The following is a 57,671-nucleotide window of genomic DNA, read 5'->3' as shown; positions in this document are numbered from 1 at the left end:
GAATTCAACTAGCAGCATCATTGCTAAAGCGCCAAATACCACCAAAATTTCCATCGGCAAAATATTCGCGCCTAAGAATGTCATCGGCTCCATTGGTAAAGGCGATGGGAATGGCAATGCATCACGGCCCCAGACGTTTTCAGCAACGTTTTTGAAAATGATGCCAAGGGCGATGGTGGACATAATCCAACCAAACTCCGATTTAATCTTGATCGCTGGGCGAACACCAATGAGCTCAACAAAGCTACCTTGGATCATGCCGAAGAGACAGACTACCGGAATCATGACCCAGTAATTCATGCCAAAAGTATCTACGCATGTTAGGCCAACTAAGGCGCCCAACATTAGCGCCTCCCCTTGACCGAAGTTCAATGTGCCAGATGTGGCAAAAGTAAGCTGAAAGCCGAAAGCGATGACCGCATAGATCATCCCCACTGCTATGCCGCTCGAGAGGATTTGTGCAAACATTTCCATTGTTGTTGCCCTAAAAGATACTTAAAACTGTTTTATTGACGAATCCGTCATTGTAAGCAAAACGCCGCTTTGTGGGCGGCGCTTTGTATACACTTATGTTGCAGTGCGGAAAAAACCCTCCCGCAACCTTACTTAGGTGAATTACTTCTTCTTAGCAACTGCGTCCTCGGCATTCAAGAACTCAACGCGGCCATTCTCAACAACACCCATCACAACGTCCTTAGGCTTAATTGCCTCATGATCGGTTGCGCTAAATGGCTTGTTATATGTCATCACCACGCCATCAATTGGAGTTTTCAGATCTTGCAACGCAGCCAAAATCTTTGGTCCCTCGGTGCTGTTGGCTTGCTTAATAGCGGCTGCTAAGAGATATACAGAGTCATATCCTTGAGCTGCTGATACTGGTGAAGCAATGATGCCATTCTTTGGCTTGAACTCTTTCAGGTAGTTATCAACGAATACCTTACGTTTTGGAGTGGTTGCCGGTTGTTGAACAAATGTCTCTGGCATTGTTGCGCCGTTACCATTTTTACCAGCAGTATCAATAAAGCTAGCCATGGACAATGTCCAGCTTCCGATCATTGGCTTTTTCCAACCCAACTTCGCCATACCGTTTGCAATTTGAGCAAGCTCGGGTCCAATTGCATAAGTCAAAATCACTTCAGCACCAGCATTCTTTGCCTTGAGCAATTGTGAAGTCATATCTACGTCACCAATGTTAAATTTCTCAACAGCGACTGGAGTAACTCCATAAACCTTTAAAGCCTTTTCCATATCTTCACGGCCTAATTGACCGTAGTTTGTGGAGTCAGCCAAAATTGCTACCTTCTTCAATCCACGCTTCTCTACAGCTTCTTTGGCAATCATTGGAGCTTGAATGCTATCAGGTGCGCCATTACGGAAGATATAGTTTTCTTTTGCATCTGGGAATTGCTTGGTAATCAAAGTTCCAGTAGCAACGTTATTCATTACGGGGATCTTAGCGTCTTGATAAAAACGCTGAGAAGCCAATGCAACACCAGTATTGATATAACCTAATGTAGCAACGACTTTTTCGTTATTGATCAATTCTTGAGCAATTTGCACGCCGCGCTCATTTTTAGCTTCATCATCGCGCTCAACCAAAACAATCATATTGCCGTTGATACCACCAGCAGCATTGATTTCTTTTGCAGCAAGACGGACGCCATCACGCATACTGACACCCATTGAGGATGAGCCGCCAGTGTATGGGCCAGAAACGCCAAATTTAATATCGGCAGCATAAGCACCGGTTGCAAGCATCGCAGTAGCAGCTACTGCAAAAATGTGACGACGAATATTCATAAAGTCTCCATGACTAAAAATTACTAATTGATTAAATCTTTTTTATTGGAAATGCATATATCGAACAGCTATTTTACTGTTAATGTAATCACAAAAAAAGAGTTTGATATTAGGGTTTACATTAGGGCTTTACATTATTCCTAGAGGCTAAACGGTTAAGAAAAATGGTGTTTTATTTTTGATTCAATGCTTGGCCAAAATAAGTTAACGACTAAGCCCGCAATTACTAGACCAGCAGCCAATATCTTCCAGGAGGGCAGAGGCTCGCTTAAAAAATAGGCAGATGCACCCATTCCAAAAATGGGGACCAACAAGGGGGTCGGCGCTACTAGGGCAGCCGGGTGCTTGGATAGCAACCAGCCCCAAGCAGCATAGCCAAAAAGCGTATTTCCCCAAGACTGCCAGAGGACACCAAGCCAAGCCCCTAAAGGTGCCAAAGCCATTGCACTGTTTATATGCTCCCAACCCCCTTCAAAAATAAGAGATATTAGAAATAAGGGGGGAATGGAAAAAGCACTCGCCCAAACGACATAAGAGAGCATATTGATGGATCCTGCACTTCGGCTGACTGTGTTCGCAGCACCCCAAGAGAGGCCAGCAAAGACTACTAAAGCCAAACCAAGAAAAGTGGTTGTTGCATCTGTGTGCAGCGCAATAATTACTAAACCCATCATTGCAACTGCCACCGCCACGGCTTGATAGAGCTTCAAACCCTCTTTGGCAAAAAACATGGCAAAGCCAATCGTAAAAAATACTTGAGTCTGGATAACCAAAGATGCCAAGCCAGGGGAGATTTGGCCATCAATTGCGAAATACATGACGCCGAACTGACCTACTCCCGTAGCAAGACCATACGCACAGAGATTGCGCCAAGACACTTTGGGTTTAGGCACAAAGAAAACCACTGGCAACAAAGCAAAGAAATAGCGCAGTGCTGCAAACAAAAAGGGTGGAAATGACTCGAGAGAAATCTTAATGACAACAAAGTTAGTGCCCCACACAGCGACGATAGCCAAAGCCAGTAATAAATGACTTAGTGGTAGTCGGTCGCTCCGGTACGGACTATTCACGTGTGAGCAACTCTGCTACACGCTGGGCGATCATCATGGTTGGGGCTGCTGTATTGCCAGAGGTAATCGTTGGCATTGCCGAGGCATCAACCACACGCAAATGATGAATACCTCTTACACGTAATTGGGAATCTAAGACTGCCATTGGATCTTCAGCACGCCCCATCTTGCACGTGCCTACTGGATGGAAAATTGTCGTGCCGATATCTCCTGCTGCCTTTACTAACTCTTCATCAGTTTGATATTGCTTGCCTGGTTTGTATTCTTCTGGGGCATAAGGCATCAAAGCGGGGCTATGCGCAATTTGACGCGTTAATCTTAAAGACTCAGCAGCAACCTGCCGATCTTCCTCGGTAGATAAGTAGTTGGGATGAATCACTGGTGGAGCCTCGGGGTCAAGAGAGTTAATGTGCACACTTCCCCGCGAGGTGGGTCGCACATTACAAACGCTTGCTGTAAATGCATTAAACGAATGTAAATCTTCGCCAAACTTTTCAAGAGACAAGGGTTGCACGTGATATTCCACATTCGCACTCTTTTGCTCAGGAGAGCTATATGCAAATGCTCCCAACTGAGATGGTGCCATTGACATGGGCCCAGAGCGCTTTAATAAATACTCTAAGCCAATCATCATCTTGCCCCACAGGGTATTGGCCTTGGTGTTTAAAGTCTTAATGCCGTTGACCTTGTACACCATGCGCAATTGCAAATGATCTTGCAGGTTCTCACCTACTCCAGGCAAATCTTGCACCACTGGTATTCCCAAGGCATTCAAATGAGATGCAGCACCTACCCCTGAGCGCTCCAGTATTTGTACGCTCCCAATTGAACCGGCACATAACAAAACTTCGCCGCCCTGATCAATTGAACAAAGCGCCTCTGCTCTCACACCATCTTTGAGATATTGAACGCCGTAACAATTTTTACTGACTGGATCAATCTTGAGTTTATCGACTATTGCCTCAGTAATCACTGTGAGATTGCTACGCTTAGCAGCATCTTTTAAAAATGCTTTAGAGGTATTAAGACGCCAGCCAGCGCGTTGACTCACATCAAAGTAGCCCACCCCAAAATTATCACCACAATTGAAGTCTTCAGTTGCGGGAATACCTGCCTCTACTGCAGCCTCTTTAAATTTATCCATGATGGGCCAGCGTAAACGCTGCTTGGAAACAGTCCACTCTCCCCCTTTACCATGCCACTCATTCGCATCACCATGGTAATCCTCAAACTGCTTATATCGAGCAAGTGCATTTTCCCAAGACCAGGACTCATCACCGGTTGCTTGCACCCAAGATTCATAATCTCCCGCTTGGCCGCGCATGTAGATCATGCCGTTAATAGAGGAACATCCACCGAGCACCCTACCGCGTGGATAGAGTAAAGAGCGTCCATTCAAACCTTTTTCATTCACAGTCTTAAAGCGCCAATCAGCTCTAGGATTGTCAATGCAATATAGATAGCCTACTGGAATATGAATCCAGATGTAGTTGTCGTTCTTTCCTGCCTCAATTAATAAGACCCTTTTACGAGGGTTCTCAGACAAGCGTTTAGCCAGCATGCAGCCGGCGCTGCCTGCCCCAATGATGATGTAGTCGTAAGTATTTGCAGAAGTCATGTTCAAACTGGCAATCAATGATGACTTCCATTATTTACCAATACAAACAAATAGGTATTTCTTGTCATTTTTGTTGATTTGATATAAGATCATATTTGATCTAACATAAGATCATAAACATTCATTACAAAAGACCATTTGCTCAATTTGTTAAAAAATCCAGGAAGCCGCTACAACTTGTAATTGAAGATAAAGTGATTTTAATTTGCAAAAACCCTGAAATCGGTGAACAAAAGCTGGGTGACCTACACGATTTATTTATTTATAAATTTCGCTTTAATAATCAAGAATATTTAATGGCCTACAAGTTTGGACCTAAAGGCAGCAATCTAGAAATTTTATGGATTGATTTTTACAAAGTAGGTAGTCATGAAAACTTTTATCTTGAATTAAAAAAATTTATCCATTAAGAATGAAGGAGTCCAATGAATAACTCACTGACAGCAGAGGATCTATTCGCTCAAGTAAAACAAATGACGGCAAAAGAGCGTATTAAATTTTTCTCACTAATTGCCATAAATGTGTTCAAAGAGCCTGATTACACTCACGAGCAAGTATTTGGAAGGTTAAAGAATGAAGCTTTTTCTGCGGAAGAGGCTGCGGAGTACCTTGAAGTCTCCTTACCCACCTTGCGACGTTATGTGCAATCAGGAAAGCTAAGGCCTTCTGCCGTTATTGGGAGGAGTCAGCTATTTTCAAGCATAGACTTAAGGCTCCTAAAGCAGAAACTTAGCTAGAAGAATGAAGCATTGGTAATACCCGTCTAAAATGACGCAATGCACGTTAATGAGAAAAACCGGACGCCCAAACTAGCTGAGCCTGATGATGGTCCCAGTAAGTCTGAATTAAAACGTCAAATGACTGAACGCCAGAAGTTGGCAGAAGTTTTGGCCGCTCTCAGTAGTGATGCACTCAAAACCATTCCCTTGGATGAAGCCATCAAGACAGCGATTGCCGAAACAAACAAAATCAAAAGTTTTGAAGCTATCCGTCGCCATAAGCAATACCTCGGAAAGCTGATGCGCTTTTTGGATGATGAAGAACTCGATGCCATTCAAAAACGTTTAGATGCTATTCAGGGGGTGAGTAAAGCTGAAACAGCTAAGCTCCATTTTTTAGAGAGCTACCGTGATCGCTTAATAGCAAACGATGAAACCTTTACTAAAATGATTGAACAATATCCCGATATGGATATTCAGAATATGCGTACCTTAATTCGGAATGCGCGCAGGGAAAAAGAGCAAAGCAAGCCGCCTAAAGCCTATCGAGAAATCTTCCGCGTTTTAAAGGATATGGGGCTTTAGACCTTCAGCTTCAAAGATGGAATCTCGATCCATCGATATAAATAGTTTGCAGCCACTGTACTGCAAACCACTACTCCCAACATCATGCCAAGTGCCAAGGCGCCGCTCTCATGGGAATTCATTCCTGAGGCAATATATAAAGTGTTGGCTAACAAAATGAAGGCAAAGTGAATCAGAAAAGCGCTATACGAACGCTTGCTGCCCCATGAGATCGCCTTCAGAAAAACGTCTTGGCCGTTTGGATAGACCTTATTTCCCCAAAGCAATAAAGCGATCGCAATAAACCAAGCTAAGAAGTTTCTTAACCAGACTTGCTGTAAGGAAGAGATGGCGATGATGAGTCCAATCACTAGCAGCGCAATTTTGGCTAAACGATTGACGCCTGGGTTAGCAAAGCACTTCGCTAGATAAGCCAATACACCCAAACCATAAGAGCCAATGAAGTAGATGAAGTAGGCTTCATACGCTCCCGAGCGATTAAAAAATAATAATGAGCTCACAGCTAAAATACTGATCACCCAAATGACCGCCTGATAACTTGGAAAGGAAATCAACAGAATGGCCAAGATGCAATAAAGCTGCCAATCAATTGCGATGTACCAAGCGCCCGCAGAAATGGAATCTAGACCCAAGATGCCTTGGATAAAAAACAGATGCGCTAAAAATTGTCCTAAGGTTTCGGACTCACCCACGAATTCATCATTGACCCAAAAGCGCGCAACATAAGCACACGCAATCGTAAAAATTAATGCCACTGCATAAGGAGCAAAGAGGCGTAGATAGCGATTGAGGATGACCTTGAGCAGACCATGGGCGCTAAATTTGACTATGGCAAAACGACTGAGTGATTGCGCTGCCAAATACCCTGCCATCACCAAAAAAATCTGGACTGCATAGCGGCCATACTCAAATAACCAAGTCATGATCCCTGGCAAAACGCTACGAGCATCTTGGGCAATCTGCCCATAACTTGAAAGATGATGAAGAATAATTAAAAGCGCCGCTACGACCTTCAGTAAATCAATGAGAAATAGTGGCTGCTGTCGCGCTGAAGTTTGCAATGACGGGCTTCATATTAGGATTGAATATCAATTAAGTGATGCGGAGTAGGCAGCTAAAGCCTCGATATCTTCATCACTTAATCCTCTTGCTGCACTTCCCATTGTGCCATCCATATCTACCCGGGCACCAGAACGAATATTGCGCAACTGTGTAACGAAATATTCTGTGGATTGGCCGGCTAATCGGGGTACTTGCTTTTGACCCTGTAGTTTTGGTGCATGGCAGGAATTGCAATAATTTTGTTGTGTGATCTTTTGGCCTACAGCCAGCTTAGCTGCATCGCCCGCCTTAGCTTCTGGGGGTGATAGCGCAGAAAAATAGGCGGCGATATCTCGTATATCGTCATCACTTAAAGGTTTAGCAAACACTTCCATGCTGCCCCCTTTTCGCATACCCTCACGAAACTGCACCAACTGATAAAAAAGTGATAAGGGGGGCTGGGCTGCAATATTGGGAATATTCGGCGTAATGCCAATGCCATCAGTACCATGACAAGCAAAACAGGTTTGCGACTTAGCCTTGCCTAATACAGCATCAGGAGCTGCAAGGACTTGCCAAGAAATTAAACCGTAGATATTAAAAAAGGCCATCGCAACGATGGCCTTTATATTTCTTAAATACATTATTTACTATAAGACACTCTGTAAATTGCACCTGCTTCGCCATCGGAGATTAATAGTGAACCATCTTTAATCACTTGAACATCGGCAGGACGTCCCCAATATTCTTCGCCTTGAAGCCAACCAGTGACAAAGGGTTCTAATTTCACAGGTTTATTTTTAGCATCCAACACTACACGGACCACTTGATAACCTGCTCTCTTAGTACGATTCCATGAGCCATATTCAGCAATAAAAATATTTCCTTTGTATTCCGCTGGAAATTGTTTGCCGGTGTAAAAACGCAGGCCTAAAGGTGATACGTGTGCACCCAGTTTCATTTCAGGCTTATCAAATTCATCACAAGAACGGCCTTTACCAAATTCTGGATCCAACCAGTCGCCTTGATGGCAATGAGGATAACCAAAGTTCATGCCCTTAGGACGTACCAAACGATTTAAGGTGTCATTAGGTAAGTCTTCACCAGCCCAATCACGCCCCATATTGGTGAACCATAACTCATTTGTGCCAGGCTGGAAGTCCATACCAACACTGTTACGCACACCCGTAGCTACAGTCTCAATAGTATTGGTCTTGAGATTTAAACGCATGATCGTGGCATGAGTTGATGGTGGCACTACGATGTTCGCTGGTGTTCCAATTTGAAAATACAAATATTTCCCATCGGGACTCAACTTCAAATATTTCCAGCCATGTGGCTCATCTTTAGGCAGGGCATCAAACACTACTACAGGTGCTGGTGGATTATCTAAATTTTGCTCAATATTGTCGTAACGAATAATGCGTGAAAGTTCTGCAACATAAAGTGAACCATTAACAAATGCTACGCCATTCGGACGATGCAAACCTTTGGCAATCGTTTTCACTTCACGCTTGCCATCTTTAGAAACTACTGCGTAAACATTGCCAGGAAAGCGAGTGCCTACAAAAATTGTTCCGCTTGGAGACTCAGTCATCGAGCGAGCATTTGGCATGCCAGATGCCCACAACTCTATTTTAAAACCTGGTGGAACCTTGAGCTTATCAATCAAAATTTCATTCACAGGTTTTGCTACGAGTGGCGAAGGGTTCGGAACAAGCGCAGGATTCATACCATCTGCAGTTCTACCCTGCGCCCAAGTTGGGGGAACTCCGGCAGCTGCAGGCGCTGGCGCTGGCGCTGGCGCTTGGGCACTTGCTAATGTGGCAATTCCTAACCCAGCAGCAAACATGAAAGAATGTATTTGTTTGAGCTTCATTGGTAAATCTCCTTTTATTTTTTTAATTCTTATGCTGTTTCGATACTAATGCTTGTATCGCTTATCTCTCTTGGCAAAAGTTGTTAAATCCTAAAGCATTTTGAAGACATTGACATAAAACAAACTACTGCACTGCAGCAAATCCTAGAAATTAATCCGCGCCCCTACGGTAAATGCTTGTGGCATACCCGCCTGGTAAGCACTTGCTTGAGAGGCAATATTGAAGGTGACGTACTGACGATTCAATAAGTTCACCACTGAGGCAAAAATAGAAGCCTGTGAGTTGAGCTGATAATTTGCCTTAAGGCCTATAACTGCATAAGCAGGAACAGGTAGAGAGCCTGTAGACATCCAAGAGTTACCTACATAGCGCACAGTAGTCGTGATGCTAGCCTGCGGAACTGGGTAATAGGTAATACCAGCATTGGCTATATTTTTGGGAACACCCCCCACTTGGGTATTGATGGGGTCACTAGTAGCACTCCAGGTTAAAACGGTACGGGTGTAGCTATAACCACCATCGATCGCCCAATTTGGATTCACATCATGATGGTATTGCACCTCAATACCGCGACTCAATAAATTTTGCTGGTTGGTGTAGTAGTTCACATTGGTATAGCCACTCCCGCCTACATTGGATACACAGCCGGTTATTCCAGAGGCGCTACACAAGCTATTGGCAAAGCCTGCATTGGCGCTAGTGATCTTGTAACTGGTGATTGCATTAGTGATGTAATTATTAAATGCAGTGAACTGAGCAAAGCCACCCTTCCATCGATAGTCTGTGCCCAGCTCATAACCTGTCATGGTTTCTGGGGTCAGATTAGGGTTAGCCAAATACCAACCACCTACTGATGAGCCATAGCTACGTAAAGTGTTATTCATACTGGGTGCATGAAACGCTTGATACGCTGCACCACGCAGATCCCAATCAGTATTTGCTTTATACAAAAGTCCTAGTGATGGGCTAAATTGGGTTTTGCTCTTATTCGCAATCGCCTGATATGTTGGCGCGCTACCAGTATTCTGGTTGTAGTAAGTAGGTGTCTGACTGCCCCATGCATCGACCCGTGCACCAAGTGTTGCCTCAAGAGGAATGGCATTTGCCTTCGACTTCATCTGCCCCAAAAGACCATAAAAGTTTTGTTGACCCTGGGCGTAATTAACAGAAGTCACTGCGCTACTGGGCGCTAAATTATTCGTTTGATTTGACGCAGAAATATTGCGAGCATCTATACCCAAAATATATTGATCAATTCCTGCGACATTGAGGTCATGCGTGTACTGGGCAGATGCACCTAGCGTTGAATAAGGGTCAGTATAGTTGGCATTGATATATGGTTGATTAGGGGACGTACTGATATTGTTAGCTGTCTGCTTATAAAAGTTGGTGTTTTGGTAATACACATTTACTTGGGCTTTTTTATCAACGTCAAGTTGGGTGGTAGTGCCACCTGCTACATCGGTTGTCTGAATGAGATTTTTGGCAATCGCATAGTTATTGCTCAGATCGGCCATGGTGCTGTAACCCATTCTGAAGAAACCATTGGTATCTCGTGAGGCCTTAAAGTAATTCTGCAAACGGACATTCGTGTTCTTAACAGTGTCCGTACCCATACCATTTTTAATATTGCTGGGTGAACCAGGAGAAATCGTGGCGTAGTTCTGAAAACCTTCGCTCCCAAAGTAATCTGCAGAAAAACGCATCTGCATATCATCAGAAACAATTAAGTCTTTAGAGGCAGACACATTTCCAGTACCAAAAGAACCATAACTGGCCGTTACATCCTGAGCGCTATTTTTTGGAGTTCTCGTGTTGACGTTAATCACACCACCCATGCCGTAGTTACCCCACAGGCTTGAGACACCACCACGCACAAACTCAACCGACTCAATGGAAGAGAGTGGCATCTGGTTCCACTGCACCGTGCCATAGAAAGCATCATTTGCCGGTAAGCCATCAATAAGAACTAAGGTGCGGCCGTAGCCCAAGCCTCGCACGTTAATGCTTTGACCGGTAGGATCCTTCTGGTAATAAGGCACATCATTGAGAAAAACACCGGGAACATTTTTCAGAATCTGATCAATAGTTTGATCAGGCGAGGATTCAATTACCTCTTTCGTCAAGATAGTGGTGTTCAGCGGGATTTGATCAAGCGGAGTACCAGAACGTGTCGCATTAACAATGACATCGTTTAACTTTTGATCGTAGTTCGGTGGAGGAGCAATTTGTGCCCAAGCAGAAATTGCTGGTGCCCCGAAAATAAACAAACCCAGCTTAATTCTGAAACGTAAAGAATGATGCATGTATATCACTATCAACTAAATCTATTGAGATTTAGGTTTGGCTTTTCCCATGAGTGAAGCCAATAAGGGATTGGCTTGGGCCATTTCTTTTTTACTCAGTACTTTATCTTCGGCAGAGCCGGGTTTAGGTGCTTTGGCCGCATTTTTGATACGACTAGCAACAGCCAATCCTTGATTTTTATAAAGGTCTGTTTTTTTCATGGACATGGCTGTTGCGCTTCAAATCTGATTAAGTTGATTCAATTATTTTGTTATCGAGCGAGCTGCTAAACCCAAGAAGAGCAAAGACCAGCCCTGCAAGAGTAATTCGATAGCAATTAACAAGCCAGGCAACCATAAGCTCGATGATGGATAGCTATTCATAATCAACACGCCCATCAGAATTGAAATGGCAGCTGAAAGCGCCAACCAAAACCATTCACCGAAAACACGGTGCTGAAATGCGGCAACTAGGCGCAAGAAACCCGTTACAAAGAAAATCGCCGCTAGCCATAAAGTAATTACTTCAAGCGCTGGAATAGGAAATGCCCAGGTATATAAGCCTGCAGCAATATACAAGACTGCCATTAGCACTTGAATACCAACGCTCTTCCAGCCATGAGATTTCATAGCATGGGCACCTTGCAACACGCCGCCCACAACTAAGAACGCACCCAACACATTAATTGACACAAAAGAGAATAGTGTCTGGCCTGCAACGCCAATCATACCAAGCACGATAAATAAAATTCCCAGTCCAATCAGTGCACCAGGCACTTTTGCTGCTGCTCCTAGTACTGCCGTACGCATTGCTTTTACTTGTTCAATTGTTGGATCTGCCATGTCATTCTCCTGAAGGGGTACTGCAAAATAATAAAAAATATATTCTAGAAACTATAGAGTGTTATCGACTGAATCAATAAACTCACGAATGACTTGATTAAATACCGCTGGCTGCTCAATATTCGATAAATGCGCAGCTTCTTCAATTAATACCATCTTCGATCCATCAATCATACGATTAAGTACGGTCGCCTGCTCTACTGTACAGGCAGGATCTTGTCGACCAGTCAAGATCAGCGTGGGAGTCTTAATCTTGAGGAGCATAGTGGTTTGAGCCATATCCCTTACCGCACTAGCGCAACCGATATAGCCTTCAACACCAGTACCCAAAATCATTTGACGGACTTTATCAATATCTTGCGGAGCACGCTCGATAAAAGGTGCTGTAAACCAGCGCTTGATAGTTCCATCCACTAAACCAGGGATGCCATCTTTACGTGCAATTTCAAAACGCTCTTCCCACAAATTACGTGGTGGCATTTCACTAGCGGTATCGCATAAGGACAAAGAATAGATGCGCTCTGGATAGCGAGCACCCATTTGTTGCCCAATCATGCCACCCATGGATAAACCAATGAAATGCACCTTATCTATTTTCAGTGCATCCAATAAGGCCACTGCATCATCAGCCAATTGACTAATGGAGTAAGGACCTGAAGTAGTTTGAGAGCCCCCATGGCCGCGCTTGTCATACCGTAAGACACGATAACGATCGGCTAAAGCGGGGACGTTCCAATCCCACATGGAATAATTTGACATCAGACTATTGGCCATAAGAACCACATGAGCATCTTCAGGGCCATCAAAACGATAGGCTACCTCAAGTCCATTTACGGTAATTGTCTGTTGATCCTGCTTTTGAGTCATTTGTCTGGGCTTTCTTTAAATCTTGATCTAATACTATTTATGTAATCTTGAGAGCATGTTAGATTATCCAATGAAACTATAAAAAATTATTCGAGGAGACATGATGTATACAGCCAAACGCCCAGAGGGCCACGCCTGCACCTTCCTCAAGCTCACTTTGGGTTTAGGGCTCGCCATGAGCATGAGTCTTAGCCATGGCCAAAGCAAAGTACAAAAATATCCTGATCACACCGTCAGAATGGTAGTTCCGCTCACCACCGGCTCAGGTGCAGATATCGCAGGTCGGGTCGCTGCCAAAAGCCTTTCGGAGACTTGGAAACAATCGGTGATTATTGAAAATCGTCCAGGAGCAGGTGGATTAATCGGTACTGGAGTCGTTGTCAATTCTGAGCCCGATGGATATACCCTACTCGTGCAATCTGCTTCTTATGCTGCAAACCCAGCCATCTATAAAAAGCTGCCTTATGACCCACTCAAGAGTTTGATCGATGTCGCCATATTGGGACAAACACCTTATGTGATGATTACGGCAGCTGATGGGCCATATCAGTCAATTCGCGATTTGGTTATTGCGGCTAAATCTAAACCCGGAGAAATTACTTTTGCTTCTGCTGGTGTTGGAAGCTCTACTCACCTAGCTGCTGAGTACTTTAATCAGCTGATGGGAGTGAAATTAATACACGTTCCGTATAAGGGCTCACCTGAAGCCATTCAAGACACCATGTCGGGACGCACTGCGTTTTATATGGCTCCACTTGATACCGCCATTGGCCAACTCAAAGGTGGAAAAGTTCGCGCCCTTGGAGTTACTAGTAAAACGCGTAATGCTGCAGTGCCTGATATTCCTAGCATTGCAGAACAAGGCTATCCGAATTTTGAAATCGGTTTGTGGTTTGGTGTTTGGGCCCCAGCAGGTACACCACCTGCGATCGTGAGTAAGATTAATCAAAGCGTTAACCAATCCATGCAAGATCCTGAGGTCAAAACTGCCTATGAAAATAAAGGCATCAAAGCAACACCGATGAGTCCTACAGAATTTAGTAAGTTTGTGCGTGAAGAAATGGCAAAGTATTCAAAGATTGCCAAAGAAGCAGCCATTGAGCCTCAATAACGATTTAGCACCACTATGCCAAGCCCCTGATGCGCAAATACGTTCGCCCAAGATCGTATTTCCAAAAGGGGCGGTCGATTGCCATGCGCATGTCTGTGGGCCAGCAGATCTTTTTCCCTACGCAGATGAACGTATCTACACCCCACCCGACGCTAGACTAGAAAGTTACAGCGCCTTACTTCATATGCTGGGCATTGACCGTGCAGTCTTAGTTCAGCCTAGCGTCTATGGCACAGATAACCGAGCGATGCTAGCAGCCCTCAATCATCAGCCTGAAAAATTTCGTGGGGTTGCTGTGATTGCCGATAACACTAGCGATCGCGAGCTTGAAGAACTTCATCAAGCTGGAGTGCGTGGTGTACGTTGCAATATTGTGGATGTCGCAGATAAATCTGCTGGACTACCAATTCAATACCTCACCAAACTAGCAAAACGCATTGCTCCTTTTGCTTGGCACCTTGAACTGCTCATGCATGTCAATGAGTATCCAAAGCTCGCTTCCGTATTTGAAGACTTTCCAGTGGATTTAGTATTTGGTCACTTTGGATATACGCATGCAAAACATGGTTTGAAGGATCCTGGCTTTCAGGGCTTGTTAGATCTGATGCGTGAGCAAAAAGCCTGGGTCAAAATGACTGGTCCTTATCGCATTTGTGATGGCGACTTACCTTATGCTGATATGCGTCCATTCAATGATGCCGTGATTGAGGCTAATCGTGCACAATTGATCTGGGGCACTGATTGGCCCCATGTGATGGTCAAAAAGCAAATGCCTCATGATGCTGACCTGTGCGATCTATTTGGTTCCTGGGTGAGCGATCCTTTCTTGCGAAAATCGATTCTGGTGGATAACCCCTGTATCCTGTACGACTTTCCAGCACTATATTAAGCAAACTCTTGCATTGAGGATTGATAATTTTATGAGCAATACTTTCACTGTCATTTTCGGCATTATTGCCATGCTCCTACCCTTAGTTGTTGGGCGTATTTACTGGAAAAAATTTGATCATTACTTTGGTAGAGGTGATGAAGCCTATATGGATACCTTGGAGTATTTTCTAAAGAAGATTGGCTCTACTATATTAGTTGCCTTCATTATTCTTTGGATCGGCATGAGTTTAGTATTTAGTGGCAGTAGCCCTCAATAGTCATGAACGACCAACTCATCAACATCCTGAGCAAGGCAAAGCTCAACTTTGCGATCTTGGCCTGTATTTTGCTCATTGCAGTGGTGGGTAAAGTCGTAGAACCTGAGTTAACTAACAGAATTTTTGTGACTGCAGATCAGTTGGTGTCTGAGTTGTTCCTCATCTTTGCTGCCATTACCCTCGGCGCTTTTATTCCGAACTTTAAGTTGGTTGCCTTTGGATCAATTGCGGCATTTATTGGCGCTGCAGTATTGATTCATCTGGGCGTCTTTACTTATCTGACTACCGAATACCTATTTGCAGTACTGATTGTTGTCTTGGGATTTGCATCAATTGCCAATCTATATCGACACTATCGAGAGTTTAGGTTTTAACCCCTTGAATCTAATAGGTTTTTAAGATTTTCTTGATTTTTCCTGAAATTTCAAGAATAATCATGAAAACTAGTGAGACACAGCATGGGAACCTTAAATTTAAGCAAATTCTCCTCTCAGGCCAACCCTGAGATTTTGAATAGCCTTCATCAAATTGCAGATGATGAAGGTCGTAAATTTCATTCGGTTTTAGATGAAGCATTTCGCGATTATCTAAACAAAAAAGGCATATCAATTAATAGCCGCAAAGTGATGACCAAATTTTCGCAAAGCTTGCAAGAATTTGATGCGCTTTACAAAGATCTCGCCAAGTAGTGGTTTATCTAAGCAAGGAAGATGTCATGTTGATGCATGGCGTCTTGATACGTCAGTTTGGTGGACATTTTGGACTTAGGGATGAAGGCGCACTAGAGGCAGCCCTTTATCGACCTCAGTCTGGCTACTACCCAGATCTTATAAGCCAAGCGGCAGCATTATTTGAAAGTCTAGCCGTTAATCACCCATTTATAGATGGCAATAAAAGAATTGCTTTTGCAGTAATGGATACATTTTTACGCTCGAATAATATGCGTATTGACGCGAAACCAAAAGATATCTATAAAAAAATTATTCAAATGTTTGAACAAAAAGAGTTGCAGCACGAGGTAGTAGATACCTGGCTACGAACAATTTGCAAGATATCTCCTTAATATATGAAAAACCATTTTAGCTAGCAATAAAACTACATAACTAAAATGGCTTGTTGTTATTTACAGCAAGATTTTTCTGATTGCCAGCGCTTACTTCTCTAAAGCTCCATAGATCACAGAGTTCAATTGTTCGCGATGTATCTTACGAATCTCTCCAGGCGCAACACCCATCATGACGACAACCATTTGCTCTTTTGGATCAGCCCAGAACACCGTGCCATTAGCACCATTCCAGGTGAAGTCGCCAACGTTGCCATTAATAGCCGAGAGGCCACGCTCCATCCGCACTGCCACACCTAGACCAAAACCATAACCTACTCGCCCAGGTTCTGTCAGGCCAACATTATTTTTGATGTCCTTATTCAAATGATTAGATGCCATGAAGGTCACTGTCTGTGGCCCGAGTACACGCTTACCATCCAAGCTACCGCCATTGAGCAGCATTTGACCAAAGCGAATGTAGTCACCTGCTGTTGAAAAGGCGCATGAACCACCGCAATCAAACTTCACACTCTTTGTCAGAATATCGACATTTTGTGGTTTGCCAGTCATTGGGTCTAATGGCAAAGGTTGCGCTAAGCGCGAGCGGCTACTTTGTGGAACGCTAAAAGTGGTGTCAGGCATTCCAACTTTGCTCCATACGCGTTCACGTAATACGGCATCTAACGGTTTGCCAGCAATTTTTTCTTCAATGACCCCGACAACATCAATACCAAAACCGTAGTCCCAGACTGTACCTGGTTCATATAACAGTGGAGTACTTGCCAGTTTCTCTACAAACTCTTGCGCGTTGTACTGCATTGCTGCAGGAGCAGAGCCTGCTGGATACATTTTATGAACTGGGGTAGCGCCTCGCCCACCATATGTCAAGCCACTAGTGTGGCGTAATAAATCCTGCACGGTGATTTGATTTTTTGCGGGAACTAAGTTGAGCTTTCCTTCTGCATCAACCTGCCCTACTTTCATTTCTTTAAATTGCGGTAGCCAATTGGAAATCGGTGCATTGAGAGGCATCTTGCCTTCTTCATAAAAAGTTAAGGCACCTACTGAGGCCATCACCTTTGTCATCGAAGCTAAATTGAAGATCGCATCTGTCGTCATCGGCTTGTTATTAGCCTTATCCAAGTAACCATAAGACTTATAAATACTGAGCTTGCCATTCTTGGCAACGGCCAATACAGCACCCGGCATGCGATTATTGGAAATCTCATCAGCAAAGAATGCATCGATGCGCTTTAAGCCTTCTTGAGAAAAACCTTGCCCGGCATTCATGGGCAATGGTGTTTTAGGGGCATCAGCTGCAAAAATGCTTGCGCTGGCCAGTAATCCAGCAATAAGGCTGGCGGCCTGTAATTTTTTCATCATGTCTCCATTGTTTTATTGATCTTTTATTGAGGAATATTGTCCTTTCCTGCATTGAAGCAGAGTTTTGGCTGTTTAGCCTTGGGGGATATGCTTATATATCGATATTGGTATATAGGAAGGACTTTTAATTCTTTTGAGAAATAACTGACAAACATGACAATGTCCCACTTATGTATAAATACGATGCCATTGACCAGACCCTCATTGAGGAGCGAGTCACCCAGTTTCGCAATCAGGTTGAAAGGCGTCTCAACGGCACTTTGGCTGAAGAAGAATTTCGTCCTTTGCGTCTACAAAATGGTCTTTATCACCAACGCCATGCTTATATGTTGCGCGTGGCTATTCCCTATGGATTATTGAGCGCTAAGCAATTGCGTACTTTGGCTTTGATCGCTGAAAAATACGATCGTGATTATGGCCACTTCACCACTCGCCAAAATATTCAATACAACTGGGTCAATTTAGAAGAAACCCCAGATATCTTGGCTGAACTCGCCAAAGTAGAAATGCATGCGATTCAAACTTCAGGTAACTGTATTCGGAATATCACTAGCGATGCATTTGCAGGTGTAGCTGCTGATGAATACGTAGACCCCCGCCCTGTTTGTGAATTACTTCGTCAATGGTCCACACTCCATCCTGAGTTTGCCCATCTACCACGTAAATTTAAATTTGCAATCAATGGCGCTAAAGAGGACCGCACAATTTTGTTGTGCCATGACGTTGGTATTGAACTCAAGAAAGATGCCGGTGGTCAATTGCTAGCCGATCTTTATGCTGGTGGTGGCATGGGTAGAACGCCTATCTTGGGATCGCTCATAAAGCAAGATTTACCGTGGCAATTACTTCCGAGTTATTTAACGGCGCTCTTGCGTGTTTATAACCGCTTTGGGCGACGCGACAATCTTTATAAGGCGCGCATCAAGATCTTGGTTAAGGCTCTGGGGTCTGAAGAGTTTGCGCGCCAGGTGGAAGGTGAATGGACTCATATCGCTAATGGTGATGACAATTTTACCCAAGCCGAGTGGGATCGTGTTGCAAAGCACTTTACCAAGCCTGCGTATAAAACATTGCATTCCTTAACTACCGAGCAATTAATAGCTAGCACACCTCAAGCTGATCAAGTCGCCTTTGCACGCTGGTATGAGCGCAATGTTCGAGCGCATCAAGTGCCTGGTTACGCCAGTGTGATTCTTTCTTTAAAACATCATGGCATTGCTCCGGGCGATGCAAGCACAGCGCAAATGCAGGCGATTGCTAACTTGGCTGATCAATATAGTTTTGGAGAGCTACGCGTTACCCATGAACAAAATTTAGTGCTGGCTGATGTAGAGCAAACCCAACTCTTTGCCTTATGGGAAGAAGCTAAGAAGCAAAAAATTGCCCTACCGAATATTGGCCTTCTCACCGACATTATTGCTTGTCCTGGTGGTGATTTCTGCTCATTAGCTAATGCCAAGTCATTGCCGATTGCTAAAGCGATTCAAGAACGCTTTGATGATTTAGATTATTTACATGATCTCGGTGATATCAGTCTGAATATCTCTGGTTGTATTAATTCTTGCGGTCACCACCACGTTGGCAATATTGGCGTTCTGGGGGTCGATAAAGATGGGGAAGAGTGGTACCAAATTACTTTAGGTGGCGAGCAAGGCAATAATGCTGCCATTGGGAAGGTAATTGGCCCATCCTTCTATGCCAATGAAATCCCCAATGTGATGAGCAGCATTATTGATACCTATGTAGGGGGGCGTAGAGAAGATGAATCCTTCATTGAGACCTATCGCCGCTTAGGGGTAACCCCATTTAAAGAAGCTGCATACAAAAATGCTAGAGCGAAAGCTGCTAAGCAGGATGCGTCTGGGACTCTCTCATCATGACTGCCTCTATTAGCTCCCAATTTAATCCAAACATTATTCACTTTCCAAAAGATGGTGAGCCATTTCTTGCCGCAAATGAATGGCAAGTTTGGAATGGTGAACAAGATGAGGGCGGTATTCCGGATCTAGAGCATGGCGCCCATAAAGTCTTAGTGCCATTTCACTGGTGGATTACGCATCATAAGAATGCCGACATTATCGAGCGCGCTAATAAAGGTGAAATCGGAGTCTGGTTTGCTGCTGATGAAGATATTCTGAAACATGCTGACCTGATTGAAGCAGGTAAAAAAGTATGGCCCATCGTTGCGGCCCATTTCCCCATCTTTAGGGACGGTAGAAGTTTTAGTACTGCTGCCTTATTACGAGATCGCTTAGATTGGCAGGGCGAGATTCGAGCGATTGGCGATGTCTTAATTGATCAGTTACTTCAAGGTGCTCGTGTTGGCTTTGATAGTTTTGAATTACGCCCAGATCAAAACCTGGAACTTGGCTTAAATCAATTTAATTTGTTTACGGTCACGACCCAAAATAGCTGGCGTGGCAAACGTTCTCTTTTGAATGCGGAGAATGCTTAAAGTGAATAAGCCAAAAAACACTCTCGGTAAAGTCTATTTGGTTGGCGCTGGCCCTGGAGCTGCCGATCTCATTACCGTACGTGGCGCAAAGTTACTAGAACAAGCAGATATTGTGTTTCATGATGCTTTAGTCGAACCAGAAATGCTGGCGCTTTGTCCACAAGCTACTCTAGTACCTGTAGGTAAGCGTTGTGGCAAGCTCTCTTCCGCACAGCAATTCATTAATAAACGTCTTGTTGATGCTGCGAGGAAGTATCAAACTGTTGTGCGCCTTAAGGGTGGTGATCCGATGTTATTTGGGCGCGCTGATGAAGAGTTGAAGTCTCTCAAAGATGCTGGTATTGAAGTTGAAGTAGTTCCAGGTATTACTGCAGCGCTTGCTGCTGCTGCAAGCATTGGGCAATCACTGACCTTGCGCGGTATTTCAAGAAGTGTGGCATTTGTAACACTAGCTCAGGCTTTAGAGAGCGCTGGAGAGAGCAAACCCCTTGTAAACCCAACGGCTGATACTTTGGTCTACTACATGGGACGAAAAGATGCAGCACGCATCGCCCAGCAACTCATTGAGCACAGCCCTAATCATGGGGTCGATACACCAGTACAAATATTAGAAGCGGTGAGTACGCCCCGCGAACGTCAATGGAGTAGTACCTTATCTGAGTTAGCTGCAGGTAAAGCTGATCAGTGGTTTGATATCAGCTCACCAGCACTGATTATGGTTGGTGATGCTTTGAGAGAGAGCAAAGTTGATCAAAGTCAAAATGCAGTTGAATCAAAATCTAAGGTGGCTTGATTCAACCCTACTCAAGCCGCTAGCGCTAAGGCAGGTAGTGGTGTTGGCGCACTCTCAGGATGATTCCTAAACTTTTGTTCCACCTCCCAGAGATCCAATGCTTCTTGCATATGCAGCCAACTCTCTGGCGTTCCCCCGACTACCCTTGCAAGTCTTACCGCCATCTCAGCACTGATCCCTCTTTTCTCATGCAATAAGTCAGAGACACTCAGGCGACTTACGCCTAGATGACTTGCAAAAACTGCTTGGGTTATACCCAATGCAGGTAGCACATCTTCTCGCAAAATAGCACCTGGATGGGTTGGCTTACGATTGATATTTCTTAAACTTTTGTCTAATTTTTTCATTAGTGATAATCCTCTAGATCAACATTGATCGCATGTTTGCCTTCAAACTTAAAGGTCAATCGCCAATTACCCGATACATACACAGCGAAATAATTTTTTCTCTTACCCTTTAGCTCATGAAAGCGGTATCCCGGTATATCCATGTCCTTAGGCTCAACAGATGCTTCCAAACGATCTAATAATCGCTCTAAACGAGCAGCATACTGAGCTGGAATTGCCTTATAACTTCCCTTTGAAAAAAAGAGCTCTAAGCCACGATGATTAAAAGATCGAATCATTTATCCCCCATGGCACATTGTAATCTACATCATTACAATGTAAAGTATAACATTACATTTAGGAGGGTTGATAAATAATGTTAAAGAGCGCGTGCCCCGAAATCAACAATGGCTTGCAAGACAGCCAAGTCCTCCCCAACGGCAGGCATCGCGCTTAATTGGATTTTGGGGAATTGCTTTTGGCAGGCTTCCAGCAGCACTGGAAAATCATTGCGCAAATGACCGCCTTGTCCAAAAAAGACAGGTACCACAGTAATTTGAGTTACTCCTTTTGTACTTAAGGAATTGACTGCCTCCTCTAGGGAAGGCTGCATCATCTCTAAAAAAGCAAGTTCCACTGGGGTATCTTGATGTTGCTCATGCCATAGCTGTGCCAGGCGATCAAAAGGCTCGCGCCAACGAGAATCCCGTGCTCCATGCCCAAAAAGGATGATTGCTTTCATGTCTTTTTAATCTTTACTTGTAAATTACTATAAGCTTACCCCTTATTGAACTTCCTCGCCTCGGCCAACTGCTATGTCATCTTTACTAAATCAAACTTGGGTTATTGCCTTACTTGGTGCTGCTCTGATAGGTGCAGTGCTCGCAGCAGTTCACCATGCTGAGCTTATTGCCCATAAGATTGGTGAGCCTTTTGGGACTTTAGTACTTGCTCTGAGTATCACCATCATTGAAGTAGCGCTGATTGTTTCGATGATGTTGGCTGGTAATGAGGGTTCAGAATTTATTGCGCGCGATGCTATCTTTGCAACAATCATGATCATCATGAATGGTGTTATTGGCCTCTGTATTTTTGTAGGTGGCCTAAAACATTATGAAATGTCTTTTCGTAATGAGGGGGCCAATTCTGCTCTTGCAGTATTAACTGCTTTAGCAACATTTATTTTAGTAATGCCCATGGTGACAGTAAGTACTCCAGGGCCTACTTTTTCTGAGAGTCAATTGGCTTTTGCTGGAGTAGCTTCATTTGTTCTATATGGGGCATTTTTGTTTTATCAAACCATTACTCATCGCGATTACTATCTTCCCAAATCCAAAGAAGATAAAACTGATAGCAGCGTACATGCGCCTAAACCCAGTAATTCAAAAACACTTATTAGTGCTGGGCTGCTCTTAATTACATTAGTTGCGGTTGTCGGATTGGCTAAGGCACTCAGTCCAGCAATTGAGGCTGGGGTCCAGGCGGCAGGTGCGCCTAAAACCATTGTTGGTATCGCTATTGCATTATTAGTACTCTTGCCTGAGAGCTTTGCGGCTGTTCGCGCATCCAGAGCCAATCGCTTACAAAGTAGCTTGAACTTAGCCCTAGGCTCTGCTCTAGCGAGTATTGGATTAACTATTCCCGCAGTTGCCGCCATCTCAATTATTTTTGATCTGCCATTAAGTCTAGGTATTAGTTCCGTGAATATGATTTTGATGTATCTCTCCTTCTTTATTGGAGCGCTCACCCTAGCTATTGGGAGGACTACTGTTCTTCAAGGTGCGGTCCACCTGATCATCTTCTTTGAGTATCTATTTTTAAGCTTAGTCCCCTAAGGGCGCATTAGGGCTGGGACTGCTGCCCAGATGCCTATATTTCCGGATTTCAGGGCCATAAACCCAATATAATTAGGGCCTATTGACCATTTTCGGTATTAGATTAAGAGTTTCTGACAGAAGCAGAAATTCCCCGAAACCAAATTACATGAAAAAAGCCCTAAAACGCCATATCTTGAGCACCCTAAAGCATGGCTTGGCTTTTTTAGATAAAAATCCCGCTTTACGCCGCCAGGTGTATTTCTTCATTTGTAAATACGGTATGTATAACTTCTTAAAGAAGTTTTATGCCAGCCGTTTACAACAAGCTTCGGTAAATCAATTTTCTCCCCTCATGGTGGGTCCAGTAGTTGTGTTGGATATCTCAACAGAGCAACTTTCCATGCATGCTCAAGATATTTATGACCAGCTTAAATCTGTGGCTGCTCAAAATAATCAGTCGAAAGCGGTCTAATGCGCATTGTTATTGATTTACAGGGCGCGCAAAGTAATAGTCGTTTTCGAGGGATCGGTCGCTACTCTACGTCATTAGCACAAGCGATGATTCGCAATCGCGGTGAACATGAAGTCATTATTGTTTTAAATGGCCTCTTCCCTGACGCGACACAATTTATCAAGAGTCAATTTGAAGGCTTATTGCCTGCAGAAAATATTAAGATTTGGTATGCCCCCGGTCCAGTGATGGAGTGCCAAGCTGGCACCGACTTACGACGCGAAGGCGCTGAATTGGTTCGTGAAGCTTTTATTGCGAGCTTGCAACCCGATATCGTACATATCAGCAGCCTGTTTGAAGGCTTTGGAGATAACACTGTGACTAGTGTTGGTAAGTTTGATACCAACACTCCAGTCAGTATCTCTTTTTACGATCTCATCCCCTTCTTAAATCCAAAAGAATATTTAGAGGTAGATCGCTTCTACGCCACTTACTATCTCCGCAAGTTGGAATACCTTAAGCGTGCCTCACTTCTCTTGAGTATTTCTGAATTCTCTAGATCTGAGGGTTTAGAGCATTTAGATTTTTCTCCTGAGGAGATTGTCAATATCTCTTCTGCAGCAGAACCCTTCTTTAGTGATGCTGCGCCAGCAACAGACCCGGTTGCCCTCAAAGAAAAATTTGCTATTACACGCCCATTCGTTTTATATACCGGTGGTGCAGATCCTCGTAAGAATCTCACTCGCTTGCTTGAGGCCTATGCGCAGATTCCTGCAGAACTACGTTTGGAGCATCAACTGGTTTTAGCCGGTCGTATTGATCGCGCAGAGCATCTCGCGTTGTTAAAGGGTATTAAGACTTCTGGTATGAACACTGATGAAGTGATCTTCACGGAATACATCAGCGACGATGAGCTACAAACCCTGTATTACAGCTGCAAGCTCTTTGTTTTCCCATCATGGCACGAAGGCTTTGGCTTACCAGCCCTAGAAGCCATGAAATGCGGCGCTGCTGTGATCTCCTCTAATACCTCTAGCTTGCCTGAAGTAGTCAATCTGGAAGAAGCTTTATTCGATCCGCTGTCGACTGAGTCGATGAGTACCAAGATGACTGAGTTTCTATCCAATCCCGCCCTCATCGAGCGCATGAAAGCACATGCAAAAGTGCAGGCCCCTTTATTTTCATGGGACGTGAGCGCGCAGAAAGCAATCGCTGGCTTTGAAGCATTAATTGCAAAGCGTCAAGCAGATGGCGTACAAACAGCAAAATTGAGTAAAGCGGAGATTCTGAAAAAGCTGATTGCAGATATAGGCAAACTCTCTTTTGATGGCAAGCACTATAAGGATGTAGACCTGCTGCAGTTTTCTGCATGCCTGGCACAAAACTTCCCAACGGAACCACGCAAACCTCAAATCTTGATTGATATCTCTGAATTAGTTAAGCGTGATGCCAAGACCGGTATTCAGCGTGTAGTGCGCTCGTTACTCACGGAGATGTTGCTAAATCCCCCCGTGGGCTATGACGTTCACCCAATCTATGCCAATCAACTTAGCCTAGGTTATCGCTATGCCAATCGCTTTCAGAAGAAATTTTTTGCAAGTGAAGATGAAAAGCTCGCTATGGGTGAGAGCAATACTAATAATCTGGAAGACCCCGTCATTGCAACCCAAGCGGGTGATATCTTCTTAGGTATTGATTTGCAAGCAGATATTGTGCAAGCCCAGAAGCAATATCTTTCTGCGATTAAGTTAAGCGGTACGAAAGTATATTTCGTGGTCTATGACTTATTGCCCATTCTGTTCCCGAATGCATTCCCAAGCGCTGCGGAGTTTAATCATCGTCAGTGGCTTTTGGAGATAAGTAAATTTGACGGCATTATTTGCATCTCCAAGGCGGTTGCTGATGACTATCGTGCATGGGCAAAAATCAACATTCCGGATTTACCAAAACAATTTGATGTGGCTTGGTTCCATCTTGGCGCGGATATTGAGAACTCTGTTCCAACTACTGGCTTGCCTGCCAATGCGAGTGAAGTGATTACCAAAATTAGTGCGCAACCAAGCTTTGTCATGATTGGTACTTTAGAGCCACGCAAAGGTTATGGCCAAACCTTGCCTGCCTTTGAAAAACTCTGGGCTAATGGTACAAAAGGTGCCCAAGTCAATTTAGTCATCATCGGCAAAAAAGGTTGGATGGTCGATGAACTGGTCAGTCATATTGAAAGCCACCCAGAACTCAATAAGCGTCTCTTCTGGTTGGACAGTATTAGCGATGAGTATCTCGATCAAATTTATTCTGCCAGTACTTGCTTAATTGCCGCCTCTGATGGCGAAGGTTTTGGGCTGCCATTAATCGAGGCAGCCAGAAGACATGTGCCGATCATTGCCAGAGATATTCCGGTCTTTAAAGAAGTAGCTGGAGAGCACGCTTTCTACTACCAGGCTAGTAAGCCAGAAGAGATGACCCAGGCGATTGAGGCATGGCTAGCGCTATACGCCAAAGGTGCTCACCCCCGCTCAGACAAGATGCCTTGGCTGACCTGGAAGCAAAGTGCCCAGTCTGTTCTCAAAACCTTATTAAACTAAGGCTCATGCGAAATTCAAACTCCCGCTCCCCCGGCTTATTTGCTTCTATTGCCTCGCTTTGGCAATATCGCGCATTTATCCTCGGTAGCACTAAGCGAGAATTTCAGACCAAGTATAAGAACTCCCTTCTGGGTTTTGCTTGGCCCATTATTAATCCCTTGGCACTCATTTTGGTTTATGCCCTCGTGTTCTCTAAAGTCATGGGAGCGCGATTGCCAGGTGCCGCAGGTGAAGGAAGTTCTGGTCTTTATTCTTACAGCATCTATTTATGTATTGGCGTGATTGTTTGGACGCTCTTTTCTGAGTTGACCTCGCGCGCTCAAGTGGTCTTCTTAGAAAATGCCAACCTTCTCAAGAAATTGAATTTTCCACGCCTTTGCTTGCCAGTGATTGTTATCCTCAATGCAGGCCTAAACTTCATCATTATCTTTTCTCTCTTCACCCTCTTCTTATTGGTAACGGATAACTTTCCGGGCTATTGCTTCTTCGCTGTTATTCCTTTGCTAGTTATCCTGGTTGCCTTTTCTATTGGATTAGGAATGACCCTAGGCGTTCTCAATGTCTTCTTTAGGGACATTGGTTACTTTTATAGCGTTGCTTTGCAGTTTTGGTTTTGGCTCACTCCCATCGTGTACTCCACCAATATATTGCCTGAAAAGATTCGCTTCTTAGTTTCTTTTAATCCACTCACCAATTTACTAGTGGCATTTCAGGGAATTTTTGTGAATCATCAAATGCCGGATTGGTCTAGCTTGTGGTTTATCTGTGTCTTAGCAGTGCTTCTCAATATCAATGGGTTTCGCTTGTTTCGTAAGCGTTCCGGTGAAATGGTGGACTTGCTCTAATGTCACAGATCATTGTTCGCAATCTTGGCAAAGCCTATAAGCGCTATCTCTCTAAGTGGTCACGTCTTGCTGAATGGATTATTCCCTTTAGTAAAGACCGCCATACCTTGAACTGGGTATTACAAGATTTGAACTTCACCGTCAATCCCGGTGAAGCTGTAGGCATTATTGGCGTCAATGGTGCCGGTAAGAGCACCTTACTCAAAATGATTTCAGGCACATCACAGCCTACTACTGGCTCAGTAGAGATGAGTGGCAAGGTTGCTGCCCTGCTTGAACTCGGTATTGGCTTTCATCCAGACTTCACCGGCAGGCAGAATGCCTATATGGCAGGACAGCTACTCGGTTACAGCGTTGATCAAATTACTGCCATGATGCCGGCCATCGAAGAGTTTGCTGAGATTGGTGAATACATTGATCAGCCAGTACGTTTTTACTCTAGTGGCATGCAAATGCGCTTGGCTTTTAGCGTGGCTACTGCAGAGCGACCAGATGTATTGATCGTGGATGAGGCTTTATCGGTTGGTGATACTTACTTCACACATAAATGCTTTGACCGCATTCGCGAATTCCGCAAACATGGCACGACGCTACTCATTGTTTCTCATGACAAGATGGCCATCCAGTCAATTTGTGATCGCGCTATTTTGCTCAATCAAGGTAAAGTCGCCATTGAAGGTCAACCAGAAATGGTGATGGACTATTACAACGCCTTATTAGCTGATCGTGAAAATCAAAACGTTCGCCAAGAAATTATCCAGTCCGGAAAAGTTAAAACTACTTCTGGTAGTGGTGAAGCCACTATCTTGGATGTGGCCTTACTCAATAACGATGGCAAGCGCATTGAAGTAGTTCAAGTAGCCCAAGAGATTACACTCTCTACCAAGGTGCGCTGCAATCAGGCAATCGATGAGCTGGTCCTGGGCTATATGTTTAAGGACCGATTAGGTCTACCTGTTTATGGCACCAATACCTATCACCTCAATAAGACACTTAAGAATCTGGCAGCAGGCTCAGAAATTGAATTTAACTTCCGCTTTATTGCCAATTTTGGGCCTGGAACCTACTCACTTGCATTATCTTTACATGCATCTGACAATCACATAGCTAGTAACTATGAGTGGCGTGACCACGCCCTCGTATTCACTGTCATTAATAGTAAAGAACATTTTGAAGGGGTGGCTTGGTTGCCCCCTACAGTAGAGATTAAGCAGTAAGCGCAAACTAAACTCACACTAAACGCACACTAAAGTAAAAAGACAGAACCACAGAAGCACATGAGCTCAGATCAAAACAATTTCTACAAAGCATTTGAAGATCAGCATCGCGGCTCACGCGAGATGATTAAATCTCGCCTGTCGGTTTATCTCCCGTTTATTCAGAAGATCCAAGCAACTCACTCTAATGCAAGCGCCCTTGATTTAGGATGCGGTCGTGGCGAGTGGCTTGAGTTACTTCAAGACAATCAATTTGCAGCATCCGGTATTGATCTAGACGACGGCATGCTCTCAGCCTGCAGAAGCCGGGGCTTAAATGTGCAAACGGGTGATGCGCTAGTGCACCTCAAATCCCTACCTGCTGATAGCTTAAGTATTGTTTCGGGATTTCATATTGCAGAACATTTGTCATTAGATGATTTGCAGACTTTGATTAAAGAAGCGCTACGAGTGCTCAAACCTGCTGGACTGTTAATTCTGGAAGCGCCTAATACTGAGAACTTAGTGGTTGGCACTTCTAGCTTTTACTTGGATCCGACGCATCAGCGCCCATTGCCTTCCGCTTTACTAAACTTCCTAGTGGGCTATCTTGGCTTTGCTAGAACCAAAGTACTCGGTGTTCAAGAATCTGTGCCACTACGTGAAGAGCTTGGCCCTACTAGTCTCTTTGCCGTTCTCTCTGGTGTCAGTCCAGACTTTGCAGTGATTGCCCAAAAAGCTGGGGATGCATCCGCCATGGCGAGCTTTGATGTCGTGTTTGCCAAAGAATATGGACTTACTCTAGAGCTGCTTGCCAATCGCTATCAAGAGCGTATTGATGTGATCGAGCGTAAAACTCAAATGCTAGAGGCGCGCCTTAATCGTATTTGGAAATTACTGGAACCCTTGAAGTGGGCAAAGTCTCTTTTCAAAAAATAATCTGTAGCATGTTTATCTAGCACTATTACTTATTCATAAAGCCTAATTATTCATGAGCACCAATTTGTCGCGCGGTTTAGTCACCAGTATTCCAGAGCGTTACGTTCAGTTTGCCCTCTTTAATCTCAAGAAGATTTATAGCGATCTAGGCTGCCAACTCCCAATTGAAATCTGGGAGGTAGGTAATGAGCTCAGCGCCGAGTCTAAGCAAAAAATTAGCGCTATTACCGACAAAATCATTTGGCGGAACGTTTCAGAATTTACATCCGATCTCGCCCACTGGAAAGGCTTTCAGGTAAAAGCTTTTATTGTTGCCAATAGCGCATTCAATGAAGTCTTGCTATTTGATGCGGATGGTATCTTCCATCAAAACCCAGAGAACCTCTTTAGTGATGCTGGCTATCAAGAAACAGGGTTCTATCTCTTTAGAGATCTCAAGCGTTGGGTCTTTGAATTTAATTGGTATGACAAGCTCATTCATCAATTGGGTTTGCGCAAACCCTTTAAAGGCAATAAGTTCCGTAACTATGCTTTTTATCAGCAACGCCAAGCTTGGTTACGTCGTTGTCTCAATAATCAAAAGCCTGGGAACTTCCCAATTGAGTGGGATTACATTTGGAAAGATGGTATTCCAGCAGAGCCTGTAATTGAGACTTATGTGGATAGTGGCGTAGTAGCCATTAACCGCAGTAAGCATCCACAAACAATTAAGTGCCTGTATGAGCTCAATAATAATCACCCTGATACCTACAAATACGTATGGGGCGATAAAGAAACTTTTTGGATCTCTGCTTTAATGGCCAAAGAGCCATTTACCGTAAACCCACAATGGGCTTATGAAGAAGCTTCTGATAACAGCGAAGGTTGGAAGACGAAGAAAGATCTGATTTGCCAAGCCTGGAATGGCAAACTCTTCTTCACCCAAAAGGGTGTGGTCTAAGAAGATTGATTAGGGTGCTGCTGTTTTACTAGGCTGGTCTCTGAGCCACTCATTCAAAGGTCGGCCAATTAAGCCCGCAGAGTAATCCGAGATATGGTCTGAGTAGCTATAGAGCAAACGGCCATTTTTAGAGATTTCACAAAGCCCCTTACTTTCGTCACACAGAATTGGTATGGTGTAGAAGATTTTTACGGTGCCAGGATTATTTTTCTCAAGCTTAGCCAATAGGCGCCTATATTGCTCGGTGCGTTGTTGATGCCGCTCTACCGTCAACACACAGCGGGGATTGAGCTTCTTGGGGAAGAAATAATTAATCGCCGAGATCGTGCTCTTTCTTTGAAGACAATCTTCTGGGAAGGCTAAGGTTGGATTGTCTTCTAGGATGACTACTTTTTTGCCAGCGGCTTTTAGAGGATTTATAGCATTTTGAACTGCTTCATAGGCAACATCAAAATTGGGTGAAGACTCCAAATCATCCAAGAACTTCTTCTCATTTAATCCAAATAGGTTTCGACTGGCGCCTACAAATAAAACTGTTTCAATACTGTCATTTTTAGCTAATGAATTTATTGCGTATTCGCTATTGGGTATAAATCTTTGAAAAAGAGGATGACTTGATATAACTGTCGAAACTGCACCTTTACCACCAGGGCCACCAATAAATAACCATCGTCCATTTTCATTAGAGGTTCTGACCAATCCCCTAAAAATGGATGCAGCATGGCTATCGCCTACTAAAGCGTATTTCACCGGAGGACGACTATCGCGTAAGCAGGTGCCAAACCAAGATTTATCAATTGAGGGTGAATTGGCAAGGCCACAGTCTTCAATGAGATCCACTCCAGCGACGCCGTCATAACCAGACTCAGGGTCGACATTGATCTTATTTACTAGACGTGAGTGACTGCCATTCTTATAGTTAGCTAGATAACCCGCAAAGCCAATCAGAAAGAGGCCCACAACAAGCGCAATCGTGATGGCTTTTTTATCCACAAACCATTTACCAAAGAAAGTGATACCACTGCCAAATCGAATAGGCTTCTCTACAAATCGATATGTCAGCCAAGATAGAAGAATGGATATAGCTACAACTCCAATTCGAATCTCTAACTCCGGAACACTACTACTGAGAATGCGCGCAAAAGAAAGTAGTAGCCAGTGCCAGAGATACAGTGGATAACTAATTAAGCCAAACCATACCAATACGGAGCTTCCCAGGACTACTTTATTAAACCAAGCATTTGGACCTGCTTTAATCATCAGAGCAGCACCTATCGTTGGGAAGAGTGCCCAAGCACCGGGAAAGCTACTATCTTTATTAATAAGAAGGAGCCCAGCAACAAAGAGTGCACAACCCATCCATGACAGAGTATTTGCCTGCGCAATGGAATGAATAACTAACTTCGGATACTTCGACTGGAAGACGGCAACATAGGCCAGCAAAGCACCAATGAGCAATTCCCAGAAGCGGGTTAATGGCGAGTAAAAGGTGGCAACCGGATCAATTGAGATGCCATAGAGATTGAAGGCAAATGAAGCCAGCCCAATCGCCAGAATGATCGGCAGGAAACGTACCCGAAAGCGCCATGCAGCCCATAGAATTGGTGGCCAGACGATATAGAACTGCTCTTCAATACCCAGGCTCCACAAGTGCAGCAAAGGTTTAGTATCAGCGAGGTTATCAAAGTAACCACTCTCACTCCACAAAATTAAATTGGCAATGAATCCTGCCCCACCTGCGATATGTTTCCCAAGCTGCTTGTACTCGCTCACAAACAGAATGCACCAACCCAATACGAAGGATGTGACCAACACTAGAATCAGCGCTGGGAAAATACGTCGAACTCGACGCGCATAAAAATCAGCAAAACTAAAGGTTCCCTCCTCTAGCTTTTCAAAGATGATGGTCGAGATTAAGAATCCCGAGATTACAAAGAAGACATCCACCCCAATAAAGCCGCCAGAAATAAACTCAGGAAAAGCGTGGAAAAGTACAACCGATAAGACTGCGAACGCCCTAAGGCCATCAATATCTGAACGATATTGATGATTAGGTAATGTAGCACTCTTGGGTATCGCGTGAGCCATGAATTTGTTTAATTACTTCAGATGCCAGGCTTCAATATAGCCCGCAGGATCCTGAGTCCACCAGAAAAAAGTTTTATTTTCACCTACAGCATGTGGAATTCGCCAGTAGAAGGTATATGGTAAAGCTAAGCAAAGCACCAACATAATAGCAATCAGAGAAGGTTTGCAAATTGGCGTACTAGTGCCCTTAAGACTAAAGAAGGTAATAAAAAACAATAATCCCGAAATATGAATCCACCGACCCCAATCAATCGCAATACCATATAGAGGCACTGTCAGAATAAGAGGGATCATCATTGCTAGGAACAGATGATGCTTGGTGAGACCTGCAATCCATCTTCCATAGCAATAGATAGGGATCATGGTGAGCAATAGTAGAGGCGTAAAAGATTTAATAAACCCGATATGTGCCTTAGGATGCTTTCCCGCTAATAGGTAGATTGCATCACAGCCTAGAGAGCCATTGACGCTCCAAGGGTTCAGACTATTACAGATGGCATCTGCAGTCTCTTTATTACCTTTGAAAAAGATATACAACACTACTAAGACCATCAGTGAAGTCAAGTAGGGAATAAAGCAAGTCAGGAAATCACTTTTATTGAAGCCACGCTTAAGGTACAGCGGTAAATAAAAGAAGGGGAAGAAGAAAATCAAACCCTCGTGCATAAAGGAAATCACTATCATCACGATCAAGAGATAGTAAAAATCCCAGCGCTTAAATATAGATTTAGGTGATGACTTACTAAATACTTGCAGCAAAGTAAAAAAGACAAAGCTGGCAAAGAGCAGAATTTCTTTGCGCCCAGAGCCGCCCGGATCATTCAGGTCAAACATCAAGGCCCATGGAGAAATCAAGAACAAAATCTCAATAAAGCCGATGCCCTTAACGATTGCTAACAGTAATATGGATCCGCATAAAACACCATAAGCCAAATATTTTCCGATAAGAACTACTTCAACTGGACTGATGCCTAACAAACGATTGGTCTGCATAGCAATTTCGCCAAACAGACCTCTACGCACTAAACCATTGGTATAGTTAATTAGCCAATCACTCGTAATATATCCATGATGTTTAAATTCAAACTGAATTTCATTCACGCGCAAGAAATATAAATACAAAATGGCACATAGCGCCGCAAAACTGAGGAGCCCTATGACAGAAAACTTACGCAGGCTCATGTATATTTTTTTACTGAAAAATTACTTAGCAATATTATTCATCAAGAGCTTCGCGCGAGCTAAATTGGCAGCACCCGTAGGATGCTTGTCAAGCTCATGAATATAGTAATTACGCGCAAGCAACTCATTCTTATCAGCTAAGGTCATATCAATGACATTGATGCCCATGCCTTTGATAGCAGCTAAGACTTTTTCATTGTTATATGTGCCGACAAACCATTGATCATCTGCCTTAATAAAGCCCACTACTAAGTCTTCACCACGCCTCTTGGATTCTGCGGCGATGGTATTCAGTACACCCAGATAGATCTCGAGTTGCTTATCTTGATCGGAGGTGACGAGCAGACTATCTTGAATTAGATTAAATACCTTGGATGAGGTAATGAGGCCACGCAAGGCTTTAGGAGAATGCTCTACCCAGCCAAAGGAGCGACAGTAACCATCACGCTTAACCAAGCCATCAGCTTGTAACTGGTACTTCGGCGAGCCCAAGCTAAAGAAGTCAGCGCAGCCTACACGGCTGGCATGCCATGGGGCCGTAAGAACAACATTAAGATTTGCTTTGGTATCTAAGTCGCTTTGCAAGACCGCTAAACCTTGATGAATTCCCCAACCATGAATACCGTAGTTCTTCACTTCTAATGGTACCCACTTTTCTACACTCTGCTTATGAGTGTTGACTAAGTCACCTACGTAATAAGCCATGGTCTCATCATCTGCCACGCCCTCACCAAAGGTAAAAGAGTCGCCGAGGAAGTTAATGCGATGAGACTGCTTATCTCCGTATTTTGGTGTCACTCTAAAGCCATCGGGACCGATACTGAAGATGGTGTCGTAGAGCACATCGCCATTTGAGGCAATCTTTTTTGCTGTAAAGACACCCGGTTTTGGCTGACTGCCAAATTGGCCTAAATGCCAATACGCTGGCGTATTGTATGTTTGAGCGCTATCGAAATATGCAAAGATCGATTTATCTTTAGCGGTATTGATGCCAGAGTCCGGCTTCTTTGCAATCAAGGCTGGTAAGTAACCCAATGCAGTTTCAGCAATTGCCAATGTCACCACAATAGAAATTGTTGTGATGACGGAGTTGCGTAGAAAGCTCGTTAAAGCGGCGACTGCCATCAGCGCCACACTGAATGCCCATAAGAAGCTAGCAACACTGCGTTGCGTGTATGCATTAAAAAACAAATAAGCGGCCAAGGCCGCTAAGATTACTGGGAATAGGAGTTTTTTCAGCGTCTTCATTGATATCCCGTATCGAATGTTTTTCAGATTAAATTCAGTCGAACTTTATCTAACTTAATCCAACTCATAAGCATTTTTGTAATCAAGCTTAAGCGCAGGATCTTGATCTTCCTTACGCATAATCGAATTACCCACCACCAAGAACTCAATCTCGGTACCCATCAAACAACGGAATGCATCTTCAGGAGTACACACAATCGGTTCACCACGCACGTTAAAGGACGTATTCACTACCACTGGGCAACCAGTGAGCTCTTTAAACTTACTCACCAAAGCGTGGTACTTCGGATTAGTTTGCTTATGAATGGTTTGTACGCGTGCCGAGTAATCCACGTGCGTTACCGCAGGAATTTCTGAGCGAGGTACATTGAGCTTCTCGATTCCAAAGAGTTTCTTTTGGTCTTCAGTCATCGCTAAGCGCTTAGATTCATTGACATCTGCAACGAGAAGCATGTACGGGCTGTCAGTATTAATGTCAAACCATTCCGAGACATCTTCACGCAGAACGCTTGGCGCAAATGGCCTAAAAGACTCGCGATACTTAACCTTCAGATTTAATAATTTTTGTGCTGTTGGTGAGCGGGCATCTGCCAAGATAGATCGAGCACCTAAAGAGCGTGGGCCAAACTCCATGCGACCTTGATGCCAACCGACTGCTTTATCATCTGCCAATGCTTGGGCAGTTAGGGCAATGATTTCTTCATCGGAGTGGTTGGTAAACTTCGCACCAACTGCTGCTAAACGTTGCTCGATATCCGGCTGGGCAAACTCGGGTCCCAAGTAGGAACCCTTCATGCCGTCTTGCAATGCAGGATCGACCTTACGCGGCAAACCCAACATCATGTAGTAAGCAGCTAATGCAGCGCCAACCGCACCACCAGCATCACCTGCTGCCGGCTGAATCCAAATATTGTCAAAAATGTTTTCGCGTAATAACTTTCCGTTAGCTACGCAGTTCAATGCAACACCACCAGCAAGACATAAATTGGTTTGACCAGTTGATTTACGGATACCACGTGCTAATTTAATAACCACTTCTTCAGTAACCGCCTGAATGGAAGCAGCTAAGTCCATCTCACGTTGTGTGAGGGTTGCTTCTTCAGAACGACGAGGGCCACCGAATAATTTATCGAACTTCTCATTGGTCATAGTCAGACCAGTGCAGTAGTTGAAATAGCTCATATCTAGTGCGAATGATCCATCTTCTTTAATATCGATGAGGTGATCTTTCATCAGCTGGGCATACTTAGGCTCACCGTAAGGCGCCAAGCCCATCACTTTGTACTCACCAGAGTTCACCTTAAAGCCGGTGTAGTAAGTAATGGCTGAGTAGAGCAATCCTAATGAATGCGGAAAATGAATTTCCTTATGCACTTCAAGCTTATTGCCATGACCAATTGCAAGAGAAGTCGTTGTCCACTCACCGACACCATCCATTGTCAAAATGGCAGCATCTTCAAATGGTGATGGGAAAAAGGCGCTTGCTGCATGGCTTAAGTGATGCTCAGAAAAGAGTAAACGCGCTTCCCAGTCAATATCCTTGCCCCACAAATTTTTAAGAGCGCCAGTAATCACCGACTTCTGAAAAAGCTTATCAGTCAACCAGACTGGTAAAGCTGTAGCGAACGATTTAAAGCCTACTGGGGCATAAGCCAAATAAGTCTCTAGTAGACGCTCAAACTTTAAGAATGGCTTATCGTAGAAAACGACATAATCAATATCAGCTGGAGTACAACCCACTTCGGTTAAGCAATAGTTAATCGCATTACTTGGAAAAGCTTGATCATGCTTCTTACGAGTAAAGCGCTCTTCTTGAGCGGCAGCTACGACCTCGCCATCAACTACTAAGCAAGCGGCTGAGTCGTGGTAGTAAGCGGATATTCCCAGTATCTTCATGCGCGTCTTTGTTCTTCGTTCTTAATTCTGAGTTTTTAGAACAAGGTGTAAATAAATGGTGCTACTACTGAGCTCTTTGCAGCCAATAACAACAAGCCACCTAAGACCACCATGACAATAATAATTGGCAGGAGCCATAGCTTCTTACGGACTCTTAAAAATTTCCACAACTCTTTAATAAATGACATAGCTAACCTTGGTAATTTGGATTTACTGAATTTTTAAAACTGATCTTTAAACGATTCGGAAGAAGGTCCTGGTGGTGCACGATCAATCCAATGAGATTGAACATCTTGCTTGCGTAACTTCAGGGGATCTCTTCCGGCTATACGCATCACAATGGCAATTGGTGTAATCAGAATGAAAAACAAAATGCCTAAGACGATTGGGCTAACTACACGCCCCATCAATAATCCTAATTGGTACCAAGCCTTGTTGAAAGGACGAAGAATAATCGGCATGAAGATAGCAAAAGCCAAGAAAGCAACTGCCAGGACAAAAAAGGCTTGAATGGCCACAGGCTTGCCATCGTGGTACCAAAGGTATCCAGAAATAATGAAAAAGATTCCGGTAAAGACGAAACCAAAGGTTCGTTCGGAAGGCAGGGTTGAACCGTGCAAGGAATCTGGTTGACTACTCATAGGCTTGAAGTGGGGTAAGTGGCAATTTCTCTAAATTTGCTAAGACTTTGATTATAAAGTCAAAGTCCGCTAGAAATGCCAGCGTAGCGTATGCCTAGGGCCTAAGCGCTAGGCTTATAGTTGCCCGAGGGCTGATAGCCGTTAACAAGGCGTTGTAACTGCTCTACCTGCACCTGGAAATCATCCTTAGCTAGACCAGCCTGTAACAAGGTTAATTCCGCCTCAAGGGCCTTCCAAGGTAAAAAGTCTTCCCTGGCCATCATGATCCTTGGATGCGGTGTAGAAGTAGGATTTTCACCAATCAGGAGCTCTTCGTAGAGTTTTTCTCCTGGGCGAAGCCCTGTGACAACGATTTCAATATCACCGGCACCTGTTTCTGGATTTTTGACACTCAATCCAGATAACTCGACCATGCGTTTAGCTAGGTCATAGATTTTGACGGGTTGACCCATATCGAGCACAAATACTTCACCGCCCTTAGCCATTGCGCCCGCTTGTATGACTAACTGTGCCGCTTCCGGAATCGTCATGAAATAACGCGTTACTTCAGCATGGGTCAAGGTCACTGGACCACCAGCTTTAATTTGCTCGCGGAATAATGGCACCACCGATCCACTAGAACCTAAAACATTACCAAAGCGCACCATAGAAAAACATGTCTTAGAATTTTCCTCATTCGCTAATGCTTGTAACACCAATTCAGCAAAACGTTTTGTTGCACCCATCACATTAGTTGGACGAACAGCTTTATCAGTACTGATTAAGACAAAGTTTGCAGTGTGATGTTTCTTGGCAGCCTGCGCTAAATTCAAAGTGCCTAATACGTTGTTCTGCAATCCTTCAGAAGGGTTATGCTCAACCAGCGGCACATGCTTATAAGCCGCTGCGTGATACACCGTATCAATTGACCATCTCGTAAAGATAACTTCTAAGCGCTCAGCATCGCGCACATTACCCAATAGTGGAATGAGATCAGTTTTTAGCTGAGGATTGGCATTGAGTTGTGCGCGCAGCTCAGACTCAATTGCATAAAGTCCATACTCACTATGGTCCAAAAGCAGTAATTGCTTTGGACCTACTTGTAATATTTGTCTGCAAAGCTCTGAGCCAATACTGCCGCCCGCTCCGCTGATGAGCACCGTCTTACCCAGAATATTCTTTTCGATTAATTCACGGTTAGGAGCAACCGGCTCGCGCCCCAAGAGGTCATCAGGATCAAGCTCTTTGATATCAAGTACGGTGACATGACCCTGAGCCAAATCAACTAAATCAGGCAAAGAGCGGACGTGCACTTGAAGCTCGCGCAAGTCACTCAAAATGGAATTACGTCTTGCGCGATCAATTGAGGGCATTGCTAATAAGATATCGGTTACGCCATGTGTATCAATTAATCGAGTAATTTCTTTTGGCGGATACACCATGAGGCCGTTGATATTGCTACCTTGATATTGGGTACTGTCATCAATGTAGCCCGCTAAGAAGTATTGGCCAGACTGGCGTAGCGCTGAAGCAATCTGCATGCCGGAATGACCAGCACCATAAATTAATAAGGTTCCCAGAACAGGTCGCCCATTATTGCCATAAGATCTAAAGCCTAAAGCAAGGCTGGCGGCAACTCGTGCCAGTGCCATCAAAAGGAACATGATGATGGGTTGTACTAAACCAATACTGCGGTAGATATATGGCGAGGCCAACATAAAAATTGCTGCGAAATACAGCACGCCATAAATACCAACCGCCTTACTCATCAAAGCTAAGGTATGCGCCCCAGTAAAACGGAGAACGGTTTTATAAACACCATACTGAAAGAAAATAGGAATTGATAAGGCCACAGCCAAGATGTAGGCCATCTTTTGCTCAGCAATCAGGGCATGCCACTCATCTAGGCGCAAGGAAAAGGCCAACCAGGTGGCGAGCAAGGCACACACCACATCGATCAGCATCGCTGCAAACTGCTTCACCCAACGGGGTAACTCTAATAATTCCTTTTTCATGACAGTCCTGTCAGTTTGCTGCCATTTTAGTGATTATTTACAGACCCTAGTGAGAAACGCCCTCACGCCTGAAAACCTTCAAGACGGTGAGGAACAGGATATAAAAATCAAAGCTGGTTGACTGCTTTTGCAGGTACTGGGCATCTAAATTGACCTTCTCAGTCAAATCGAGCTCATCCCGTCCATTGACCTGGGCCCAGCCGGTGATTCCGGGAACCAATACTTCCACCCCACGCTCGGTCCGCATTGCGATCAGATCTTCTTGGTTATATAAAGCGGGCCTTGGTCCTACAAAGCTCATATCCCCAACAAAAACGGACCAGAGCTGAGGCAGCTCATCCAAACTCGATTTACGCAAGAAGCCACCGACTGGCGTCAGATAACTACCAGCACCGACTAAGAGATGGGTAGCCACGTTAGGTGTATTGACTTGCATGGTTCTGAACTTGGGCATTCTGAAGATGCGGTTGTCTTTCCCTACTCTGTCAGACCAAAACACAATGGGGCCAGGTGAAGTCAGTTTGACGATGATGGCCACGATCAACATTGGTATTGATAAAAAAACCAATGCAATCAATAGGAGAATAAGATCAACAATGCGTTTCATGAGTTTTTCAAATACGATTGAGCGGTAATAGCAATTCCCTCTTCTACAGAGAGTGGTGGCTGCCAATGTAGTAATTGGCGTGCTTTACTAGAATCTATTTGCAAAGAGCCGAGCAAGCGATCTGCGGCTGCAGAGGCACCGAATACTTGTGCCGCACCTTTCAGAATAAATGCGGGAACTGGTAACAACCAAATTGACTTACCCATTCCTTTAGCTATGATTCTTAGCAATTGGGTTGTGGATACATCCTCCCCATCAGAAAGCAAGAAGCGTTGGTTGGTAGCCAAGGGATTTGTCATAACCTCAGCAATAAAACTCACCAAGTTATCTAATGCCAACATACTGCGCTGGTTATGAACGGCGCCCAATGGTAATGGCAATCCTTTTGCAACCAGCCCAATCAGCTTTTGAAAATTCGCCTTTACCCCGGGACCATAAACTAATGGCGGACGAATAATCACAAATTCCATACCAGTCTGAGTGCAGACTTTTTCTAATCCAAGCTCGGCCTCCCATTTGCTCACACCGTATGGATCGATTGGTGCAGGTGTTGAATCTTCTGAATAAGCTTGACCAAGCTTAGTTTCTTCGCCATTGACCTTAATAGAGCTCAAATAGATAAAACGTTTAACACCTGCTTTAGCAGCTTCCTCTGCAAGATGAATAGTTGCCAAAGTATTAGCATTGCGATATTCCTCAAGAGGATCGAGGGACACATCATTCATGACATGAACGCGTGCAGCTAGATGGATGACTAGATCCACGCCATTGAGTGCATCTGTCCAGTTTGTGTGTGGGTTGATATCTCCCACCACTTCAACTGATCCAGAAGATAATACACCCGGAGCTTGATGATCATCAGGGCGGTGACGAACGGCAAGACGTAACTCCATTTCTGGAAAATGAGTACTTAAAAAGTTTGTTAGACGACTGCCTACAAAACCCGAAGAGCCCGTAATCAAAACACAAGGGTTTTGCAGGCACTGATTTACCTCAGTAGATTGGTTGTGGTTTTGCAAATTCAGGCTCAGTGTTTATTTGATAGACCTATTTTATGCCCTCATTTTCCGAGAATGGCTTTGACTAGGCTATTTTTTGCTAAATAGTCAGATGCCACTGGCGATAAATGATGAGAATCAAAGTAAGTTATGCCAGAAACAGGATTATTCCCCAAATACACCAGACAACCATCAACGTTACAAAATAGATCAATCAAATCCACGAAAGCAATCCCAGCGGACGGTGTAGCAAAAAGCTGTTTGGTACGCTCATTCATTGTTAGAGTTTCAGGAACTAAGCCGCTCTTGGTACGCTGTGGAATTCCTACTACTTGCTTGCGCATCATCAGAGTAGGTAGCGCATCTGACCATTCAGGGCTTTGGCCAACAAAAACGATTCTTTGTACACCTAGCTTTTTCAAGGTGGTAGTTAATGATTCCACCTCAGATGACTTCCACGCAGTACTTTGAGCAATAACCACTGTTTGGGGATGAGTCTTTTTGATAGTCTCTAAAGCAACATAGTTAGAGCGCTCACAGTAACTTACACTAGAGTCTTCTGCTTGGGCTGGATTCGGCTTACATCCTACGCTAGCCACTTGCAGCAACTGCATATCGGAAGGCAAATTATTTCTAAGTCCATAAGCTAGCATTTGCGCATGAGAGTCGCCCCATAAGAACACAGCTTGTTTTTTGGGATCTACCTCATAGCAAGCCTTCGCAATATCAGTCTTTGGTTGATTGGTTTTTTTCTCAGGCTGTGAAAAGTCACAAGCAGCAGCATTTTGCTGATAGTCATCCTCTAGGTTCTTACGCATTTGGGCCTGGAAGTCACCACCTAGGTAGGCAGCACTCGCTGTAAAGCGATAACCCATACCACTTTGATTCTGAATTTCTCTGCCAAGGAAGATGATGCCAATCATTGTCGAAATTAAGATCCAGGTTTTTTGTTTTCCATGGGCACCAAAGCGTAAAGGCTTTTCTATGAAACGATAAGTCAGCCATGAAAGCAGTACTGCCAATGCAAGTGCAAAAAGACGGAATTTAACCTTAGCAAATAAGTCGGGTTCAAGTATTCGCAGGTATACCAATAAGACCCAGTGCCATAGATAGAGCGGATAACTAATTTTCCCAAACCAAACCGCAAATGGATTGGATAAAACGGAGCGATTCAGGATGGCGTTAGGACCAGCAGAGATTAATAAAACTGTACCTAGGGTTGGCAGGATTGCCCAAAATCCAGGAAATACTTTTTGACTATTAATCAAGAAGAAGCTCAGCAATAAAAGAGTGGCTCCAATAATTGAGCGTGCATTCTCATCTGCCAGCCCAAGCACAGAGAAGAGGCGAGAAGATGCTTGGGTTGAGTCTGGATTTAAATGGATATAAGCAAACACTGCGCCAATGAGCAATTCCCAAAAGCGCACTTGGGGTAGATAGAAAGCAATTGTGCTTTGAGCAACATAGAGTTCGTAGATGTTCCAAGCGAATGAGGCCGCTAAGCAAATGAAGGTTAACTTCAGTAGATTGATACGCAACTTCCAAGCGCCCCATAGCAGTAATGGCCAAATGATGTAGAACTGCTCTTCCACACCTAGTGACCAAAGGTGCAGGAATGGCTTGGTCTCAGCTGAAGTATCGAAATATCCACTCTCAGCAGCCAGGATCCAATTCTGAATGAAGGTAGCACTTGAAATCATGTGCCTACCCAGGTTGATGAACTCATCTGCGTAAAAGAAATACCAGCCCATCGCAAAGCTAGCGATGAAGACGGTAATTAAAGCGGGGAAGATCCTACGAATGCGACGTGAGTAAAAATCGAGAAGACTAAATTGCCGATCTTGAAGGCTGGAATATAAGATGGATGAGATTAGATATCCCGAAATCACAAAAAAGATATCTACACCGACAAATCCACCTAGCAATAACGTTGGCAGAGCATGAAAAGCCAATACCGCTAGAACAGCAAGTGCACGAAGACCATCTATATCCGAGCGATAAGTAGTCAACCTACAGTACCCCTATTAAGCAACCCATCTTTGGATCTAGTGCCTAGATATTGAGCTTATTAAATACAAAGCTAGGCAGATGCTGAATGATCAACATGATAATTTGCCACTTCTTCGGCGTGTAGATCACAGTCTTACCTTTAGCGATACCCTCTACTATCTCCTTTGCTACCAAATCAGGAGGCGCCATCTTCATACCTTTGGAACGCATCTTCTCGGTCATTGGGGTGGCAGTTGGGCCTGGCTTAATCAAGGTGATCTTGAGACGGTTATCTGCAAAACGATGTTGCATACCTTGAGCATAGCGGGAGACTAAACCTTTGGCAGCACCATAGATGTAATTGGATTTACGACCACGATCTCCGGCTACAGAACCAATAATAGCAATATTGCCTTTCCCTTGATTTTGCATCACTTGCGCAAAAGCCTCGGCAAACAAGCATGGTGAAACGCCATTGATCTCTAAGGTTTCTTTACAGAGATTGAGGTCCTTCTCACAATCGACTTGATCTGGCAGGGTACCGTGTGCGATCAGAACGTTATCGATCGTTCTACTGTGATAAACCACCTCCACTATATTATGAATTGCAGTAGCATCATTAAAGTCTACGGCAATGGCTTCAATCTTGGAATGCGGGCTACGCACTTGAAGATCAGCAATCAGTGGCTGCGCACGAGCAACATCTCGCACCACGAGCGTTAAATCTACCGGAGATTCTTTTACCCAAATACGAGCACACTCTTTTGCAATGCCTGAAGTGGCGCCAACGATCACAATTCTTTTCATCATTTCTTTCTGTATAACTCTATTAATATTTAAATTTGAACTAAGCAAGACCTAAGCGTTTAGATTGCAGAGAGGCAAATTTTCCAATCGCGTGGTACTTGCTTCTCACGGCTTCAAACTCTTGCCAGCGAGGATAGCTTGCTTTAAAGGTCTGTTCGGTCATGCGGGCATCTTTTGCTAAATATAAGCGACCACCATATTGCAAGACTAATTCATCTAAGCGATCCAGCAACTTGAAAATGCTCGGCGTGACCTTGAAATCCAATGCCAAGGTATACCCCTCCACTGGAAAGGAAAGATAATTTTCATTTTTCTTGCCAAAAGCCTTGAGCACTGCCAAGAATGAGCCCTGCCCTGATTCAGTGATTTCTTCTAAGATGCGGCGCATACCTTCTCGACCTGTAGCGCTTGGAATAACAAACTGATATTGCAAGAAGCCTGGCTTTCCATACAAACGATTCCAATGGAGCATTTGATCCAAGGGATAAAAGTAGGTTTCAAATGAGGTGCGTCGTGATTGCTCAGCTTGAAGTACTTTGCCGTAGTAAAGCGCATTGAAGGCTTTTATTGAAAGTGGGTTTAGCAATTGGGTTGGCGCATCCAATGGGATGGTGATGGGTTTCTTACTTGCTACTTTTAATCCACCATCAGTGGCATGCTCACCAATCATTAGCAACGAACGTCCTAGATCAGCGCCTTTTGCTAAGCAATCAATCCACGCTACTGAATAGGTGCTATCGATGTACTTTTCAAATCCGTCAAGTACTGCATCTAGATTGGGGGCCTTAATCGTAGTCTCCAGAATTTCACTGGAGGTAATCGGCTTTAGTCGAATGCGAGCGGAGACAATAACGCCTGTTAAACCCATTCCACCACAAGTCGCATGAAAGAGGTCTGGATTTTGCATTGGGCTTGCTGTAACAATCTCACCATTACCCAAGGCAATATCAAAAGAGAGAACATGCTCACAAAAGGTGCCGTCAATGTGGTGGTTCTTGCCATGTACGTCACTCGCAATAGCACCACCAAGAGTTACAAAGCGGGTACCTGGCGATACCGGTAAAAACCAGCCCTGAGGCACAAATACATTCAAGATCTCATAAAGAGATACGCCGGCATCACAAGCCAGAACACCAGTCTCTGGATCAAACTCTTGAAAGTACTGCATTCCATTGGTTTCTAAAACCTGAGGAGCAATACTACTATCACCGTAACTGCGGCCTAAGCCACGAGGAATAAGCATGCCGGGATCTTTTAGAGCTTCCGCGCAAGCTAATGCTGTTGCAGGAAGAATAACTTCGGCGTCAATCTTGGGATAACGACCCCAACCAGATATTTCCATTTAGATAGCAGCCAAGATAAAGATAAGAACAAAGCACAAAGCTACAAGATGACTCACGCGATCTTTAATAGCAAACATGACGGGGTCATCATTCATGGCACCACGATGTGTAATCAACCAAGTGCGTGATACCCAATAGAGCATTAAGGGGCAAGCGAGCCAAATAATCTGCGGTGTGCGATACAGCACTGCAGTGTAGCTATCTTGAATATACAAAGCCAATACCAAAATAGATAAGTAACCCGAAACCACGCCCATCGCAGATACGGCCTCAAGATCATCGGCCGCATATCCGCGCCCTGGCAATTTGCCCTCTTGACCCGCATCCTTTACAGATTTGAGTTCGCTATAGCGCTTCATGAACGCCAAGCTTAAGAAAATGAACATCGAGAAAGTCAGCAACCAGAATGACAACGGAATACCAGTTGCCACAGCACCTGCAACAATGCGAATCGTATATAAACCAGCGAGCACTAATACATCCAAAATAGCAAAGCGCTTTAAGGAGAATGAATACGCCAGCGTCACAGCAAAGTAAACCAATAAGACACCAGTAAATGCAGCTGGGAGGGTTGCCCAGGCTAACGCAAATGCACTGATAGTCAAAATGGGCCAGAGCAACCAGCCGGTCAATAGACTGAGTTTGCCTGCAGCAAATGGTCGTGCTCTTTTGCGTGCGTGCTGACGATCATTCTCAATGTCGACGAGATCATTTAATAAATAAACAGATGAGGCACAAAGCCCAAAGGAGATAAATGCTAAAACAGCCTCAATCAGAGCTGGCGTATTACTAATTTGGTGTGCACCCAAAATCGGCAAAAAGACTAACAGGTTCTTAACCCATTGATGTAAGCGCATCGCCTTCACCAAAGGCTTTAATCCACCCGCTTGTGATGCAAATACTTTGCCTTTATTACCAAGGCTATCGACTTTAGATAACAAAACAGTTGAGCTGCTGACCACATGGGAATTTTTTGACTTTTCCCAAACAGCTAAATCATCACCTTCATTACCAACGTAGTCAAATTGCCTTTCACCAAACTCCGCAATTAGGCGATCACGCTTGCGACTAGCTTTGAGGTTCACATCGCCTTCGCTTGCAAAAACCCCGGTGAATAATTTCAGATGAGAAGCTACGGCATCAGCAATCACTTTATTGCTAGCTGTAGCTAAATAAATTGGAGTACCTTTGCTTGCTTCAGAACGAAGCCAAGTAACCACCCCTTCGTTGTAGGGAAGATTGGCGGCATCAAAACGGTAACGCTGAGCAAGCTGCTCTTTAAGATGGGAGCGACCTCGCATCAACCATATGAATGGTTGCCAAAAATGCAGTGGGTTCTCGGTAATAAATTGATTGGCAGACTCAAACAACATGTCCGTCTTAATCAAGGTTCCATCTAAATCAACCACTATGGGATTAATTTGAGACGCCATAAAAATGTTCTTTCGCCGTTTTGCTTACGATTTACTCTAAATAATCCGGATTTCAGGTTAACTACCCTAGGGCCTCCGTCTTCTTTTGGCCTCATTATCCTCAATTCAAACTAATATAACGAATAAATTGGCTTAAAATGCCACCGATACCCTAATTAAATCAAAGACATGGCCCAACGCCCTTTAGTTTCCATAGTTACCCCCTTCTATAACGAAGGGGAAGGCGTAAACCACTTTTACCAAGTGATGGCACTGACTATGGAAAAGTTGCCAGACTTTGATTTTGAGATCGTCTGCGTAGACGACGGTAGCCGAGATAACACCCTAGAGCAGCTGATTGCGATTTCAAAGACAGATCCTCGAGTCACGGTTTTAGAGTTCTCCCGCAATTTCGGCAAAGAACCAGCAATGACTGCGGGGATTGATGCCACTTCTGGTGATTGCGTCATTCCTATTGATGCTGACTTACAAGACCCCCCTGCTCTCATCACTGAGATGCTCAAAAAATGGCAAGAAGGCGCTGAAGTGGTTTTGGCCAAACGCATCGATCGCTCTACTGATTCCTATGCAAAGAGAACTACAGCTTTAATGTTCTATCGCTTACACAACACACTATCTGGTTTGCAAATTCCAGAAAACGTGGGTGACTTTCGCTTAATGGATAGAGTTGTTGTAGATGCACTCAAGCAATTGCCGGAACGCCAGCGCTTTATGAAAGGCTTATTTGCTTGGGTGGGCTTTAAGACCGCTACCGTTGAATACGTTCGGGATGCGCGACTGGTTGGCGAGACTAAATTTTCCGGATGGAAGCTGTGGAACTTTGCAATTGAAGGCATTACCAGCTTTAGCTTGGTGCCATTGAAAGTCTGGACTTATGTCGGCGGAATTGGCGCACTCTTTGCGTTCTGTTACGCAGTCTTTGTAGTGATTAAAACTTTGGTATTTGGCATTGATGTGCCTGGCTACGCTTCACTCTTAGTGGTCATTCTGTTTTTTGGCAGCTTGCAACTCATCTGCCTCGGTGTACTTGGTGAATATATTGGACGTATTTATTTTGAATCCAAGCAGCGCCCACTCTACCTCATCAGAAAACGCTACTCCAGCAAAGGGTAATTTATTTAATCAACAATAATTGTTGAATTTGCAGTGGTGTAAGCAGGTACCGTTGCATAGCGCACCCAAGAACCTTTGAGGCTATAGATCCCAGATCCATTAAAATCAATTCCGGCCTGAGTCAGATTTTCATCAGCAGATTCATTAAAGAACTCCCGAATCGTTTTGGTAAACATGCCGGGGCCAGTCAGGCTCAGGATGGCATTCTTGGGAATGGCAAAGGACTTCCCTTTGAAATAAGGGTAGTACTCACAGATATTCTCAATGAGCCTTTGCAAAATGGGGTGACCTTTTGCGAAACCCATGCCCCACTGCAGGATGTATTTCTCTGGGTGAGCCATACGCTCAATCGCCTTCATATTCGGGATCACTACGCAATCATGCGCTTCATATGAAATTAAACCCGTAGAGTTCGCAGCGCAGAGAGATGAAACCGACACAGAACAGCCCTTGCTGATATCAAAATAAAAACCGCCGCGCTCAAGCAAGATGCAATAGCGGAAGATATCGGCAAACATCGGACCAAACTTCGATTTTTTGAAAATAGGGTAAATAGGATGATCGCCCCATACTTCTTCCATATAAGTCTCTAACTTTTCTTTAGCAAATAGTTCGAAGCTGAGATCAGGATTAAGATCACGAAACTTTTCTATCTGAGCAAAATGGGTCTTGCCAAAATAATCAACCTCCCAAGTTTGATAAACAACCGGAGGAATATTCTGTAAATGAGTCTGTGTAGTAGCTTTACGATCGAGTAGAGTCTGCATCGGCTTTTCGCCGATCATCAATATTTGCTTCTTGATGGTTGATAGCATTCTCAAATTCCGTATTCGTATTGATCGATTAACAATAAACCAAATTATGAACGCATTTTGATTGCGTATTGGTAGGCAGCAATATATTGCTTGGCAATCACGGGATAGCTAAAGTGATCCACCGCATGCTTTCTCGCAGCAAGGCGCAGGGATGAGTCATTAAGGCGTCCTGCATTCTTTTCATCCTGCTGTGAACGAATCAGCCACTCTATGCCTGTTGCTAAATCTTGTGGATCATAAGGCTTGGCCAAGTAGCCACAAGTCAGATGCTCCACCACGTCTAAAAGACCAGTTGCCCCAAAAGCCGCTACAGGACACCCACAAGCTAAGGCTTCACTAGCTGTTTGGCCAAAGGTTTCTTGACGCGAAGGTACGACCATTACATCAGCAGCGCTATAGAGCAATTGCAATGTATGGTCATTATTAATATGCCCCATGTAATGCGTTAGGATATTTAAATTAGATAGATCGGATCCACCCCTGGGAGCATCCTGACCAAAAACTACTAGCTCCAATGAGCTCATGCCCTGAGCGGTCATGCTTTTTTGCAGCAAGGGTATTGCTTCCAAAAGCAAATCAAATCCTTTACGTGGATCTGCAGCGCCACCTGAGGCACCAAACAAGATCAAAGGTACATTTTGCGGAAGACCTAATTCTTCTCTAGCAATGAACTGATCTATAGGGCGCCAAATTTCTGTATCCAGCGGGTTGGCAATGGCCATCACTGGCCAACCTTTCATTAGCTCACTCTCACTAATTTTCTCTGCCATCCAACGACTTGGCGTCGTTATCAATATGGGTTTTTTCCAATGCTTTACTTTACGTAACCAGGTCCAGCGATTGAGATCAAAACCTGTTTCACCCTCTGGTCGATTCTCTTTTGTATAGCCATCATGTGCACGTGCATCCTCACAATAATGCTCTGCACCAGCAATGCCCCACATATCATGCAAGGTCCACATGAGGGGCTTATCAATTTTGCCAATATCTACAATAGAAATCATTTCTCCATTAACCCAATGCATGTGCACCACATCGTTCTGCGATGAATTTAATCGGGTAGCCCAACTAGTGGGCATTAAGGCGATTGATTGATAGATATTAGGATTACTTTTGAAGGGCTTGATTAATAACTGTCCCATTCCAGAGTAAAACTTGGCTAGCAAACGTCCTAACTTATTAGCAGGGCCTTGCACTGTAGGATCCTGCAGTGACTTTTGATTTACGCGAAGCGTTGAATCAACCCCCAAAAGCCTAACAGCGTTATGCACTCGATAAGCTGCTCGGGCTGCACCACCAGAAGTGTCAGAGTGATTCATGGCGAGTACGCGTAGCTTTATTGGCAGATTCATTCGCAGATTCTCTACTTCCCGATAATGCCATTGAAGATTTTGCGTAAAGGGCGCAATTGTCTGCGCACATAACCCTTCAGTGTTACACCATGGATACGCTCAAACATCATGCGATCGATTTTCCAGTCTGGTGCGAGTACTTTAGGATGAACCAGGGGCCAAGTGAGATCTTGCGGTATAGATTCAACCAAGCAATCCGGCTTGTGCATGGATGTGTGAGTTGCCTCAACGCCATAACCCAAATTGTCTGTGAGATTTTGCGCAGGAATAATGCTGTACATGCCCGCTTGCCAACAAGTAAATAACCACTGGTAATCCCAGGTATCCATGCCATTTTGATAAACCCGATCTAGAGCATCACGCCAGTGGCTTGATACCAATTGATCACCATGGAAACATTTAGTGATTTTGTCACTTCTGGACCATTGCGGCCAATTTTCCATGCGGACATCGTAATGTTGCCAAGCGCGGCGCCAAGTAGCCCATCCCCAAATCAATGGGACATGACTTACAAAATAGCTTGAATCATTGTTTAATCTTTTTGAAACCAGATTCGATCCCGTGATCATGCCAATCGTAGGATCGTTGCGATAGCGCTCAAGCATCTCATCACAAAAAGCAAAGAAGCTAGGCATTGGCAAGACATCATCTTCCAAAATGACGCCCTCTTCTTCATTTTGAAAAAACCAATCTATTCCGGAAGCAACTCCCATCTTGCAACCCAGATTGCTTTCTCGAAATAAAGTTTTAACTTCACATGGCCAATCCACACCTAAAGCAATCTTGCGAGCCTCTTCACAGCGCTCTAATTCACCAGGGCGATTGGATCTAGGGCCATCGGCTGAGATATATAACTTGGGAGGTCTGGCTGCACGAATTTTCTCGAATACCTTGATCGTTGTCTCAGGACGATTGAATATGAGGAATAAAACAGCACTTTTCATGAATTTAGCGACACCGATCAGCTTCAACAGACCCATAAAGGCCAGATTGAGTAGGTTGATTTGCAGAAATATGCTTTAAAATTAATGCCATAGCGCATTTTACCCCGAGCCCAATGAGGCTAAACGGGTGATTTGCCTGAATAAAAAGCTCAAACAACAAAAATCAACCTAGACCAACCCAAAACCTTCATCCATAGCGTGCCTTCCTCAGAAAAACTCCCTCACCTCCTATTTAGGCTTTGGGAACACTTTAGCCCACGTCGCAAAGGCCAATTTGCCTTATTGCTGGTCTTGATGGTTTTGGTGTCTTTTGCAGAGGTATTAAGTTTGGGGGCGATTGTGCCTTTCTTAGCTGCACTCACAAACCCCAAGCAGGTGTTTGAGTTGCCGATTGCTCAACCATTTATTCAACTGGCTGGCATTCAGTCTGAGGGTGAGCTATTGCTACCCCTTACTTTACTTTTTGGCTTTACAGCCATCGTTGCTGGCGCCATGCGCTTGGTATTACTCAAAGTCAGTTTGCGTTTGTCATTTGCTACTGGCGCCGATATTGGTTACAGCATCTATCGCAAAACACTCTATCAGCCTTATTTAACTCACCTCTCTCGCAATACTAGCGAGATTATTGATGGTGTAACGGGCAAGACCACAATTGTCACAGATGGCATCATCATGTCAGCGCTCTATGTATTGAGCTCGATGATTATGTTGGTGTTGATGTTGGGCACTCTTTTGGTAATCGCCCCCATTCCATCCGCCGCAGCTTTCGGCATATTTGGTTTGATGTATTTCGTGACCATGAAAGTCACCCGCAAAAAGCTCATGAATAACAGCAAAGACATTACTGTAGAGTCGGCGCGGGTAATTAAGTCTTTACAAGAAGGTTTAGGCGGCATTCGGGATATTTTGATTGATGGCTCACAGGATGCTTACTGTAAGGTTTATCAAAAGTCTGATTCTGTTTTACGTAAAGCCTATGCCACTAGCTCATTCATCAGTGTGAGCCCCCGCTTTGTAACTGAAGCACTAGGTATGCTACTGATTGCCTTGCTTGCCTTTGTACTTACCAAGCAATCGAATGAAATCAACCAAGCCATACCTATTGTGGGAGCCCTTGCTTTAGCTTCACAGCGTTTACTGCCAGTGATGCAGCTTGCTTACAGTGCCTGGACAGCGATATTACGCAACCAGTTCTCACTCAAAGACACTTTGGATTTTCTGGATCAGCCGCTACCGGAATATGCTAATCAATTGCCTTCAGAGCCGATTCTATTTAAGAAAGAAATTAATCTGAAGGATGTTTCTTTTCAGTATCGAGAAAATTCGCCACTCATTCTGGATAAGCTATCACTTACCATTCCTAAGGGTAGCCGGGTAGGCTTCATTGGTACCACTGGGGCTGGTAAGAGTACGCTATTAGACATCTTGATGGGCCTACTAAGGCCAAGTGCAGGCGCTTTGGAGATTGATAATCAAATTATTGCCGAAGCTAATCATCGTGCCTGGCAAATGCATATTGCCCACGTTCCGCAAACAATTTATTTAGCAGACTCGACGATCGAAGAGAACATTGCATTTGGCATTCCGAAGCATGAGATTGATCATGAGAGAGTGAAACGTGTCGCTGCACAGGCTCAGATCGCCAAGACAATTGAGGGGCTTCCTCAAGGATATGAAACCTTTGTTGGTGAGCGCGGCACGCGTCTTTCTGGCGGGCAGCGCCAACGTATCGGCATTGCCAGGGCGCTCTACAAGAATGCTGATGTCTTGATTTTTGATGAAGCAACGAGCGCTCTAGATACCGAAACTGAGATTGCCGTTATGGAATCCATTCAAAACCTGGGGTCCAATTACACCGTTCTCATGATTGCACATCGCTTAAGCACGCTTAAGGACTGTTCAATGCTTGTCAAACTCGATCACGGCAAGATCGAAGCTATTGGCAGCTATGAAGAACTCGCCTTACCGATTATTGAATCTAAGTAAGCTACTTAACAGCCTTCCAAAAAGGCAGGCTATTTATAAAGCTCAGAAGTAAGTAGGCATATGGTGCTGCAATGACAACAGCAAATACTCTTAAGCCATCGACCGTCCAAAATAGAGCCACGTAGGTAATGGCTAAAGCAAGAAGTGCTGAGAACACAAAAGCAAATTTCTTCTGCATCAGAAAATAAGCAGCGATCAAGAAATAAAGAGCTAAAAATGGAATGCCAGGTGTCAACCAGAACCCTGCCATATTGGTTTCATAGCGCTCTAGAAAGAATATGTAACCCTTACCAAGGGCCCAATCTAATCTACTAAGTAGTTGGTAGTGAAAGACGGCATACCAAGCAAGCAAAAAGGCTTTTCCAGCAAGAATGGCAGCAATTGATATAGCAACTAATTTCTTCTGAGAATAAAGAACCGCGTTTGGCGAAAAATATATTAAGCCAATCAAGCCAATAACACTCAGGGCGGCCATTGAGAAGTGTGAGAGCATTGCGAGAACCAATAAGGCAAACATTACACCCAATCTCTTTTGAAAGACTGCCAATACCAATAGAAGAATTGTCAGAGGGTCAGGGAAGCCCAGAATGTAGAACTGCAAGTACTGAAAAGAAAGCCCAAATAAAATAATGAATAGTAAAGTTTTAAACAGATTCTGAAAATATCGCTGAGCAAAGATAGCGGTGATAGGCAAGATACAAACAGTTAATAGGCCGCAAAGCAACTTATAGGTAATCAGCGTTTGAGTTGCGCCCAGAATCTTAGCCAGCAGGGGTAGAAGAATAGATTCCGCGTAATAAGCAGACTGGGACTGAAAAATGGTGCGAGAAAACTCTAAGAACCAAACATAGGAATCTGTATTCAGATCCGAAGCCAGCCAGGGATTACGCATAAACAAAAATAAGCTCAAACAAGAGCTCACAAACAGCAAAATCAAATAAGCGAGCGCTGTCTTCCTTACTGAATTCCCTGTTGCACTAGAGGGCATGCTTACTCTATAGCCCTATAGAATTAATTAAGAACCGATTGTTGAAAGAATGCAGTAAAGGCGGGCAAAGAAACATTCATGAGAAATACCATCAAGATGAGGCATAAAAATGATGCCAACATGAGAGGGGTTTCTTTCCATAACTTTTCAGGGGCTTGGGCGCTACCGTCTTCTTTAAAAGCCAAGTTTAGGTACATGGCCATAATGAAGGCAACCAAAGGAAAAGACAGAATTAACTCCAATCGATAGCGCATCACGAAAGCGCCAAAGAAGAGCATAGAGGTAGCTGCATAAAACATGATGGAAACCAGCAAGTTCTGCTCGGTGTAATAGCCAAATGACTTACGGTATTGCTTTGCAGATATGTTTCTTGAAATATCTCGCATCTCAGCAAAACGCTTAATAGCCATTAAATAGGCACCAATCATCCAGTAAGAAATGAGTAGCGAAACTGGAATCTGAAATGGTGGAGAAACGATATACCAACCTACCAATAGACGGATGGGATTATTGATCGACTCAACCAGCACATCAATATAAGGCAGGTCCTTGGCGCGTACAGGCGGAATGTTGTAAATACAACCCATCACCCAAAGCCAGAGCAAGACCCAAACTAAAGCCTGAGAAACTAATGAGGCTAAAGCTAAGCCTATTAGCATCAACACTATCCACTGGACATATCCCCATTGAATATGAACACGACCTGCTGGCGTTGGACGAAGACGTTTAGTGGGATGCAATGCATCAAAAGGGGCATCCAAGATTTCATTAATGACATAGTTGCTTGATGCCACCAATCCTGCAGCCAAAAACCCGATCACTATGGATATGAATAATCCAGCATTAATGCTTTGGGGATAAATGCTGATGGCAATTAATAAGCCCGGAAGAATAAAGACATTTTTGATCCAATGATCAAAGCGGCATATCTCGAGATGTCCTCGCAGGTAATCTGGCTTAGTTTGGTGATTTGCCGACAAAATGATCCTCGATTCAATTTAAATATTTAAACCATCAATTGGGCCTAAATACCTAATAATTCAGTGATTTTAGCGAATTTGCTCATTGTATATGCCCTAAAATACGGAATCGATTCTTTATACATAGACAGAACACCCCTATTAATGATCGTCGTACCAAGTTTAAATAAAAAATCTCTATATTTAACAAGTACCTTACTTGTTTTATTTATATTAGCGACCTATCTTCCTCTGCTTTTAAAGGGCGGGATTATTGTTGATGATTGGGGTGATATCTCACAAAATCTTTCATGTTCAGGATTTTTTGAGTGTTACAAGTCATGGTTTCCTCTTTTCTCCAATCGGCCACTCGCTCCGCTGCCAATTACCGCAACCACTCTTTTATTTACAACTCATTTTTCGTATTACTTAATTTTTAATACTGTTATTTATTTTCTGGCTATCGGCATTACATTTCGTATTATTTATCAAATAGCCGGCTGGGTTCCTGCGCTTGTATTCGCCTTTCTTGCCAGTATCCCAATGATTGCAATGCCCGTTATAGCATCGCCAATCAACCAATCGACTGCAACAGTAGCTTTCCTATATTGGGCACTTTCTTTACAGCTTCTTTTTTCGTATTGCCAAACAAAATCAAAAGTTTCTTTTTGCTTATCTTACCTATTATTACTTTGCGGATTTTTAACTTACGAAGTAATTCTTCCGCTTCTGGGATTGAACTTTCTTTTACCTTTTATTCTGAATACGAATAATCCATTTACTCATTTCAAAAAATATTTCATTCACTTTGTATTGCCAATCTTAAGCATTCTATTTGTAGTAATACTTTGGCAAAAGGGAGCGGCCCCAAGAATTTATGAGATTGATTACTCTCGTTTGGCTGCCACGCCAGATACATTAATAGTAAATTTTTATACCTGGATAAATGTATTTACAACTCAAATTCCAGCGCTCTTTATTAAAAGTAATGGTTTTGTAACTACTTATGATGTATTAACAGCCCTATTGATGATTGCAGGAATATTTTTTGCTTTTAGACTCCCACCCCAAGCAGATAAAAAAAGACATTGGAAATTCTTTTTTGTTGCAGCCGCCTGCTTTATAGGATCTTCATCAATCTTCATTCTTTCTGGAGCGGCTGCAGAATCTTGGGGCTATCAAGCACGGGGGCTTTCATCCACCTGGTACTCACTTACGATTCTGATTTGCAGCCTTGTTGCTATTACTCAAAATACCCTGATTAAAAAGTTTTTACTAATACTTATTATTACTTTTGGATTTTTTAGCTCCATTTCATTTTCGATACAACGCGATGGGTATATTGAGTCTTGGAAATTACAAAATCAGATATTGAGTGATGCAATTGAGTTAGTTGAAAAAAATCAAGTCCCAAAACATGCTACTGTTATCGGTAACCTTCCACAATTTCTCACCAAAAACTACAACAATGAAATTGTATTCAGTCAGCCATGGGATTTCGGCTCTGCACTCGCAATTCTTACCAAGCAACAAGTAGGTGGAGGCGCTGTTATTGATACAAGACGGGGAGATTTTCGTAATTTAAAATTTGAAAATGGATCTCTTTCTATTGATCATTGGTGGAAGGTTGCACCCACTAATTTATGGTTCTATGACTATGATCCCTCAATCCAAAAAGGTAATTTAGTCAAAATTGAGGGCGCTGAGAGCCTCCAAGATCACCTCGTTACCCTTGGATACCTGGGAAATTTAGATGGGATCTCCTACATACGACGCGGTCAGAAGATTTCATTCGCAAACGACTGGGCCAATAGAGAAAAATTTATTACTAAAGGCTGGTCTATACGAGAAAGTTGGGGCGGCATTTGGTCGGATGGCTCAAGTGCGGAACTCGTATTACCAATGCCAACTGATCGACCATCAACTATTACCCTCAATACCAAGGCTTTTGTTTCTCCTAATCACCCCAAGCAACAAGTTAATGTGGATGTCAATGGAACCAAGGTTCAACAATTTTTGCTATCAAGCTCCGAAGAAAATACATTGGCAATTGATATTCCAAAAGAATTAAGGGGTATGCCTTTTATCACCATCCGTTTTCAATTTCCGGATGCTGCTAGCCCTAAGAGCATTGGTATTGGGGCTGATGAGCGAAAGCTAGGGATTGGCATTAAATCGGCTGTATTTTCATAAATCGCTCGAAATTAAAATACCCCTTAATGATTAGCAAAGCCTTAAAGCCTCTCTCAAAAGTGTTTATATCCTCAAGAATGGTTTTTGCTTTTTTTGTAACTTTCTTATGCTTAGGATTATGGATTTACCAAGATTTTGGCGTCTCCACTGATGAACAGCAACAGCGTGAAATCGGCCTCACTAGCCTTGCCTATCTTGCCAACCTTTTTCAGATTCCATTTCTACTCAATGGTGCAGCACCACTCCAAGATCCTGCCAGTCTCTTTCTAGCTCAAAAAGATCGTGATTATGGAGTTGCCTTTGAGCTGCCCGCTGAGTTTTTAGTACGCTTATTACAACTACAAGATGCGGATGTGTATTTTTTCCGTCACCTGCTTACCTTTTTGGTTTTTTTCTGTGCGGTCTTTTTCTTTTATCGCTTAGTTAAAGAGCGTTACTCAAGTCAAGCATTGGGCTTATTAGGCGCCCTCTTTTTAGTGCTCAGCCCCCGGATCTTTGGAGATGGCTTTTTTAATGACAAAGATCTGGTGTTCATGTCCACCTTTGTCATTGCCACCTACACACTTATTCGATTTGTATTGCAGCCTAGTTGGAAGACTGGTCTTTGGCATGCTTTAGCCTGCGCCATCGCTATTGATGTCCGGATTATGGCCATCATCATTCCAGCCGCTACGCTCGTGACATTAGCCGCCTTAGTTCTCAGAAAAGATCTTGGTGCTAGTAAGACTGCTGGCGCTTTGGGTATTTATCTGCTTGCTATGGCAGCGCTAGTGGTCGCTTTTTGGCCCTGGCTCTGGCTAGATCCTGTGGGCAACTTTATTACTGCCTTTAAGAACATGGCGCGCTTTAGACATGTGATTGATATGTACTTTATGGGGCGGATTGTTTCTAGTGGGTCCCTTCCTTGGTACTACATTCCGGTTTGGATTGGCATCACGACTCCCATCCTCTATTCCCTACTCTTTTTGGTTGGCGCTATTGGTACCTTACGCAATCTGATCCTGGCAGGCAAAAAACTCTGGATCAACTCAGATCAATTACAAGATCTCTTATTTTTAGGGCTCTTTTTAGCACCGCTCACCGCCGTCATTGTTTTAAATTCAGTTCTCTATAACGGCTGGCGCCAGATGTATTTTATTTACCCTGCTTTTTTATTAGTCGCTATGAGAGGTTTTGTCTTTTTACGAGATCTTACTGATGCCAAAAAAGTACTGCGCACAAGTCTAAATGTTGTTGTGATTATTTCATTGAGCCTGACAACCTTTTGGATGGTACGCTGGCATCCCTATCAATATCTGTATTTCAATGTCTTAGCAGGAGAATCTTCTAAGCGGTTTGATGTGGATTATTGGG

The 57,671-nt window shown here is 43.8% G+C and carries 56 protein-coding genes (1 of these 56 running past the window's edge); 23 read left to right on the top strand and 33 right to left on the bottom strand.

Annotated features, from left to right (window positions below):
* The 4 genes from ICN38_RS09855 to ICN38_RS09840 all read right to left on the bottom strand — a co-directional run.
* Positions 1 to 474 carry the 5' portion of a branched-chain amino acid ABC transporter permease gene (locus ICN38_RS09855; RefSeq protein ID WP_216256921.1) on the bottom strand. Its footprint begins 405 nt before the window's first position, so only the first 474 of its 879 coding nucleotides appear in the window; the start codon lies at positions 472 to 474; its stop codon lies off the left edge, out of view.
* Between the two features lie 141 nt (positions 475 to 615).
* On the bottom strand, positions 616 to 1,800 hold the full coding sequence (locus ICN38_RS09850) for an ABC transporter substrate-binding protein (protein ID WP_216256920.1): 1,185 nt from the start codon (positions 1,798 to 1,800) through the stop codon (positions 616 to 618).
* 155 nt (positions 1,801 to 1,955) lie between these two features.
* The gene (locus ICN38_RS09845; RefSeq protein ID WP_255562813.1) at positions 1,956 to 2,816 is read right to left on the bottom strand and encodes an EamA family transporter; all 861 of its coding nucleotides are present in this window, start codon (positions 2,814 to 2,816) and stop codon (positions 1,956 to 1,958) included.
* A 46-nt stretch (positions 2,817 to 2,862) separates the two neighbouring features.
* Positions 2,863 to 4,488 (bottom strand): GMC family oxidoreductase, encoded by a 1,626-nt coding sequence (locus ICN38_RS09840; protein WP_216257068.1) that lies wholly within the window; start codon positions 4,486 to 4,488, stop codon positions 2,863 to 2,865.
* A 110-nt stretch (positions 4,489 to 4,598) separates the two neighbouring features.
* On the opposite strand from ICN38_RS09840, the gene ICN38_RS09835 reads away from it, so the two are divergent.
* Genes ICN38_RS09835 through yjgA form a run of 3 tightly spaced genes read left to right on the top strand, consistent with a single transcriptional unit; the run spans position 4,599 to position 5,792 of the window.
* On the top strand, positions 4,599 to 4,898 hold the full coding sequence (locus tag ICN38_RS09835; RefSeq protein WP_370624398.1) for a type II toxin-antitoxin system RelE/ParE family toxin: 300 nt from the start codon (positions 4,599 to 4,601) through the stop codon (positions 4,896 to 4,898).
* 15 nt (positions 4,899 to 4,913) lie between these two features.
* On the top strand, positions 4,914 to 5,225 hold the full coding sequence (locus tag ICN38_RS09830) for a helix-turn-helix domain-containing protein (protein WP_216256918.1): 312 nt from the start codon (positions 4,914 to 4,916) through the stop codon (positions 5,223 to 5,225).
* A 39-nt stretch (positions 5,226 to 5,264) separates the two neighbouring features.
* Positions 5,265 to 5,792 (top strand): ribosome biogenesis factor YjgA, encoded by a 528-nt coding sequence (gene yjgA / locus ICN38_RS09825; protein WP_216256917.1) that lies wholly within the window; start codon positions 5,265 to 5,267, stop codon positions 5,790 to 5,792.
* Here yjgA and ICN38_RS09820 read toward each other — a convergent pair.
* The 7 genes from ICN38_RS09820 to pcaD all read right to left on the bottom strand — a co-directional run bounded on the left by ICN38_RS09820 (position 5,789) and on the right by pcaD (position 12,708).
* Positions 5,789 to 6,853, bottom strand: a complete 1,065-nt coding sequence (locus ICN38_RS09820) for an acyltransferase (RefSeq protein ID WP_216256916.1) — start codon at positions 6,851 to 6,853, stop codon at positions 5,789 to 5,791. The two genes, yjgA and ICN38_RS09820, sit on opposite strands and share 4 nt — an antisense overlap.
* Before the next feature lie 27 nt (positions 6,854 to 6,880).
* On the bottom strand, positions 6,881 to 7,444 hold the full coding sequence (locus ICN38_RS09815) for a cytochrome c (RefSeq protein WP_216256915.1): 564 nt from the start codon (positions 7,442 to 7,444) through the stop codon (positions 6,881 to 6,883).
* A gap of 32 nt (positions 7,445 to 7,476) precedes the next feature.
* Positions 7,477 to 8,712, bottom strand: a complete 1,236-nt coding sequence (locus ICN38_RS09810) for a sorbosone dehydrogenase family protein (protein WP_255562812.1) — start codon at positions 8,710 to 8,712, stop codon at positions 7,477 to 7,479.
* Between the two features lie 144 nt (positions 8,713 to 8,856).
* Positions 8,857 to 11,019, bottom strand: a complete 2,163-nt coding sequence (locus ICN38_RS09805; protein ID WP_216256914.1) for a TonB-dependent receptor — start codon at positions 11,017 to 11,019, stop codon at positions 8,857 to 8,859.
* 21 nt (positions 11,020 to 11,040) lie between these two features.
* Positions 11,041 to 11,226: a hypothetical protein gene (locus tag ICN38_RS09800; RefSeq protein ID WP_216256913.1), complete on the bottom strand. Its 186-nt coding sequence runs from the start codon at positions 11,224 to 11,226 to the stop codon at positions 11,041 to 11,043.
* 36 nt (positions 11,227 to 11,262) lie between these two features.
* Entirely contained in the window at positions 11,263 to 11,841 is a 579-nt protein-coding gene (locus ICN38_RS09795; RefSeq protein WP_216256912.1) for an HdeD family acid-resistance protein, read from the bottom strand.
* A 51-nt stretch (positions 11,842 to 11,892) separates the two neighbouring features.
* The gene (gene pcaD, locus ICN38_RS09790) at positions 11,893 to 12,708 is read right to left on the bottom strand and encodes a 3-oxoadipate enol-lactonase (protein ID WP_216256911.1); all 816 of its coding nucleotides are present in this window, start codon (positions 12,706 to 12,708) and stop codon (positions 11,893 to 11,895) included.
* A gap of 103 nt (positions 12,709 to 12,811) precedes the next feature.
* Between pcaD and ICN38_RS09785 the strand changes: the two genes are divergently transcribed.
* The 6 genes from ICN38_RS09785 (at position 12,812) to ICN38_RS09760 (ending at position 16,030) form a co-directional block, all read left to right on the top strand.
* Complete coding sequence (locus ICN38_RS09785; RefSeq protein ID WP_216256910.1) at positions 12,812 to 13,819, top strand: tripartite tricarboxylate transporter substrate binding protein; 1,008 nt, start codon at positions 12,812 to 12,814, stop codon at positions 13,817 to 13,819.
* Positions 13,806 to 14,708, top strand: coding sequence for an amidohydrolase family protein (locus ICN38_RS09780; RefSeq protein ID WP_216256909.1), 903 nt, complete (start codon positions 13,806 to 13,808; stop codon positions 14,706 to 14,708). The genes ICN38_RS09785 and ICN38_RS09780 overlap by 14 nt, the downstream gene beginning before the upstream one ends.
* Positions 14,709 to 14,739: 31 nt before the next feature.
* Positions 14,740 to 14,967 carry a hypothetical protein gene (locus tag ICN38_RS09775; protein ID WP_216256908.1) on the top strand — a complete coding sequence of 76 codons (228 nt, stop codon included), beginning with the start codon at positions 14,740 to 14,742 and terminating at the stop codon, positions 14,965 to 14,967.
* 2 nt (positions 14,968 to 14,969) lie between these two features.
* Positions 14,970 to 15,341, top strand: coding sequence for a hypothetical protein (locus ICN38_RS09770; protein ID WP_216256907.1), 372 nt, complete (start codon positions 14,970 to 14,972; stop codon positions 15,339 to 15,341).
* A gap of 84 nt (positions 15,342 to 15,425) precedes the next feature.
* Positions 15,426 to 15,656: a hypothetical protein gene (locus ICN38_RS09765; RefSeq protein ID WP_216256906.1), complete on the top strand. Its 231-nt coding sequence runs from the start codon at positions 15,426 to 15,428 to the stop codon at positions 15,654 to 15,656.
* On the top strand, positions 15,656 to 16,030 hold the full coding sequence (locus ICN38_RS09760) for a type II toxin-antitoxin system death-on-curing family toxin (RefSeq protein WP_370624394.1): 375 nt from the start codon (positions 15,656 to 15,658) through the stop codon (positions 16,028 to 16,030). Before ICN38_RS09765 ends, ICN38_RS09760 begins: the two co-directional genes overlap by 1 nt.
* Before the next feature lie 90 nt (positions 16,031 to 16,120).
* Here the strand turns inward: ICN38_RS09760 and ICN38_RS09755 are convergent, their stop codons facing one another.
* Positions 16,121 to 17,392: a serine hydrolase gene (locus ICN38_RS09755; protein ID WP_216256904.1), complete on the bottom strand. Its 1,272-nt coding sequence runs from the start codon at positions 17,390 to 17,392 to the stop codon at positions 16,121 to 16,123.
* 173 nt (positions 17,393 to 17,565) lie between these two features.
* Between ICN38_RS09755 and ICN38_RS09750 the strand changes: the two genes are divergently transcribed.
* From ICN38_RS09750 to cobA, 3 genes are read left to right on the top strand one after another with little or no spacing between them, the layout of a single operon-like run.
* A complete protein-coding gene (locus ICN38_RS09750) occupies positions 17,566 to 19,275 on the top strand; it encodes a nitrite/sulfite reductase (protein WP_216256903.1) in 1,710 nt (569 codons plus the stop codon).
* Positions 19,272 to 19,850 carry a DUF934 domain-containing protein gene (locus ICN38_RS09745; RefSeq protein WP_216256902.1) on the top strand — a complete coding sequence of 193 codons (579 nt, stop codon included), beginning with the start codon at positions 19,272 to 19,274 and terminating at the stop codon, positions 19,848 to 19,850. The genes ICN38_RS09750 and ICN38_RS09745 overlap by 4 nt, the downstream gene beginning before the upstream one ends.
* 1 nt (position 19,851) lies before the next feature.
* The gene (gene cobA, locus ICN38_RS09740; protein ID WP_370624393.1) at positions 19,852 to 20,643 is read left to right on the top strand and encodes a uroporphyrinogen-III C-methyltransferase; all 792 of its coding nucleotides are present in this window, start codon (positions 19,852 to 19,854) and stop codon (positions 20,641 to 20,643) included.
* Between the two features lie 11 nt (positions 20,644 to 20,654).
* Here cobA and ICN38_RS09735 read toward each other — a convergent pair whose 3' ends face one another.
* The 3 genes from ICN38_RS09735 to ICN38_RS09725 all read right to left on the bottom strand — a co-directional run bounded on the left by ICN38_RS09735 (position 20,655) and on the right by ICN38_RS09725 (position 21,711).
* Positions 20,655 to 20,990 carry a HigA family addiction module antitoxin gene (locus ICN38_RS09735; protein WP_216256900.1) on the bottom strand — a complete coding sequence of 112 codons (336 nt, stop codon included), beginning with the start codon at positions 20,988 to 20,990 and terminating at the stop codon, positions 20,655 to 20,657.
* A complete protein-coding gene (locus tag ICN38_RS09730) occupies positions 20,990 to 21,268 on the bottom strand; it encodes a type II toxin-antitoxin system RelE/ParE family toxin (RefSeq protein WP_216256899.1) in 279 nt (92 codons plus the stop codon). The genes ICN38_RS09735 and ICN38_RS09730 overlap by 1 nt, the downstream gene beginning before the upstream one ends.
* A gap of 80 nt (positions 21,269 to 21,348) precedes the next feature.
* Positions 21,349 to 21,711, bottom strand: a complete 363-nt coding sequence (locus ICN38_RS09725; RefSeq protein ID WP_216256898.1) for a sirohydrochlorin chelatase — start codon at positions 21,709 to 21,711, stop codon at positions 21,349 to 21,351.
* Positions 21,712 to 21,784: 73 nt separating this feature from the next.
* Between ICN38_RS09725 and ICN38_RS09720 the strand changes: the two genes are divergently transcribed.
* From ICN38_RS09720 to ICN38_RS09690, 7 genes are all read left to right on the top strand, one after another.
* Complete coding sequence (locus tag ICN38_RS09720) at positions 21,785 to 22,804, top strand: calcium:proton antiporter (protein ID WP_216256897.1); 1,020 nt, start codon at positions 21,785 to 21,787, stop codon at positions 22,802 to 22,804.
* Positions 22,805 to 22,952: 148 nt separating this feature from the next.
* Positions 22,953 to 23,258 (top strand): hypothetical protein, encoded by a 306-nt coding sequence (locus ICN38_RS09715; protein WP_216256896.1) that lies wholly within the window; start codon positions 22,953 to 22,955, stop codon positions 23,256 to 23,258.
* Positions 23,258 to 25,822 (top strand): glycosyltransferase family 1 protein, encoded by a 2,565-nt coding sequence (locus ICN38_RS09710; protein ID WP_216256895.1) that lies wholly within the window; start codon positions 23,258 to 23,260, stop codon positions 25,820 to 25,822. The genes ICN38_RS09715 and ICN38_RS09710 overlap by 1 nt, the downstream gene beginning before the upstream one ends.
* 5 nt (positions 25,823 to 25,827) lie before the next feature.
* The gene (locus ICN38_RS09705) at positions 25,828 to 26,667 is read left to right on the top strand and encodes an ABC transporter permease (protein WP_216256894.1); all 840 of its coding nucleotides are present in this window, start codon (positions 25,828 to 25,830) and stop codon (positions 26,665 to 26,667) included.
* Entirely contained in the window at positions 26,667 to 27,884 is a 1,218-nt protein-coding gene (locus ICN38_RS09700; RefSeq protein ID WP_216256893.1) for an ABC transporter ATP-binding protein, read from the top strand. Before ICN38_RS09705 ends, ICN38_RS09700 begins: the two co-directional genes overlap by 1 nt.
* 60 nt (positions 27,885 to 27,944) lie before the next feature.
* Positions 27,945 to 28,802: a class I SAM-dependent methyltransferase gene (locus tag ICN38_RS09695; protein WP_216256892.1), complete on the top strand. Its 858-nt coding sequence runs from the start codon at positions 27,945 to 27,947 to the stop codon at positions 28,800 to 28,802.
* Positions 28,803 to 28,854: 52 nt separating this feature from the next.
* Positions 28,855 to 29,742: an alpha-1,3-mannosyltransferase family protein gene (locus ICN38_RS09690; RefSeq protein ID WP_216256891.1), complete on the top strand. Its 888-nt coding sequence runs from the start codon at positions 28,855 to 28,857 to the stop codon at positions 29,740 to 29,742.
* Positions 29,743 to 29,751: 9 nt separating this feature from the next.
* On the opposite strand, the gene ICN38_RS09685 is transcribed toward ICN38_RS09690, so the two are convergent.
* From ICN38_RS09685 to ICN38_RS09625, 13 genes are all read right to left on the bottom strand, one after another.
* On the bottom strand, positions 29,752 to 31,830 hold the full coding sequence (locus ICN38_RS09685) for an acyltransferase family protein (protein ID WP_216256890.1): 2,079 nt from the start codon (positions 31,828 to 31,830) through the stop codon (positions 29,752 to 29,754).
* Positions 31,831 to 31,842: 12 nt separating this feature from the next.
* Complete coding sequence (locus tag ICN38_RS09680; protein ID WP_216256889.1) at positions 31,843 to 33,012, bottom strand: hypothetical protein; 1,170 nt, start codon at positions 33,010 to 33,012, stop codon at positions 31,843 to 31,845.
* Positions 33,013 to 33,033: 21 nt separating this feature from the next.
* Positions 33,034 to 34,260, bottom strand: a complete 1,227-nt coding sequence (locus ICN38_RS09675) for a hypothetical protein (RefSeq protein WP_216256888.1) — start codon at positions 34,258 to 34,260, stop codon at positions 33,034 to 33,036.
* 54 nt (positions 34,261 to 34,314) lie between these two features.
* Entirely contained in the window at positions 34,315 to 36,156 is a 1,842-nt protein-coding gene (locus ICN38_RS09670) for a carbamoyltransferase (protein ID WP_216256887.1), read from the bottom strand.
* Positions 36,157 to 36,191: 35 nt separating this feature from the next.
* Entirely contained in the window at positions 36,192 to 36,344 is a 153-nt protein-coding gene (locus tag ICN38_RS09665; RefSeq protein WP_216256886.1) for a DUF5989 family protein, read from the bottom strand.
* Positions 36,345 to 36,377: 33 nt separating this feature from the next.
* Positions 36,378 to 36,797, bottom strand: a complete 420-nt coding sequence (locus tag ICN38_RS09660) for an SxtJ family membrane protein (protein WP_216256885.1) — start codon at positions 36,795 to 36,797, stop codon at positions 36,378 to 36,380.
* Between the two features lie 101 nt (positions 36,798 to 36,898).
* Positions 36,899 to 38,791, bottom strand: coding sequence for a nucleoside-diphosphate sugar epimerase/dehydratase (locus tag ICN38_RS09655; protein WP_216256884.1), 1,893 nt, complete (start codon positions 38,789 to 38,791; stop codon positions 36,899 to 36,901).
* A gap of 46 nt (positions 38,792 to 38,837) precedes the next feature.
* Positions 38,838 to 39,398 carry a sugar transferase gene (locus tag ICN38_RS09650; RefSeq protein ID WP_216256883.1) on the bottom strand — a complete coding sequence of 187 codons (561 nt, stop codon included), beginning with the start codon at positions 39,396 to 39,398 and terminating at the stop codon, positions 38,838 to 38,840.
* Positions 39,395 to 40,417 carry an SDR family oxidoreductase gene (locus ICN38_RS09645; RefSeq protein ID WP_255562805.1) on the bottom strand — a complete coding sequence of 341 codons (1,023 nt, stop codon included), beginning with the start codon at positions 40,415 to 40,417 and terminating at the stop codon, positions 39,395 to 39,397. Before ICN38_RS09645 ends, ICN38_RS09650 begins: the two co-directional genes overlap by 4 nt.
* A 41-nt stretch (positions 40,418 to 40,458) precedes the next feature.
* Positions 40,459 to 42,405 carry an acyltransferase family protein gene (locus tag ICN38_RS09640; protein WP_216256882.1) on the bottom strand — a complete coding sequence of 649 codons (1,947 nt, stop codon included), beginning with the start codon at positions 42,403 to 42,405 and terminating at the stop codon, positions 40,459 to 40,461.
* A gap of 43 nt (positions 42,406 to 42,448) precedes the next feature.
* Positions 42,449 to 43,195 carry an SDR family NAD(P)-dependent oxidoreductase gene (locus ICN38_RS09635; protein WP_216256881.1) on the bottom strand — a complete coding sequence of 249 codons (747 nt, stop codon included), beginning with the start codon at positions 43,193 to 43,195 and terminating at the stop codon, positions 42,449 to 42,451.
* 37 nt (positions 43,196 to 43,232) lie between these two features.
* Positions 43,233 to 44,534: an FAD-binding oxidoreductase gene (locus ICN38_RS09630; RefSeq protein ID WP_216256880.1), complete on the bottom strand. Its 1,302-nt coding sequence runs from the start codon at positions 44,532 to 44,534 to the stop codon at positions 43,233 to 43,235.
* A complete protein-coding gene (locus ICN38_RS09625) occupies positions 44,535 to 45,968 on the bottom strand; it encodes a UbiA family prenyltransferase (RefSeq protein ID WP_216256879.1) in 1,434 nt (477 codons plus the stop codon). It lies immediately after the preceding gene.
* Between the two features lie 159 nt (positions 45,969 to 46,127).
* Between ICN38_RS09625 and ICN38_RS09620 the strand changes: the two genes are divergently transcribed.
* A complete protein-coding gene (locus ICN38_RS09620; RefSeq protein ID WP_370624397.1) occupies positions 46,128 to 47,081 on the top strand; it encodes a glycosyltransferase family 2 protein in 954 nt (317 codons plus the stop codon).
* A 5-nt stretch (positions 47,082 to 47,086) separates the two neighbouring features.
* On the opposite strand, the gene ICN38_RS09615 is transcribed toward ICN38_RS09620, so the two are convergent.
* From ICN38_RS09615 to ICN38_RS09605, 3 genes are read right to left on the bottom strand one after another with little or no spacing between them, the layout of a single operon-like run.
* A complete protein-coding gene (locus tag ICN38_RS09615) occupies positions 47,087 to 47,896 on the bottom strand; it encodes a glycosyltransferase (protein ID WP_216256877.1) in 810 nt (269 codons plus the stop codon).
* A 44-nt stretch (positions 47,897 to 47,940) separates the two neighbouring features.
* On the bottom strand, positions 47,941 to 49,248 hold the full coding sequence (locus ICN38_RS09610) for a glycosyltransferase (RefSeq protein ID WP_216256876.1): 1,308 nt from the start codon (positions 49,246 to 49,248) through the stop codon (positions 47,941 to 47,943).
* 11 nt (positions 49,249 to 49,259) lie between these two features.
* Positions 49,260 to 50,192 (bottom strand): glycosyltransferase family 2 protein, encoded by a 933-nt coding sequence (locus ICN38_RS09605; RefSeq protein ID WP_216256875.1) that lies wholly within the window; start codon positions 50,190 to 50,192, stop codon positions 49,260 to 49,262.
* Between the two features lie 198 nt (positions 50,193 to 50,390).
* On the opposite strand from ICN38_RS09605, the gene ICN38_RS09600 reads away from it, so the two are divergent.
* Positions 50,391 to 52,178, top strand: a complete 1,788-nt coding sequence (locus ICN38_RS09600) for an ABC transporter ATP-binding protein (protein WP_216256874.1) — start codon at positions 50,391 to 50,393, stop codon at positions 52,176 to 52,178.
* 1 nt (position 52,179) lies between these two features.
* Here ICN38_RS09600 and ICN38_RS09595 read toward each other — a convergent pair whose 3' ends face one another.
* Positions 52,180 to 53,166, bottom strand: a complete 987-nt coding sequence (locus ICN38_RS09595; protein WP_216256873.1) for a hypothetical protein — start codon at positions 53,164 to 53,166, stop codon at positions 52,180 to 52,182.
* 23 nt (positions 53,167 to 53,189) lie between these two features.
* The gene (locus ICN38_RS09590; protein ID WP_216256872.1) at positions 53,190 to 54,146 is read right to left on the bottom strand and encodes a UbiA prenyltransferase family protein; all 957 of its coding nucleotides are present in this window, start codon (positions 54,144 to 54,146) and stop codon (positions 53,190 to 53,192) included.
* 63 nt (positions 54,147 to 54,209) lie between these two features.
* Here ICN38_RS09590 and ICN38_RS09585 point away from each other — a divergent pair, with 63 nt between their 5' ends.
* Positions 54,210 to 56,318 (top strand): hypothetical protein, encoded by a 2,109-nt coding sequence (locus ICN38_RS09585; RefSeq protein ID WP_216256871.1) that lies wholly within the window; start codon positions 54,210 to 54,212, stop codon positions 56,316 to 56,318.
* A gap of 77 nt (positions 56,319 to 56,395) precedes the next feature.
* The coding region (locus ICN38_RS09580; RefSeq protein ID WP_216256870.1) for a glycosyltransferase family 39 protein at positions 56,396 to 57,671 on the top strand (1,276 nt) is incomplete at its 3' end.

This window comes from Polynucleobacter sp. AP-Melu-500A-A1 (genome assembly GCF_018882125.1).
In the GTDB taxonomy this organism is placed as follows: domain Bacteria; phylum Pseudomonadota; class Gammaproteobacteria; order Burkholderiales; family Burkholderiaceae; genus Polynucleobacter.
Note: the sequence above shows the minus strand (reverse complement) of the source record. Positions and strands in the feature narration are given on the sequence as shown.

Excerpts from the sequence above, each read along its gene's own strand:
- ICN38_RS09850 (WP_216256920.1), bottom strand. The coding sequence starts at position 1,800 with ATGAATATTCGTCGTCACATTTTTGCAGTAGCTGCTACTGCGATGCTT.
- ICN38_RS09840 (WP_216257068.1), bottom strand. The coding sequence starts at position 4,488 with ATGACTTCTGCAAATACTTACGACTACATCATCATTGGGGCAGGCAGC.
- ICN38_RS09830 (WP_216256918.1), top strand. The coding sequence starts at position 4,914 with ATGAATAACTCACTGACAGCAGAGGATCTATTCGCTCAAGTAAAACAA.
- yjgA (WP_216256917.1), top strand. The coding sequence starts at position 5,265 with ATGCACGTTAATGAGAAAAACCGGACGCCCAAACTAGCTGAGCCTGAT.
- ICN38_RS09815 (WP_216256915.1), bottom strand. The coding sequence starts at position 7,444 with ATGGCCTTTTTTAATATCTACGGTTTAATTTCTTGGCAAGTCCTTGCA.
- ICN38_RS09810 (WP_255562812.1), bottom strand. The coding sequence starts at position 8,712 with ATGAAGCTCAAACAAATACATTCTTTCATGTTTGCTGCTGGGTTAGGA.
- ICN38_RS09805 (WP_216256914.1), bottom strand. The coding sequence starts at position 11,019 with ATGCATCATTCTTTACGTTTCAGAATTAAGCTGGGTTTGTTTATTTTC.
- ICN38_RS09800 (WP_216256913.1), bottom strand. The coding sequence starts at position 11,226 with ATGTCCATGAAAAAAACAGACCTTTATAAAAATCAAGGATTGGCTGTT.
- ICN38_RS09795 (WP_216256912.1), bottom strand. The coding sequence starts at position 11,841 with ATGGCAGATCCAACAATTGAACAAGTAAAAGCAATGCGTACGGCAGTA.
- pcaD (WP_216256911.1), bottom strand. The coding sequence starts at position 12,708 with ATGACTCAAAAGCAGGATCAACAGACAATTACCGTAAATGGACTTGAG.
- ICN38_RS09785 (WP_216256910.1), top strand. The coding sequence starts at position 12,812 with ATGTATACAGCCAAACGCCCAGAGGGCCACGCCTGCACCTTCCTCAAG.
- ICN38_RS09775 (WP_216256908.1), top strand. The coding sequence starts at position 14,740 with ATGAGCAATACTTTCACTGTCATTTTCGGCATTATTGCCATGCTCCTA.
- ICN38_RS09770 (WP_216256907.1), top strand. The coding sequence starts at position 14,970 with ATGAACGACCAACTCATCAACATCCTGAGCAAGGCAAAGCTCAACTTT.
- ICN38_RS09765 (WP_216256906.1), top strand. The coding sequence starts at position 15,426 with ATGGGAACCTTAAATTTAAGCAAATTCTCCTCTCAGGCCAACCCTGAG.
- ICN38_RS09755 (WP_216256904.1), bottom strand. The coding sequence starts at position 17,392 with ATGAAAAAATTACAGGCCGCCAGCCTTATTGCTGGATTACTGGCCAGC.
- ICN38_RS09750 (WP_216256903.1), top strand. The coding sequence starts at position 17,566 with ATGTATAAATACGATGCCATTGACCAGACCCTCATTGAGGAGCGAGTC.
- ICN38_RS09745 (WP_216256902.1), top strand. The coding sequence starts at position 19,272 with ATGACTGCCTCTATTAGCTCCCAATTTAATCCAAACATTATTCACTTT.
- ICN38_RS09735 (WP_216256900.1), bottom strand. The coding sequence starts at position 20,990 with ATGAAAAAATTAGACAAAAGTTTAAGAAATATCAATCGTAAGCCAACC.
- ICN38_RS09730 (WP_216256899.1), bottom strand. The coding sequence starts at position 21,268 with ATGATTCGATCTTTTAATCATCGTGGCTTAGAGCTCTTTTTTTCAAAG.
- ICN38_RS09725 (WP_216256898.1), bottom strand. The coding sequence starts at position 21,711 with ATGAAAGCAATCATCCTTTTTGGGCATGGAGCACGGGATTCTCGTTGG.
- ICN38_RS09720 (WP_216256897.1), top strand. The coding sequence starts at position 21,785 with ATGTCATCTTTACTAAATCAAACTTGGGTTATTGCCTTACTTGGTGCT.
- ICN38_RS09715 (WP_216256896.1), top strand. The coding sequence starts at position 22,953 with ATGAAAAAAGCCCTAAAACGCCATATCTTGAGCACCCTAAAGCATGGC.
- ICN38_RS09710 (WP_216256895.1), top strand. The coding sequence starts at position 23,258 with ATGCGCATTGTTATTGATTTACAGGGCGCGCAAAGTAATAGTCGTTTT.
- ICN38_RS09705 (WP_216256894.1), top strand. The coding sequence starts at position 25,828 with ATGCGAAATTCAAACTCCCGCTCCCCCGGCTTATTTGCTTCTATTGCC.
- ICN38_RS09700 (WP_216256893.1), top strand. The coding sequence starts at position 26,667 with ATGTCACAGATCATTGTTCGCAATCTTGGCAAAGCCTATAAGCGCTAT.
- ICN38_RS09695 (WP_216256892.1), top strand. The coding sequence starts at position 27,945 with ATGAGCTCAGATCAAAACAATTTCTACAAAGCATTTGAAGATCAGCAT.
- ICN38_RS09690 (WP_216256891.1), top strand. The coding sequence starts at position 28,855 with ATGAGCACCAATTTGTCGCGCGGTTTAGTCACCAGTATTCCAGAGCGT.
- ICN38_RS09685 (WP_216256890.1), bottom strand. The coding sequence starts at position 31,830 with ATGGCTCACGCGATACCCAAGAGTGCTACATTACCTAATCATCAATAT.
- ICN38_RS09680 (WP_216256889.1), bottom strand. The coding sequence starts at position 33,012 with ATGAGCCTGCGTAAGTTTTCTGTCATAGGGCTCCTCAGTTTTGCGGCG.
- ICN38_RS09675 (WP_216256888.1), bottom strand. The coding sequence starts at position 34,260 with ATGAAGACGCTGAAAAAACTCCTATTCCCAGTAATCTTAGCGGCCTTG.
- ICN38_RS09670 (WP_216256887.1), bottom strand. The coding sequence starts at position 36,156 with ATGAAGATACTGGGAATATCCGCTTACTACCACGACTCAGCCGCTTGC.
- ICN38_RS09665 (WP_216256886.1), bottom strand. The coding sequence starts at position 36,344 with ATGTCATTTATTAAAGAGTTGTGGAAATTTTTAAGAGTCCGTAAGAAG.
- ICN38_RS09660 (WP_216256885.1), bottom strand. The coding sequence starts at position 36,797 with ATGAGTAGTCAACCAGATTCCTTGCACGGTTCAACCCTGCCTTCCGAA.
- ICN38_RS09655 (WP_216256884.1), bottom strand. The coding sequence starts at position 38,791 with ATGAAAAAGGAATTATTAGAGTTACCCCGTTGGGTGAAGCAGTTTGCA.
- ICN38_RS09650 (WP_216256883.1), bottom strand. The coding sequence starts at position 39,398 with ATGAAACGCATTGTTGATCTTATTCTCCTATTGATTGCATTGGTTTTT.
- ICN38_RS09635 (WP_216256881.1), bottom strand. The coding sequence starts at position 43,195 with ATGATGAAAAGAATTGTGATCGTTGGCGCCACTTCAGGCATTGCAAAA.
- ICN38_RS09630 (WP_216256880.1), bottom strand. The coding sequence starts at position 44,534 with ATGGAAATATCTGGTTGGGGTCGTTATCCCAAGATTGACGCCGAAGTT.
- ICN38_RS09625 (WP_216256879.1), bottom strand. The coding sequence starts at position 45,968 with ATGGCGTCTCAAATTAATCCCATAGTGGTTGATTTAGATGGAACCTTG.
- ICN38_RS09615 (WP_216256877.1), bottom strand. The coding sequence starts at position 47,896 with ATGCTATCAACCATCAAGAAGCAAATATTGATGATCGGCGAAAAGCCG.
- ICN38_RS09610 (WP_216256876.1), bottom strand. The coding sequence starts at position 49,248 with ATGAATCTGCCAATAAAGCTACGCGTACTCGCCATGAATCACTCTGAC.
- ICN38_RS09605 (WP_216256875.1), bottom strand. The coding sequence starts at position 50,192 with ATGAAAAGTGCTGTTTTATTCCTCATATTCAATCGTCCTGAGACAACG.
- ICN38_RS09595 (WP_216256873.1), bottom strand. The coding sequence starts at position 53,166 with ATGCCCTCTAGTGCAACAGGGAATTCAGTAAGGAAGACAGCGCTCGCT.